The sequence below is a fragment of the Pantoea sp. RCC30.1 genome, from assembly GCF_058148845.1.
The window spans coordinates 1-55,572 of the sequence record NZ_JBXUHX010000020.1; the positions used below are offsets into that span (position 1 = coordinate 1).

Below are 55,572 nucleotides of genomic sequence, written 5' to 3' on the forward strand. Positions count from 1 at the left end.
CATGTTTTGGGAGATTCTGGCGTGGCGGTGTTGACGTTGACGTTCTGTGTGTTCATGGCATTTCTCCTGCTCAGGTGGGTTGTCATGTTTCGGTCGATCCAGTCGCGGCAGAGGGCAAAGGAGCAACGGCAGGCGGCAGGTGCAAGGGCGCCGCAGGCGTGCATTTCACCCTTGCAGCTGACGAATGACGGTGCTACGACCAGCCCTCCGCGCCTGGACTGACCGGAACAGGCCCGCCGCGCGCGAAAACGGGCACGAACACACCCCGGACGGCTATGCCGGTCCGGTCCTCAGCGGCCACGGCCTTTCGTGGCCAGTGAACGCACCGGCGACAGCCGGTTGCAGGGGTTGCGTCAGCGATGGAAACCCGCAGGGCAGAGACGGCCTGCCGGCTCTGTGCGCAGCATGACAGCGCGCCCGGACGCCCGGGGAGACAGCTTTTACCGCGTGATACAGGGCGTTTCCGGATCGAAGAAAGTGACCATTACGGTTCTAAAGAAGCTGATTTTTCAGTGAACAGTCAGGTTTTCATGTGCTTTATATGCCGTATTTTCCCCTGCATCGTACTGCAGGGGAGCCATCATTTATCCTCTCAGGCGCGAAAACTGCCAGTGGCAGAACGGACTGTACGCGTCAGCGACCGGCAGATTCTGCAGCGCATATTTACTCAGCCCGCCATGCTCAGACCAGAACAGTTCCAGCGCGGCGGCATTCAGCCCGCCTTCGACTTTGTAGGTGTTAGTCGTCTGGTATTCGGTGTTCTCCGCATACTCTTCTTCGCCGATCGGATTGGCTGAATGCACGATCCGCGTTTCATAAGTCTCCGGTGATATGCCTGCCGCCGTGGCATAGACAGAAACTGTGATGAGCAGCTTTTCATGCGCGTTAATCAGCAGCATCTCGATTCCTGAACGGAATTTTCCCGTATTAAATTCCGCCTCTTCGCGCGTGAAGGTTGCCGCCATCAGGAACTCCAGGTTCATAGAAAAATCGCTACGCAGCGCCGCCGTGTTGACATTGAACTGTGGACAGTCCGTGTAAAACAGACTGCGACGTAAAGCGCGCCGTATAGCCTCATACCTGATCTCTTCTGATGGTTTTGCCGTGAAAGGCGATGATTCTTTAGATTCTGCAGCCGTGGTGTTGACGTTCTGCCGTGACATGTTGTGTCTCCCGTGTGGTTTATCTGATGTTTCTCTGAGTTCCTTGCCGTGAAGGCAGAACGGGCTCGCGGGCATCAGGCTGAACGCAGGGGGAAACGGCAAAGCCGCAGCCCGCAGGGACCGGGTGACGCCGTTTAGCGTGCGTCCCTTGCGTGAAGACGGCCGCGTGCCAGGTTTCTGCACGGCGAAGGGATTCAGGAAACTAAACTGAACGCGGAAGATGAACAGAGCACAGCCCCGGACGGCGGCTCTTTGCCAGTCCGGTCTTCAGCGGCCCCGTTTTCGGGGCCAGTGAACGCACCGGCGACAGCCGGTTGCAGGGGTTGCGTCAGGATGGAAACCCGCTGGCCCGGAACGGGCCCGGGCAGAGACGGTCTGCCGGCTCTGTGCGAAGCATGACAGCCGCCCGGACGCCCGGCACAGCTGCATTCTTTCTGTGCGGCACGGGCAGAAATGGCCGTCATGATCACGTATTATGCCAGGAAATAAGCCTGAAAAGGTGGCTGCTGGCACCGTTCTGATAGTTACTGTTATCAGGAGCGATGCGGCTGCCGCGCCGTCAGGCGCGAGCCCTTCCGCCTGCGCGCCGAAGGCGTAGGGGGTTTTGCGCACCAGGAGGGTGGCGGCGGGCCTCCCTGCCCGGCCCCCTTTGTTACTGGTTTACGGCAAGGTATGCGCGCCTGAGTGCCGCCTGAATCGCGTCCGTTTGTCTGCCTGCGCCTGCATCCGGCAGCCTGCCCGCCGCCTGCATCAGTATTTCCAGATCGCCGGCTGAAAGGGTCACCAGACGGCTGCGCTGTCCGGCGGCGTAGCGGATATTATCAGCCAGCTCGCGGAGGGTTTCGGCTCCCACGCCCGCCTCGTGCTGCGCATCCCTGTCCCATGTGGCAAGGTCACAGACGATTTCGGCGGCGGTTTCCGCCGTTACGTGCTCCTCCCCCATAACCCGTATCACGTCTTCTTTACGCCAGATAATCAGCGTGATCTTCTTATCGCCCTCAAACTGAATTTTCAGGTCGTTACACAGCTGGCTTACGGTTCCGTACAAGGTTCTCTCCTTACCGGGGCGGCCCTGCTGCCCCGTGCTGTCAGATATATGTTTATTTGCCGCTCTGCTCTCTCAGCAGCGCGCTGATCCGAAAGAGCGCCGCCGTTTCCGCCGGGAAGCGGCGGGCAGATGCCCCTTCTCCGTTCTGCGCATCCTCAAGCCTCATGAAGTCCCACGCCACCCTGATCGCCGTCTCAAGCGCGGCGGCGGGCACGGTCGCCACGCGGGCCTGCTTTTCCTCCTCGCGGATGTTTTCCAGCACGGCCTGGAGCGTTTCCAGACTCACGCCATAATCGTGCTGTGCGTCCAGCCCGCTGATTTGCTGCACGATATCAGCGGCGGTTTCTTCCGTTACGCTTTCGTCATCAAGAACGGCCAGCACGTCCTCTTTTGTCCAGATAATCAGCGTCATAAGCTCGTCAGATTTGTAACGCTGTAATAATCGGGCGCAGAGTTCATTAACGGTTCCGTACATGGTTTTTTCCTCTTAAGAGGGGCGGCCATGCCGCCCCGTGATTTATCAGTTCAGGGCGCAGAAAATGGCGGCGGCTTCGGGATGGGTTTTCACACACTCCATCAGCTGGCGGTGGCGCTGGCAGAAATGCGCACTCAGTTCTTCGTCGTCGTGGCGGTCGTACAGCCAGCTGCGATGGTTAAGAACCAGCGCCGTGATGATGATCCCCGCCGCGTCGGCGCTGATTTCCAGCTCCGTCCAGTGGTACGGATTGGAGTACATGTAGCGTTCTTCACCTTCCGGCTTCATGTAACCGCCGCCGCCCGGCAGCTGTACGAAGTCCCAGACCGTGCCGTCATAGTTCGCCAGGTAGCGGCTGGCGTAGAGGTACACGTTGTTTTCGGCCTGCGCGTAATCGTGACCAAACAGGGAAGGCAGAAAACGCAGGCTGACAAAATCGGCTAGGACAGACGCCGGCTGTAAAACGTGGGGTTGTGTGTTCATCAGACATCTCCGCAGTCAGAGGGGGTTAAGGTTCCGGCCTGTGCCGTGACTGAATGACAGCCCGGCGGAAAGCGGAGTGTTCAGGAGCGACACCGCAGGCCGCAGCGCAAGCGAGCGGGAGACGGGATTACGCACGGCGCTGGCGCGAATGTCTGAGCGGCGGCGCGACGGGAGTAAGCGCGGCGGAGCGAGTGCGAACGGGCGAGGATGGCGAGCGGAGCGATCTCTTGAACACGCAGCGGCCGGGCTAAAGTGAAGTCACGGCACCGGCCGCAGCACGCACGGACCGGGTTTTCTGCCCTGTCCCGCCGCATGGCGGAACATAGCGGCGCGCAGCAACGTCCTTATTTCATTCTGTCCACAGCCCGGGTGCATATCCGGTCGGTAACCCTGTGGACAAAAGCGCCGCGGCGGCAGTATCAGCGCTTAAACAGTAAGCGGTCATAAAATGACCGCCCGTCCGTTACTTCAGGTGCCCGCGCATTTCGGCAGCGCGCCGGTACAGCGCCACCAGTTCGGTATCAATCTGCTCGATCAGCATCCCGGCCATTTTCTGTGCCGGCGCCGCGCCGCGGAAAAGATGGCGCTTTGTCATGTCCCGTAACCGAAGGTGAAACTCGTAAAGCGATTCCTCCAGGTCGTTAATGTCGTCGGTAAGCTGGGTGTTGTCAGTTGTCATTATCTGGTCTGTCATGGTGCTGTCCTCTTGGTCTGGTTACGGAAAACGTTATGCGGCACGGGCAGAACGGGCGGCGCGCAGCTCACCCAGTCGACGCAGGCCGGCCGTGTGGTATTGCTCCAGCAGTTCGATACCGATCCAGCGGCGGCCGCACTGGTCCGCGGCGACGCAGGTCGAACCAGAGCCTGCAAACGGGTCTAAAACCAGATCACCGGGCTTCGTGAAGGTTTCGATCAGCGGCTGCAATACGCTCACCGGCTTTTCGGTCGGATGGTGCCGGTTGCCCGTGTACTGCCAGGGCATTACGTCAGGTAAGGGTTTTGCCGGCAGCGGCGGGCGCCCTTTAGCCAGCAGGTAGGCGCTTTCATGCTGATACCCGACAAATGCCGATTTCGAGGCGTATGTTTTGGTGAAGACGAGGTGCCCGACGACGCGAAAGCCCGCCGATTTCCATGCCTGCATGAAGACGTCCACGCGGTTCCAGCCGTAGAAACTCACCGCCAGGCTGTTGTTTTTGAGCACGCGGAACATTTCACGGCTGGCCGGCAGTACCCACTCGTCGCTCACGTCGTTGGCGATTGAACGGCCGGAACGGTCCTTAAAGCCGACGAGGTACGGGGGGTCGGTCAGAATGAAGTCAATGCTGTTATCCGGAAAGCCGGCCATGATCTCTACGCTGTCGCCACGCATGAATCGGGACATAGTTATGCTCCTGAGTTTCGGGGGGCACCCCTGTGGTGCCGTGACCACCACAAAGACGGGCGTAAAGCGGAGCAGGCAGGGGCGGACGCGCAAGCCGCACGCGCCGCCGGAGCGGACTGAATGTCCCGCGCACGGCGGGGAACGGGTGAGCAGGACGGCGAAGCTTCCCTTGACTGCGAAGCGGCCCGGCTACCGTGAGGGCACGGCACTTTATCCCTGCCGGTTTCCGGCCGCAGGACGGGAAGCGGCAAAAGAGGCGGAGCGAAGCGACTTCCTTATCCCTTAAAAATGAGATGCCGCCGGTCGGGGCGGCATCGGGTGAAAATATCAGGGCCGGTAATCTTCCCACCGGCAGTCGCTGCGGTCGCAGATGACGGGCGCGTCCGGCGAACCGCTCACCGTCCACTCATCAAGGAACCGCAGGCCGGCCAGCGTCTGTGCCTCACGTTCTTCAAGCAGAACGATGCTCTTTAGCCAGACGCTGCCCCGATCAAACTGCCAGTAGCAGCCCTGAGAGCAGACGGGACGTTCCGGCGGCCACCAGGTTTCCCCCATCCGTTCGCATGCGGCTTCGGCCAGCGTAAAGTCCTGCCCGCTGAGCAGCAGGTGGTATTCATGTGAGCTGCTGCCCGCCTCTTCCTGATAACTGACCAGCCAGATGTTCATTCAGTCTCCCTCCGGGCCTTCACGCTTTCTGCACAGTCGCGCATAAATTCCCAGCTGAGGCTGACGTCAGCATCCAGCGTTCTGTCCGCCAGTTCGATCGCTGCAGTTACTTCACCAGGCGTAAGCTCCGGGTCAATGTCATCAAAGTCGTCCGCCATCCAGATGTGGGCCACGCACGGCGTATCCGGGGCAAATCCCGACAGGCTGGCCATCAGGCCCGCAAGGGTAAGTTCTCTTTTCATCATTCTGTCCGGCGGGGCTTCCCCCGCCGCCTCCCGTCAGCCGCCAAAATGGCCGATGTTGTTTACTATCCAGTCCGGACCGGTCACGCACGCAACGCCGTCCCCGTCCTCTTCATCCCGTTCCAGCTCACCGCAGAGGCTGTCGGTCAGTTCGCCGTCGCTGTAAGCGGCGAACCCGCAGAAGTTACAGCCGCTTTCGGCGTACCAGTGCTCAGCAGTCACACTGAAACGCCAGCTCAGGGCTTCGAATACCCGCCCGTCCGGCGGAGACCAGGGGGTATCAAAATCTACATCCACAAAATCCGGTGAGCCGTCAGTCACCTCCAGCGCGTATCCCATTGGCCACTTCACACCGTACTGCGCAATATTGAACTCATAGCCGCCCGGCACGCCGTCCAGCAGGCCACCGTTGAAACCGTTAATTTGCACATCCAGGCGAGCAGGCAGCAGCAGGCGCATATCAAATTCAGCAGTGTCGTCCGCAATGGCATCACTGCAGACCTGATTCCAGCAATCACTCAGGGCCGCCCCCATCACGCCTGACCAGTCGAAATGCTTTCGCTTCCACAGGCTATTCATCACAGCCTGTGCCTCATCATCCAGCGCATCCCACGCGCGGCTGCGGAGTCCGGTGGCCAGCCACAGGTCGTGCAGCCGGTCACAGGTTTTGTCCGTCAGTTCTGTGCCTTTACGCAGCTGCACGAGCCACTGCGTAAAGGCGCGGTTTTCCGGCGAGTCTTCGCCCTGCCCCGCCGCCGTCAGCGCCGGGAAAGGCGCATACATTTCGCCCATCACCGGGCGCAGCAGACCGGCACAGCCCGCCAGGAACAGCTGGATACCCTCCCTTTCCGCCCGCGCATATGCAGGACGCACCTCTCCCCGCATCAGCGCCCGCACCTGACTCACGTTCTCCGCCAGGCCGGTCACACGCAGCCTGTTTGCACACCAGTTCGGCATGGTTCTCTCCTCAGTCAATGGTTGCACGGCCTCACCTGCGCCGTGCCGCCACAGCAGACGGGCGCAAAGCGGAGCAGGCAACGGGCGAAGGAGGAAGCCGCACGCGCCGCCGGAGCGGACTGAATGTCCCGCGCACGGCGGGGAACGGGTGACGAGAGAGGTGCAACGGACCCTTGCCTGCGCAGCGGCCCGGCTAACGTGAAGGCACGGTGCAGCCCGGAAAGGAGTAAAGAGAGCGTCTGAGGATGAGGGGGGATTTCCGGCGTCAGGCAACGCCGGCGCGCCGGTTAAAAGCGGAGCGCAGCGACGGCCTTTGTGAAAATGAGGCGGGCAAGCGGGATGAACTGAGAACGAGGTGTTACGGTAAATCCGATTGGTATGCGGGTGCTAAAAAGCCACGCTTAGGTGGCTTTAGCAGTGGCAGGGTTAGTTGCCGCGGAACTGACCGTGTTTGTCTGTTGGTTTACGGTTACGTTCACGATGAACATTAATTGAAAAGCCACATTTAACAGTCCAATCAATAGCCTCTTTCTGAGTCTCACATTCAAACAGAAGTTTATGGGTCCCTTCCTCTTCAACTGCATGATGCTGACCTGGCGTCCAGCCTGCTCCGTTTTTCACCTTAACCACATCTACTTTCTTACTCATTTTTATGCTTTCCGTGGGTAATCCAGGGCAAATTTGCCCTGTTAATAATTAAGCCTTGTTGATGGTTATTTCAAGATAACCCATCAACTTAGTTGCAAAAAAATTTCAATGAAAGGCGTTATTTTGATTCTGAGCTGATATACCTCTGAGAGAGCGATTACACCATCTCTATACAACGCTTACGGATCAAACGAGTAACAGAAAAAAAGCCTGCCCTTAAAACGTGAGCATGCAACGCTCGCCGCAGTCACGGCTGAGGCGTACCGCAGCAGCGCGAGGAACGAACAGCCGTGGCGAGGAAGCGTCATTTCACCTTTGCCGGCAGAACCTGCTTACGCGCCTTTCTCAAAAAAAAGCGCATGGATCAGGAAGTCCGCAGACAGATTACCGGGTGAATGAATCACCTCCCGGGAGCCCGGTGGAACCTGTGATCTGCCCGTTATCCCACGTCATGCTGCTGAAAAATACATATGGTAAAAATTTTTTATTGATAATCAGCCAGATAAAACCGCATCTGAGTAATCCCCTGCTGCTTTTTCTTGCCAGATAAATTTCGCCCAATAATACTGTATATAAATCCAGTTAATTACAGAGGAGGAATTTATGCACGACTTACATACAGCACATATCCCATCACCGGTATTTTCATCCCGGAGCGTCCTGTGAAACCCGCCGCGTACGGCTCAGGCCTGATGCTGCTCTGGCCCCCGGTTTTCACCCCCCGGGTACGCGTGCCCCTCTATGCAGATCCCTGTGCGGCAGGCTTTCCCTCGCCGGCCGCAGATTATGTGGAAAGCGAACTTGACCTCAATGAGCTCTGCATCCGCCGGCGCGCCTCCACGTTTTTTGTGCGTGCCAGCGGCAGCAGCATGCAGGAACTGGGGCTGTGTGATGGCGACGTCATGGTCGTCGATCGCGCAGAAGAGGCCTCGCACGGGGACATTGTCATCGCCGAGGTGAACGGTGAATTTACGGTCAAGCGCCTGCAGCTTCAACCCCGTCTGGCTCTCCTGCCGATGAACCCGGCCTACTCCGTCATTTATCCGGAGGAGCTGCAGCTGCTCGGCGTCGTCACCTGGTTCTTCAACAGTACAAAAGCGCGCAGGAGGTAGCTATGGCGCTGCCTATGTTCGGACTGGCGGACGTTAACTCGTTTTATGCGAGCTGCGAGTCCCTGTTCCGTCCTGACCTGCGCGGTAAACCGGTGGTGGTGCTCAGCAATAATGACGGCTGCGTCATCGCCCGCTCAGCGGGCGCCAAAGCGCTGGGCATCAAAATGGGCGCCCCGTGGTTTCAGATAAAAAATGAAAGATATCCTGATAAGATTCATGTGTTTAGCTCAAACTATGGGCTGTATCATAGTCTCAGCCAGCGGGTGATGACGGCTCTGGAGGAGGTAACGCCCCGGGTCGAGCAGTACTCGATTGACGAGATGTTCCTGGATCTGACCGGCATTGACGGGTGTGAGGATTTTGAGCACTTCGGCCGGCGCCTGCGGGCGCACGTGCTGGCCATAACCGGCCTGACCGTCGGCGTCGGCATGGGGCCGACAAAGACGCTGGCAAAGAGTGCCCAGTGGGCCGGCAAGGAGTGGAAGCAGTTCCGCGGGGTACTGGCCCTGACGCCCGGTAACCCGAAGCGCACGGCCACCCTGCTTCAGAATCAGCCGGTGGAGGAAGTCTGGGGCGTGGGCAGGCGCATCGCAAAAAGACTGAACCTGATGGGTATTGAAAATGCCCTGCAGCTGTCGCGCGCGCATCCCACGCTCATCCGCAAAAACTTCAGCGTGGTGCTGGAGCGGACCGTGCGTGAGCTCAACGGGGAGTCCTGTATTCCGCTGGAGGAACTCCCGCCGGCTAAACAGCAGATTTGCTGTTCAAGGTCCTTTGGTGAGCGCATCACCTCAAAAGTGGCCATGCAGCAGGCCCTGTGTCAGTACGCGACCCGCACCGCAGAAAAGCTCCGGGGAGAGCGGCAGTTCTGCCGACGCATCAGCGTGTTTATCCGGACGTCGCCGCATGCAGAAAACGAGGTGTTTTACGGCAACAGCGCCGGCGAGAAACTCAGCCTGCCGACCCAGGACACCCGCGATATCATCGGGGCGGCCATGCGATCGCTCGACCGTATCTGGCTGGACGGCCGCAGGTACATGAAGGCCGGCGTGATGCTCGATGACTTTACGCCGCATGGCGTCAGTCAGCTGAACCTCTTTGACGATGCACAGCCGCGGGCCAACAGCGCGCAGCTGATGAAGGTGCTGGACGGCATCAATCAGTCCGGGCTGGGCAGCGTGTGGTTTGCCGGTCAGGGCGTGAATACGGAATGGAAAATGAGACGGGACATGCTGTCACCGGCATGGACCACGCGCTGGAGTGATATCCCGGTGGCGCGCGTGATGTAACCTGTAACTGCAGGGCATAGCAGACATAACGTAGGTCTGCTGCCCTGCCTTGTCATGAAAAGTGCGTCCAGAACTCATCCATGATGATCAGGGGCTTGCCCGGGCGCTTTCCGCGGAAGTATCGTCCGCGCGGAACCCTGTCCTTACGCGAAAGCTGATGAAGCCAGTCATCAAAAGCCGGGCGGCGCCTGCGGACGGGCCCCTTAAACATACCGGCTGACTGGGTCACCGTTCGGAGGATCATCCCCTGCCCCCGCATCTGCGTCAGCATTTCCTGAATGGCCATCAATACCTCTGCGTTAATTATTCATTGATTGTTTTTTTTCTTCCAGCCGGCGTTAGCCAGAAAGGCTGCACGCGAAACACAGGCGCCCCACAGCAGCTGCATGCCGATTTTGACCAGCTCACTGGCATCAGGCAGGAAGAAAAGGGGCACGATAAACAGCGTACTGAGAAGAAAACCCCACTCTGCAGCTTTCTTCCTGGATTTCTCTGCTAACTTTGAAAATCCTAAGAATCCAGTTATATATCCCAAAAAAGACATAAACCCTCGCATATCAATAATGCGCATAATGAACACACCTAAGAGCCACGTTGCATACTCATTAGATACACATAGACACCACATAAGGTACTTTTACTGGGGCTGCTTATTGCTGATCTAAAGCACCATCGCTCTCTAACTTTGCACGTATTGCTTCAAGTATGTACGAGCTAAAATCAAGGGAAGTCTTGTTTGCTGCTTTTAATGAAGCATGTGCCTCAAAATAGGTTTCAGGCACCGCTCGTAAATTCTTACTTCGGGACTTATTTTTGTGTGACGTTTTGATTTCTGATGAAGCTTCTTTATCAGGTACAGCATCGGAAACCGCAGTGGTCTTCAACTTTGCAGAATTCATTAAACCACTGAGTTTTTCCTGCTGCGCCGCCAGATCAAACTTCTTATTCATAAATACACCTTAAATACACAAAGGATATGTGATAGATATGTAAAGGATACACTTTAAGAACCCATAAGGCACCCTATAGATATCTAAATTTCTTTGATAATTTTTAGCATCTCCTCAACCATTAATCTCACCTCTTTACCTCCAGCGGTAGTTCGGCCATGTAACGATTCAGTGATACCAAATCCTGATTCAAGAGACTCTTCAAAATCCGCAGTACGATAGGATAAGCGACTGCTCATTAGCTTTATGTGTCTAAAAGTCGGGAGTAGCGCGTCAAGTTTTGGGTAATGTTTTTTGTTAGGGTTTGTCTTACAGAGAAATAAGTGTGCCTCAATATGCCTGCCAACGATTTCACTAATCTCACCCAACACGCTATCAAAACTCATCAGACCAATGCGTTCTGGCAGAGAGTCTTTAGCAGGTACAATCACCAGATCAGCAAATGCTACCGCAGTACGCGTCATATCGGAGTCGAAACCACCGCAGTCGATATAAAGCAGTTCATCAGTGCCCTTAAACGCACTAATTTCTTTAATTAATTCATCCTGTGTTTCAGGGATCGATATAGGGATTTGCTTATCTTCCGGCCTAAGACCATGAATTATTGATAACCCTCTGTGCGTATCAAGATCTAAAGCTTTTGCTGGTTTTAGCTCCCCAACAACGTGCACTGAAGAGGTAGTTTTGCCGGCACCACCTTTATTGTGAGCCATAACGATAACAGTCATAAAATCCGCCTGTAGAGATATCAAATGAGCATTCAAGAAACGCACATTGTATATACAAAAGATATGCGATAGAACTCCATTAGATACACAATAAGTATCTGGTGCGAATTTTATATCATTGCTGATCTGCGAGAGCAAGAACTAGTTTACACCCTGCATACCTTACGAGTACTCAGTGTATACACGTAAGATACACAAAATGAACTCGTTAAGCATACAAAGAGTCTTCGATGAGTATGCATATCATTTAAATATTAGGGTAATTTCCCTTTGAGTAATGACACCGCCTCATTTCCCGGCATATGAAACTGCACCCGGTGCCGGGCCGCCACGTCCAGCGCAAACACTCGGGTGTAAATCTCCGTCGACTTCGCGCTCTTGTGGCCGAGCAGGCTCTGCAGCGCCTTGAGCGGCGTGCCGGCGTAGAGCATGTGCATGGCGTAGCTGTGCCGAAAGGTGTGCAGGGTGACCGGCACTGAGAAACTGACCCCCTCTGACGCCGCCGCCGCCACGGCCTCGTTGAGCCAAGTGCGCGCCGTGCGGTCGGTAACCTCCCACAGCCTCACCCGCTCCGTGCGCCCCGTCTTTTCGCTCCGACGCTCAATGGGGATGCGCAGGGTGGCGATCATCATCTCGAGCTGCGTGACGTACTGCGCGTCGGAAAGGGGCACCAAGCGGTGGGGCACGACGCCGGCGGCGCGGCGTCCGGCACGGTGCTCCGCTTTATCCTCCCGCTGCTTGAGCGTGGCCAGCTGCACGAACGGGTACTGCTGACGCAGCAGAAAATCCCCTCTTGTGAGTGCCAGCGCCTCGCTGATGCGGGCGCCGGTATTCCACAGCGTGGTGAACAGCATCTTGCGCCGCAGGTCGGGCATGAAGTGGAGCAGGGCACTGACCTCCGGCGCCAGAAGGTACTTTGGCAGGTCGTCGACCAGCGCGGCCATCTGACGCAGCGCCAGCGCGGCGGGGTAGTCGATGGCCACCGGCAGCTGCTGCGCCTGAAACTGGCCGCCGGCCTGCGCAGGCAGCAATAAATGGTTCATGCGTTTTCTCCGGAATCGGAAGCGTCGTCTGCCGCTTTTCTTCTCATATCGTTCTTTACTTCAAATGCAGCCAGCGCACGGGCATGAAGCAGGGACTGCACCGAGCGTCGATTCCTCTCCCGGCGCCATTCTTCCCATAGCACGCGCTGCGCCGACCAGGGCGTGGCGTTGAGGCGTGAATCCGGGAAGCCTGTCAGCTTACGCAGGCGCCGGGACAAAATCACCGCCTTCAGGCCAAGCCGGGTGTACTCGTACTGCCGGGCTTCAAAGAACTCGTCATATTCCGGACCGATAAAATCCGCCGAAGCAATTGTCCGGTCCGATTCGCTTTTGAGAACCGGCAGCTCCCTCAGCTGGTACATCAGCCGGACGGGCAGGGTGCGCCAGTCACCGGTGACAGCAGCATAGTCAAGTTCGGGCAGGGGATGAGAAGGTGCAAAAGCATGCTCATGTTCGGATCCGTTATCCCGGGCGACACTCGCACAGTTCTCGGCGAATTGCTCCAGCAGAAAAACCAACTCGGTGGCGATGAAATACCGCTCCCGCTGCAGCCTGTCTTCTGACGCTATCCTCTCTCTTTTCAGGGTGAACTTGTGAGTCAGCATCACGGCCGCAATCGCCGCCCCGGCAGTGATCAGCCCGGTGGCCACATTTCCCCATATCCCCGGCCCCTGGTTAAGGACCTGAACGGTCAATGGATGTGAAATAGCGCTTATCGCTCCGCTAGTAAGGCTGTCTGCCTGAGTTATCATCCGTTACTCCATATCTACTCAATCCCGCCTTACTTTTATTCCACAGAAACTTCCTCCCAGCTCTAATACCCTGCGAGAACCCAGGCTGCACGTCTAAGTTTGTTAGCAGGAAAGGCACGAGCGAGATTAAGGGCAGGAACTTCCTGTGGCATACACTTCAGCCAAAATCTGTTTTGCGCGTCATATGGCTTGGCCACTATATACCTTACCGGTGAATTAATAGTTGCTTCAGACCAAGTCGATGGATCTAGGTCGTCATCGAATCTGGTGTTAATCCAGACGCGGCCTGTTCCATTTTCATCTTCAAGCTCATCAATCAGGTCACATAACGCATGCTTAAAAATTTTCATTTAATCCTTGCCCAATAAATAGTAACGCATGGATATTATGACGCGCGACACTACAGAATGCGGAACCCGCTGCATCAATAACTGAAGTTAACATTTAATATCTTATATTCACCTAACTTAAAATCTCATGAGTGATAGTAAGAAGTGATATAGAAACCTCTCGCAATTACCTGACACCCGTACTGGTATGATCCGACTTTTTCCCGATACGGCAGTAACCGGAAGCGTAGCACGGCGGCGGGGCGGGGCAAAGCCCGCGTTGTCAGAGGACCTCCGCAGCCAGAACCCTACATCTGGTAGCCATACCAGCTGGATAAGCCACTATATGTAGTGACCTGCGCAGAAAACCGCCATCAACACCGGAAGATCCGGTTCCACCCTTTTTCGGATCTTCCTGACTGAAAACGGCACGGAGTATGATTTACACATTTATTTTTTATCAATAGCATATATTATTAGTGAAAATCGTTACTTAAAGATACACTAGCTGAATAAGCTTTCTGGAGAACAAATAATGACTGAAACCGGAAATTTCTCACCCGCGTCTGCCCGGCCCGGTGACTATGACGCGCAGACCCGTCAGGCCATCGCGGTCATACAAAAGCTGCAGCTCCGGCTCACAGAAGAAGGGGAGGCCATCCGGCCTGCGGTTACCGCCGTCGCCGGTATGATGTGCGGGTGGTGGGAAAGTGGAATTTCGGGTACGGATGATCCCCGTGAGGGGGGCGACCGGGCACGCCTGCGGGCGCTGGCCGCGGCCCTTTCATCATGAAGCGGCTGTCGGCGCTGCAGCGACGTATTCTGACCGTGCTGGCCGCGCTCGGGGAGCGGGCCGCCGGTCCGGTGGCAACACGCGATATCGAGCACATGCTGAGCCGTGCGGCGAACGGGCAGGTATACGGTAATAATCTCCGCGCCTCATGCCGGCGTATGGAGGCGGCTGGCTTGCTCCGTACCCTGCGCGCGCCTAACCTGCAGCTGGCCGTTGAGCTGACGGATGCCGGCCGCGCTGCCGCGCTGCCCTTTCTCCGGGCAGAGCGCGACGCGGAGGAAAAGCGGCGGCGGGAAACAACGGTGCAGGTGCTGGCGTCCCTCCCGGGAAGCGCAGCGGAGAAGGGCATCAGCATACGGCTGGGCGATCTGGATTACCAGGCCACAGGCGCGGCCTTCGTCGTGCGCATGGACGGGTCCGCCTGTCTGCAGCTGGAGCTGCCGGGTGACGTCAGGAAGACGCTTGAGGGTGATGCACTGCAGGTCGCGGACTGGTATCAGTCCTGCGTCCGGGCCGGTTTGTCGGCCCGCATACAGGTTAATCCGGACGCACCGCGCACGCCGGCACTGCCGCACACCTGAAGAGGAGATCATCAGCGTGAAAAAGACAACACCAATGCCTCACGATGCCGCATTCAGGGCCTTCCTGACGCATCCCGGCACGGCGCGTGACTTTATAGAGCTGCACCTGCCGGCGGAGCTGCGCGCCATCTGCGATCTCAGCACGCTGAAGCTGGAGTCCGGCAGCTTCGTGGAGGAAAATCTGCGCGCCTATTACAGCGACGTGCTGTACAGCCTGAAAACCGCAGCCGGCCACGGCTATATTCACGTGCTCATCGAGCACCAGTCAACGCCCGACAGGCACATGGCGTTCCGCCTGATGCGCTATGCCGTAGCCGCCATGCAGCGACACCTCGACGCCGGGCATAAAAAGCTGCCTCTGGTCATCCCGGTGCTGTTCTACACCGGTCGGCGCAGCCCGTATCCGTACTCCACGAACTGGCTGCAGGAATTTGACGACCCAGCGCTGGCCGGTCGCCTTTACGGTGCCCCGTTCCCGCTGGTCGACGTCACGGTCATTCCGGATGAGGAAATCATGCACCACCGCAGCATGGCCGCGCTGACCCTGCTGCAGAAACACATTCACCGGCGCGATCTGGCCGACCTGCTGGACCGGCTGGCCGCCACCCTGATGGCCGGTCACCTCACGGGACAGCAGCTGATTTCGCTGATAAACTACCTCGTACAGGCGGGCGAAACCGATGACGCCGAGGCCTTTGTACGCAACCTGGCGCAGAAAGTGCCGCAGCATGAGGATGAACTGATGACGATTGCACAGCAGCTGGAACAGAAAGGGCGGGAACAGGGCCGGATGGAAGGCGAGCGCGAAGCAACGCTGAAAATTGCCCGGGCGATGCTGCTTAAAGGACTCGATAATCCGACGGTGATGAATCTGACAGGTCTCACCGAAAAGGAACTTGAGCAGATCCAGATCCGCCACTGATTTAAAACCTTATAAATGTCTCTGCGGTAACTGTGCAGCACCGCAGGGACAGATAATTTCTGTCAATGCTTATCTGCAGGGAATGAAGACTGGGTGCTCTGTCATTTTGATAATAAGCACATTGAGATACTGTCCCTTATTAGCATGCCGAAGAACTTGCCCGCTCTGGGCAGTAGCAGCCCTTATTCAAGTGCTAAAGTCGATCAAATAGGAGGATTATGTATGGAACAGACACTTGGAACATTTTATATCGTAAAATATTTGGCGGTTTGCCTTGCCATTCTTTTCTGGCTGCATCATGTATATATTCGCCAAACTCTTATCCACTATGAAAAGATGAAAGAGTTAAAGCAATGGCATAATTTGCCGATATTACTGGCAACGCAGACCAATGAAGAAACCCTGGATAGCATGATTGATGCAGAATGCGACAAACTTTCCACATCACATAGCATTTCAATTGTAGTTTCACTGATAGCAGCAGCAGTATTTTTACTGCCGTTATAATATGGTAAAAATTCTGGAGGGAAAATATGAATCTGCCTGTAACACTTTTAGATGTTATGCGCGTAGCGATACCAGTTTTAATTCCATTAGCTTTTCTGATTTATTTAGGGGTAATCGAGCGAGAAATACAGGAAATGCAATCATCACTTAAAGAAAGACTATGGCTTGACGACCCGTTACAGGCTGAAGAGTCTCAGCTGGACAGAGACCTTAAAAGATACATATCAGTTAAAGAGACACAGGCAAACAGGATAAAGAAATTTGCAATACTGTTTGCCGGACTGGCAGTAATTTTCATCTTTATAACGGGTCGCTAAATAGACATGCGGCAGAAGTGTCTATTTTCCGGACGGCAGGTAAAGGTTAAAAAAAACCGCCTGGCGACGGTTATTCTTCTTCAGTCTTTGAAATCTGACCTATCGTGATCTCAGTGAGGCCGGTCTCGGTAAAACTTCCCTTTGCCGACTCCGTATCAAAGTCGTCAGACTTAAACTTATGTACATCATCCCAGATAACGAAACAGACAGGGCAGGTGACAGGCAGCTCATCTTCCGCCAGCTTTTCACAGTCATGGACCAGTTCCTGCCTGTCGTTGTAATCGAAATTGTACCCGCTTGTGCAAAGCGTTTCATACCCGTGAGCGCCTGTCACAATGTGCGTGGCAACCCTTTCACTGACGGTTCCGTTCACTAATATCTGTTCACGCGTAGTTATCGTCTGCATGTCTGGTCCTGAGCAACCTGGTAAGTGTGTAAATATTAACCCATCGATTTTTCTGTAACCAGGCCTGTATAAAAGCAATTCAGCAAAATTGGCGTTTTGCCTGATAGCGGGATAAGTGCTGAAAATCCGGCTGGCTACGCTCATATGATAAGTTGCAGGGTTTCTGCAGGATGCTGTAAAGCGGAGCTTAATGCAGACCGGAACTGTCGCGAAGACAGACTTTAATTGGCTGACAATGTTTCGTCGTCCGTTTTATATCCTCACGTCACTCTGCAACATCATTTAATCAGCGGTATGTCTTTTAACCTCGTTGTATAGCGTGGTGACAGCATTTCGCGCTTCATCTGCCAGGCACTGTCACGATTACCCTGACCCGCAAACCACACCTTTCCCTTACCTGAGCGGTTAATGGTGTCCAGCGCGGCCATGAGCGCATCAGCGTTTGCACGCGGCTGCTGCTCGCTGAACATGTCAAACTGCGCGACCCCGGACTGGTAAAAATCACCCAGCATGACGCCGGCTTTGGCGTACCGGTAACCCTCCCTCCAGATGGTGCTGAGGCCGTGGATGGCTGACTCAATAATGTCGCGCGTATCACTGGTCGGATAATCACAGATGCGGGAAGCCGTATTCGAATACTGAGGCTCATCGCCGTGCCGGGCTGTTGCGATGGACACGCTGATATGACGGCAGCGTGAGTTCTGCTCCCTGAGTTTTTCCGCCGCACGCGTGGCATACAGCACCACGGCCTGCTGCATCTCCTCCAGCCGCGTAATGCGCTGGCCAAAAGAGCGTGAGTTTACAATCTGCTGTTTCGGCGGAGGCGCATCCTCGAGCGCCAGGCAGGACTCGCCGTTGAGCTCACGCACGGTGCGCTCAGTGATAACGTCAAAATTTTTTCTGATCATGCTGAGGTTACTGTCTGCCAGCTGCAGGGCGGTTGTGATGCCCAGCTGGTTCAGGCGCAGGCTGATGCGCCGGCCAATGCCCCAGATGTCACTCACGTCGGTCAGATGCAGAAGTTTTCGCTGCCGGCTCCGGTCTGACAGATCAACGACACCCCGGGTCTGAGTCCATTTCTTGGCCGCGTGGTTGGCCAGTTTAGCCAGCGTTTTGGTCGGCCCGAATCCCACACCAATAACCAGTCCGGTTTCCCGTCTTATGCGCTCGCGCATCTGCTGTCCGAACATCTCAGGCGGGATAAGGCTGCCAATCCCGGTGACGTCCAGAAAGCTCTCGTCGATCGAGTAAACTTCCTGCCCGGCGGCCATTTCGCCCAGGATGGCCATCATGCGGCTGCTCATATCGCCATAAAGCTCATAATTAGAGCTGAACACCTGAACGCCGTTCTGCCTGAAAAAACGCTCGTTCTGAAACAGCGGGGCGGCCATTTTTATACCCATGCGCTTTGCTTCGGCCGAACGTGCGATGACGCATCCGTCGTTATTTGACACGACGACGACAGGTTTACCGCGCAGATCAGGCCTGAATACGGTTTCGCAGGAAGCGTAAAAATTATTGGCATCGGCCAGCGCAAACATGATTACTCTCCCGCCGGTCCGGTGAATCCCAGCCCGGCCACATCGGTGAGTGCGTAAGCAACCACGCCCCATACGGGAAGTCCCTGACTCACATCCAGCAGGGTAATGGTTTCATCCGCATCCGGTGCCTGCAGGGCGGGAACCGGATCGAGCAGCAGGCGCCGCAGCGTCAGATCACCGTCAGACTCGGCCACAATAAGCTGGCCGTGCACCGGTACCAGCGAACGATCGATGGCCAGCACCGACCCTTTAACGATGCCAGCTTCGGGAAAGCTGCTGTCGCTGCGCATCAGGTAGGTTGAATAAGGTGAAAGATGAACGAGGTCGCCCAGACTCAGGCGTGTTTCTGTGTAGTTCTGGGCCGGGCTCTGAAAGGCCATGAAAATACTCCATTCTGACAGCTTTTCAGCTTTAAGACGTGAACCTGTAACGTCGCTGTCTGCTATACAGTGCGTATCCGTTACTCAGAATGTCAGTATATGCCGCCAGCCGTGAAGTTGCCTGCATTAAACCGTGCTCAGCGGGGCGGAAATGCCGGTATATCATGGCCTTCAGGGTCTGCTGAGGCATCCCACTGCCACCATTGCCCGGCCCCGAACTCTCTGTCGTACTCCACTGTTTTAACCTGTTTACGCTGCAGATAATCCGGGGTATTCATACCGAACACCTCCATCGGCAGGGCTTCAGCGCCGGCAACGTCAGTCAGTACGAAGTCAGGGAAAACATTTTCCTCACCGTCATAGCGCAGCGGCTTGATGAACGCGCGTTTTTCCTGCCACAGACGCGCCTCGACCATTCCCTCATAGCGTGAGTCCAGGGGAACATAACGCGGACTGACGGTCATCAGCGCCGCATCGATTATCCTGCAGCTGCTGCGCGGCAGGTTCTGCCCGTCTCTTCGGATAAAAACCGTTTCCGGCGGCTCGGTTTCACAGATAACCATGACCCGGGCACCGCGGCGCCAGTCTCCCAGTTCGCGCGAAAAGCTCCGCGCGAGGCGCGCTCTGACGTCATCAGGCAGCTGCAGCGCGGGAAAACCGGCAAACAGTCCCAGCGGAAGCGTGGACTCCAGTCGCGCATCGGCCGCGTCGCTCCAGGCAGCCAACTGTGAGATCAGGATGAGACGGCGTGACTTGCTGCCGGCGTCTCTGGCAACCTGACGGTTCTGCACGGCCTGCGCTGAGTCCTTCATGGCCATCAGCATCAGCGACTGCTGCAGCGGCACCCGTCCGATACGTACGCGTGCGGCCGTTTCATTCAGCCGCCAGCTGACCCAGCCCGGATAGCGTTTTTTCCGGTCAAAGGCGGGGTGCCAGACGTTGATGCCGGACTGCTCCCAGAGCAGGTGCAGCAGCCCCAGCAGGCGCATCGAGGGCTGCCGGCGCCGCTTAACGGGTCCGGCGCTGACCGGGAGCACATCCGGTTTTTTTTCCTGAATATCTTTCTTCTGCAGGCCGGTGGGAAGGCGTATGACAATGTTCCCGTCCGGTGCCGCCTTTACGGCGTTAGGTGCATAAATAGCGGCCTGCCTTTCATCAGACCAGACGGAATAAAAGCGGCAGTCCGGCGCGTGCTCATGGCCGGAAAACGGCCATGACGCAAGCCAGCACTGATCTGTTTTCTGGGAAAGGTGCACCTTCAGGCGCCGGCAGCGAGCGTCCTCATCGGGTGGCCGGCACAGGCAGGTCACCACCGTCGTGGCTTTATTATCCCGCGCGTATTTCAGCCAGCGCTGCCACTGTTCCGGCTTGTCCGCACGGAAATCTGCGGCACATTCCTGCGTTCCGCGCTGGCCGGCAAACCGCACCGGAAATATTTTCTTTGCCGCCATAATAAGCCACCTCCCGATCACAATACTGAATATAAGACCTGCATGATTCTTAATTCAGCCTGTCCGCTGAGCAGGCTGCAGGCGAAGATTCATTCCACAGACGGTTAAATTCCGTCTGGTACTGTCGCGCGGTTTCCGGCTCGCCCGTAATAACCAGCGCGTTTTCAGCATTTCTTTTTTCAGCTGATGACGTGTAATTAAATGACCCGGTTTCAACCGCGCTTCCGTCAGTAACAATAAATTTATTATGCATGATGCTGTACATGCCGTTGACGCGCACCTGCACACCTGCGCAGGCCAGCGCGCTGACGAGTGACCACCGGTCCCGGCTTTTCTTTTCATCGGCAACCAGCCTTACCGTCACGCCCCGCGCTACGGAAGCAGCCAGCGCCTGCGCCACGGGCTGGCTGGTGAAGTCATAGGCCGCCACGTCCACGCTCTGGCGCGCGCTGCCGGCGAACTGCAGTATCAGGTTCAGCGCCGTGCCGCCGGGAGAGAATCCTGCCGTCACCATAGCGAACGAACAGGGTATAAATGCAATCGCGGATAGCACCATTACTCTGGCTTTATGATTATTCACGGATAGTTTCCTGCAGGAGAAATAAGTCACCATTCTATCACGCAGCGCATTTATTTAATTAAATAACGCCCTGTTACTGTCGCAAAAAAATATAACAAATGCGGGTTAAGTCATTATTAATCCCTGCCGATAATATAATTCTCACAGGGAGCTGGGGAACCATGAACGAATTTCACGAAATAAACATGTTCACATCACGCGGTGATATTAACGGCGCACTTTCACTCATCTGTAAAATGGAGTGAGAGCATTGCCCGTAACATCATGAAAAAGGCGGGCTACAGTGTGACCCCGCATGCCGGACACGCGTTCTGGTCATGGGTGCAGGCCACGCTGACGGATTCAGCCCGGCAGCGCCGCTGTGGCTACCGGGTACGGGCTGAGCGCAGGCCAGCCGTCCGATACTGCCGCCAGCAGGCGCTGGAGAACTATGATGCGTACGCGCTGATGATGGCCTCAGACACCGCGCCGCAGGCTGAGGCTGCCCCGCACAGAGAGATAGCGTCCATCGATGCTGGTCCTGAAAAAAGTGTCGCTGTCTGCGGCCGCACAGAAGGCCTGATACACCTTTGCCGGCACGGCAAGCCAGCGCCGGCACGCGCCGTTCCGGTACTCCAGCTCAAGCACGCCGGTAGTCGCATTGTATCCGGCGCTGCTGAAAAGCGCAGACGTCACTTCATGTCTGTTCATGGCGTTATTCCTGGCAGGTCCCAGATGAATGAAATCGTTAATCGTAAAAGTGCGGATCGCACGTACAGAATGCCCGTGCAGGGTAAAATACAACGGTTTGTATCCGGCTGTTCACTGGCGACTCGTCCGCTGCATGTCCGTTATTCTGAGCCACCCCGGGCATTCACTGTAGCCTGTAAAAAGGGAACCCGGAGGAACAGGGACCCGGCAACGCTGACTGCTTCGCGGGGATCGACGGCCAGACGTCAGCGTTCACGGTTTTTAAGCGCGGCAGACACCCGCGCCTGTACCAGCGTCAGAAACGCCTGCGCCGTGGTGTCCCAGTTCGCCGGCACAAATTCCCCTTTGTAATGCGTCCGGAAATCCAGCTCGGTATCGTCACACCCGTCCAGAAACAGTTCAATATCTGCCAGCAGGGCGTGAAGATTCGCGTCGGGCATGTCGTGAATGTAGGCCTGAATTTTGGGCTCTATCTCATGACCGGGTTCGGCCATAACGTAATCCTGACCGAAATAAACGCCGATAAAATTATCAAGCTCACTGATGCTGATACGGTCCACTATACCTCCGGAAACGCAGTCAGAATAAAATAGGGTTTTCCGTTAAATGACCGGAAATCAATCACCACGCGGACGGCATAACAGGTAATGGTCTCCTGATTTCCTTTGCGGACCACTATCCCCGTGGGGTGCGCAAACCGCCGGCTCAGGCGCATGCGGGCCCGCACGCCAGGCGGTACGTTCTTCACCCACATCGCTATCTGATTTTTATTATCCGCCAGCACCCGGCTGATGATTGCCTCTGCCTCACGGAGTGATTTAAAGCTGCTGGATTCTTCAAGCCTGGGCTCCCTGACAAGCCTTTCACGCAGCTCATCCGACGACTTACCGATGTGTCGCTCGATGGTATGTCCGCCGGGCGCACGTCCTGAAAGTGACTCGTGCTCAGCAATTCTGAACCGCCCGCGGCGTACGGCAATGACCCGCTCAGCGCCGGCCGCCAGTGCAAACGCCATCGGTATGGCGATATCGACCGTCAGACCAACCTTCATGGCGGTCTGGCGGTCAGCACCGAGCGATTCCGCGAGCGTCACGGCGGAATTAAAGGTATCGGTACTGACCTGCCTGCCGGTCCAGACCTGCCGGAGACTGGCCTGAATGGTATCAAGTCCGTGCGTTCCGACAAAGACGCAGCCGGCTTTGGTCAGCATGGTGGGCTCCGGCACCACGCACAGGGCGCCTGCACCGAACATTTCCACCACGCCACCCGCCAGCCCCAGCCCGCCGGATATACGGTTGCTGGCTGATTCACCCTCACTGACGCTGCGATCAGAGAGTACAGCAGCCAGCTGCACCGGCGAAAGCGCTATCCTCAGTCCCTGTTCTTCGTCCACAGAATCCTCCTTTCCGTAACCGGTACGTCATTTACTCAATTTATAACCGGCACGGCACCAGGTTGCAAACCGGCAGCATCATGGCCGCCTGTCCTCGAACAGGACAGCGAAAAAAGAGTTAAGGCCTCCGGTTTCAATACCAGGAATAACCGGAGTGAACCCGGCCTGTGCTTTCAGAGCGTTTCCGCATTGTCCACTTCCGGAAGAATTTCCAGCTTATCGATAACGACCTGCATGACGTCAGCCATACCCGGCGACCATTTATCAGGTATGTCGAGCTCCGAACGGAATATCCCTGCCAGCCTTATGCGGGTGGTTTCAAGCCCCGCATCGGCCAGCATGAGGACGGCTTCACCCAGCAGACGGTATGCCTCTTCTGAATCCTGTCGTTCTGCTTCAGTAACCTGCATAGCATGTACCTCTCAGACGTAGCCGGACAGGCGAGCAGTGCGCAGCCTGTCCTTTGAATGCCGCGTCAGCGGCATGGAGGCGCCAGAAACTGTTAAGGACGGCTCAGATGCCATCGGGCGCCGTAAGCCCGGCAGAGCCGGTTACAGGGCTGATGGTGGCAAAACCCCAACCCCTTCCTGCCAGACGCCGTTTATGCAGCGGCCTGTCAGCAGCTTATCAGCCAGACGGTCGAAGACGAAAGATAGAAACCGCGGCTCCTCTTACCGCAGCTCAGAACCAACTAGTTACAACACCCATTCATCAGCCACTGCAGTTCCGGCCCTTTGGGCCGGGCGGCGGCGGCTGGTCAGTGGGGGCAACCGGGCTTCAGATCCGGCGCGGATCTGGCCGGAGAGGGGCGCTGTGGCTTCAGGCCTGCGCGGTGCCTGATTACAGTGAATATTTGACTGTTGTAACTAATTTCACTGGCCGGGGCCCGCGTCAGCGGGAGCTATTTCAGATTCTGAGCGGCGCGGACGCCTGCGGCCGCTGTGAGCGAAGGCATTTACTTATCCCCGCAAAATGCCTGCATGAAAAATATCTTATCTTTATGAAGATCTCTTACTGACGTAAGTCAGGAATATCTTGCAGGTAATGTGATTACTGATTACGGGTAAAGCCATTTTCTTAATTGCGGGTAAATGTGCATTAAAAAAAGAACACTTCCGAAGTGCGCTGTTTTTTTATTTTTTCTGGGGAAAATCCTGAGCGGGCATTGCTGAAACTGGCAATTCTTCGCACTGCACAAACGACTTTACCGCCAGTCAAGGCGGTAAAAGAAAAGGGGACAGAGTCAGTGTACTACGTCAGGTATCGCAGGTATTTCCGGTTCATAATCGAGACCTAAATCCATCTGCCTGAGACGGTTCCAGACCTGACGATCGAACTCTTCCGGAGGAAGATGCATCCATTCATGGGCAGGTCCTGCGCGCAGCAGCTTGGCCACGGCGTTCCGCCGTTCATCAATAGACAGCTTACTCAGCCGCGTACGGCGCTTTTTGCTGGCGGCTTTTTCACGCCGCTTCAGCAGCGTGGCCATGCGCATATTTTCATACCAGCGCCGGCGCGCGGCGCGCACGGAGTCGTGCGTCCCGGGCTCAATAATGCCGTCGGCTTCTGCCGTCAGGCGGGCGTTACGTTCAGCCAGGAACTTATCCATGTCAATGCCGCACAGCTGCCAGAAGCGGTCCGTCAGCACGATGTGGCGTGGCATGCAGTAGCCGGTGGCCGGGTCCATTTCCAGATCCGGACGCTCAATCAGGCCAAAGCGCTCCCACTCCTCAAAAAGGCGCGAAAGCCGGGATGGCTCAACGCGCGTTTCCGGTATAACGTTGCCGTTTTCGTCTTTCGGGCTGAGCTCGTCGGCCAGCTTACTACCGTTGAAGGTGACAACAGAGGTGGCCAGATCGGCACGCTGAATAACCAGCGGCCAGGTCGAATCATACAGCGCCTGCTTTTCCGGCCGGAAATCGCGTTTGCGGCCGGCGGCTTCGCGCAGCTGCACAAAATACGGGTGACGGGACATGCGCTGGCGCAGCATCATTTTGCCGGTGCGTTTGTCTTTCATAACGAGCCGGCTCATAGCGTGCCCCATCTGTCCCGGCAGGCGCCGGAAGTTATCGGGTGCAAACCATTCAGGGTTTGAGCACTTGCAGGCAACGGAGTGATCGCCGCGACGGCGTCCGTCATTTTTGAGGTTCGGGCGGTTTAACCCGATTAAAATCTGGTCATTCACCCTGTCCCGAACTTATGGCGGACAGGGGTTGTCTTATGAAAAGCATGCGTTATAATCCTTCACAGGCCAGCGCCTGCTTTTGGACCCCCTGATTTCTGCCGCCTTCCGCCAAGTTGATGACAGATTTCGGGGGGTTTTTGCATTCAGAGCCCGGTGAAACGTGGGCTCCATACCCTGGACGTTTTTACGGATACGTCCTATCCGGTTGATTCGTTCCCGCTCCGCGCATGTCCGGCTACAGGTTTACTGCACACCCTCATCATCAACCACCACAGTATCTGACAAGGATCTAAAAAGGATCGCCGCCCGGCGAATTCTGAAAAGAATACCCATCTCACCCATTTAAATCCAGCACAGTTTGCTCATAGCACGAATCGTAAGGATAAAAAAAGCTCACCGATAAACTTTACAGTGACCGGGTTAACATCTGCAGGCGGGCATAATACAAATTTCGCGTCTTGCGGGACTGTGATACCTGGAAAATGTCTAGGAGAGGTATTCACTGATATTCAGGCAGCCGGCTGTGGTGGGATCGCAGACAATCGCTTTTAATTTACGACGGGCAGGGCGGTCGGGCTGAGGCGTACCGCAGCACCGCGAGGAACGAACAGCCTGAGCGGCGTGGTCGTCATGGGGTAAAGGTTCTGGTGGAATAGCTGATACCCCGGACAATGCCCGCTGGCGGGTTCTAAAGGGCAGATTAACAGGTTTCACCTTCCCGGCCCCGGGCCGGGATTCTTTATGGTCACATGCGGTAAAGGTTTGACAGAATGGCGGATGCTATCTCATGCTACCGGCGGGATTTCCTTTGTTTGGTGGTGTTATTCCGTTTGGGATAGTGTGCCCAGCCCTCTGTCACTCAGGCCGGGCTTTTTTAACCCTTTTCTGCCCGGGTTATGGCCTGCTGCATGACCTGTTCGCTGACCACACCCGGAATGACCGTGGTGTTGTCCGGCGTGGCGTTCTCGGCCGGCATCACGATAATGCCCGGCGTTCCCCTCAGCCCCATCATTTCAGCCAGGGCTGCATTGTTCTCCGTAACGTGGTCAGACACGGCTTTATCCTCGTCTGAAGCCGCACCTACACCGGCCGCGGCGGCGACCTTCTCAATGTCTTCTGCCGTCAGTTTTCCTTCATTATGCCCGGTCCGGTAAATACCGTTGTGAAATGCCATGTATGCATCTGCCCCCTGCTTCCGGTAAACACCCAGTCCGCGGTGCGATGCCTGCGATGACTCCGGATAGCGGGCGGCAAAGATGGTCCAGTCCCGGAACGCAAAGCGCACGCCGGCGTTTGCAGCCATCACCTTTTCCATCACCGGCGCCATCATGCTGCAGGCACTGCATTCGTAGTCAAAAAACTCGGTCACGATGACTTTTGAGTCCACCGGCCCTTTAACGGGCACGCCATCCAGCTGCATCAGCAGCCGGTGTGTTTTCAGCGCTGACTGCACGTAAGCCTGCTGCTGCATGGCCTGCTGTCGTGCCTGCAGCTTTTTGCTCACCTCAATGAGCACGTCCGGGTGCGCAATCAGATAGTCAGCTGCAATCTCGCCGATACGCGTCTGCTGCTCCGGGGTAAACGCTTCAGTACCGGCGGCACCGGCCTGTACTGTAAACAAAGCAGCGCTCATGGCCAGAGCTTTGCTGGCCATCTTAAGGGTCTGTTTCATGATTTATCTCATATGGCTGCGTTGAGCAGACTGAAGGTGAGACGGCCGCAATGAGTACGGCCGCGCTGATTTTTAACGCTCTTTCTGAATGTTCCTTGAGGGTTCATGTGACAGTTCCGGTGGCATGCGCTCCGGAGCATCATGCTGAACCGGCCTGCTGAGACCTGCCGCAAAGTCTTTTTCCGTCCGGGAGGCTGCTGAAAGCACAGTGGCCAGTTCTGTATCGCCCTTGCCCGAATGCACTGGCTGTTCCCGGCTCTCCTCCTGCATCCTGATAATTTCCGGGGAGTCCGGCCGGGTATTCTCCAGAACCCGGCTGGCAAGTTTCGCCTCGTCCGTTACAGACCTGGTAACAGGGATCTCAGGTTTCTCACTGTCTGTAATCTCCTGTGGAGCAGCTAGGCTGAGATCTGTGGCTAGCTTTCTCTCTGCTACCAAATCGGCACGACCGTTTCTGCTGCTGATTTCCGGTTCCGGTACGGCAGGAGTGTCAGGCTGCTGACTGTCTTTCCTGACAAGGTCTCTGACAGCTGCGTCGCTAATGTCGGCAGGTGCCACCGTTGATACCGTATCTTCCGGAACGGGCGGCGTATTCTGCACGCTGTTAACGGCAGCTCTTACCGCCGTTTCGGCAACGGGCTCCACGCCTCTGGAAATCTTAAGAAGCTGTTGTGACGGCGAGTCGTTTCCGGTCTTAAGCAGAACGCCTGAAGTGGGATGCTTTCTCGCCATACTGAGCGCTTCGTCCAGCGTGGTCACCACATGCGTTTCACCGTTCCTGCTTTTCTGCACAAGCGCCGCTTGTGCGCCGGCGGTAAAAATCCGCCTTTCAGCCCCCCGATCCATGTCACCGCTGCCGGGTCGTAGCGGCACCATCGTCAGACCCGCCGCTTTTCCGTTACCGTCGAACACCGGCAGGGCCAGATGCGGCTCAGGGAACTTCCGTGTCGGCGGGATGATGCGTGCCGTAACCGGACTGCCGCGCAGGCCATTTGACCGCAGAAACGCGCGGCCGATTGCCGTTTTAGACGCAGGCTGACCCATCGCCCAGATCCGCCTGGCCCGATCACGCTCCGGCTCGGGCGTGAGTGCATCATGCGCCGTGGCCGGCCCTTCTTTTCCGGTCCTGAGCGTCTTTGTCCAGCCTGCTTTATCATCGGTAAAAATCTGGACATGGTCCTTCGCACGCGAGACGTTGATATAAAACGCCCGCGCGCCGCTCATCAGCTCACGTGCGCCTTTAACGCCCTCCAGTGCCAGCGAGTAACGGGCACTGGCGCCCTGCGCGCCGTAGCCGGTGACCGCCCAGCTGTAGTCCACGTGCCGGTCAGCGAACGTTGCTGCCGGGTCGATAACCTTCACTCCGCTGGCGTTGCGCAGCACAATCTCACCATTGTCGCGCAGCTCTTCGACGCGATACTGTTCGTGTGCAGCGTGACCGGCCTGCTTCTGAGTTTTACTCAGGCGGACGCTGTCGCCCGTGCGAAGCTCAATTGAGCGGGTCTCAAAAACCTCAATTTCAGTGGCATTGAGTTCCTGCGGCGACCAGAACTGCGTGCGCCCCGCTTCATCCTTCAGAGTGACATTGCCGTTAACAGGGTCAACGCCGGTGACGTGCAGGTACCGCTGATTGGCCATCACCACCTGCCCGGTTTCCCAGTCGTCAATCCGGTTAAAGTCGTGCCGGCCGCCGTTGATGCGGTCCAGGACAGGAACGGTGCGGTACGCCTCGCCCAGCTCTTTTGATTCAACCATCGCGTTATGAATACCCTCATTGATGGCTCTGCGGTCTGCGTGCAGCTGAACCATGATCATGGTCTGCTCCCGTGCTTCATCGGTGCGGCTCATAAAGTCAGCCACGATTGTGGATACAGGATCTGCTGACTCGACAATTGATCCTGTGGGCAGCACCGTGCCTGCACGCCTGGGAACAACGTCCGGCGACACCTTTTCAATGTTTCTCAGCGCCGCCGCGAAATCATTACTGATGATGCTGTACACCGCAGACTTCAGGTCCGGATCGCGCTGGCGCACGATTTCCTTCATCACCGCCACGTCAATCGGGCTCCGCTCCTGCATCAGCTGGAATGGCGCACCGCTCTCGGGCGACTGCAGCTGGGCAACGTCCCCTACTGGTACGGCGCGGCCGTTGCCGGCGGCGATCGCGCGGTACGCCGCCGCGGTGTCCTGGTTACCAATCATGGATGACTCATCAATAAGGAACAGCATGTTGTCATAGCGGACGTCTTCACCGGCCGCACTGCGCATCTGCCAGTCCAGCACAAACGACTTCAGAGTCTGCGCATCGATGCCGGTGCCCGCCATCTCCTTAACCGCCCGGTGAGTTGGCCCCAGCCCTACAATGACCGGACGCGCGTCAGCCGGCAGGGTATCAATGGCCGCCTTTACCGCATTGAACTGGGTGGTTTTACCGACGCCTGCATACCCCTGCACGGCCGTAAACCGGTCCGGACTCTGCAGAATCAGCGAGGTGGCCTCTTTCTGGCCCTGAGTCAGGCCGGACAGGAGAGCCGGATCGACCTGTGCCATCAGCGGCACCTGCGTGTTTTTACCCCGCTCAATTTCGCTCACGATGGCTTTTTCCATCTCCCACGTGGAGCGCGCAACGAAGTGAGGCCCGGCGCCGGTCTGCACCTCAATGAGGTCACCCTCCTTAACCTGCCGGGCAACTTCACTCTCGATAAGCTTCAGGTCACCGCAGAACGTCAGCGCCTCATCCAGCAGCTTCGCCCACGGGAAAGCGACGTCCCGCATCTGCGCCACGCTTCGCGTTACGGCTTTCTGTGCATCAGAGAGCAGCTGTTTACTGAGCGTGTCCACGGCCTCACTGGCATCCTCCTTTCCGCTGGCCTGACGGACCAGCGACAGCGGCGAGCGCGTTGAGCGCAGGCGTCCCAGCTTCTCTTCCGCCCGGCTCAGGGCTTCGCCGGTAAAAATCTCCGCCTCATGGCCGGACTGCGCCAGCGCGTTGATCATATTCACCGACAGATCCTGTGCGCCCAGGCTGGCCAGTACCGTGCCGCGGTCGTTGTCACGGCTGCCGGGCGCGCTGACGTATCCGTAAGTCACGTAAAGCGGCCGGGACGCATCCAGCCGCAGCGGCTTTTGCTGCCCTTCTCGCTGAACGATGAGCGTGCCGTTTTCAATAGCCGTGACCGTGAGGCGATCGCGCGCCTTCAGGCCCGCATGCTTATCGCTGGCAAGCGCAAACAGGCGTTCACCGGCGGCAACTTCAACATCATTCTGCGTGAACAGCCGCCAGTCGCCGGAGAGTGCGCTGAGTTTTACCCGTGACAGCACCCCGTCCCCGTCAATCAGCGAGAGCATGCGGGTCTCATCATGCACGCGGTCGATGACGTAGTGCCGCGTTTCGTTTTTCTCTGACCGGTCCTCAAGCACCATACCGGCGCGGTAGGTCTGGGGGAGACGGCGCTCTTTAGCCGTCATAAACACCGGCGTACGCGCCACGATGCTGACCGACTCCTGCCCGAGCCTGCCGGCATCCTGCAGCGCCCTCCTGATAACACCGGTCAGATGGCTCTGCTCGCGCGGGCCTGTCACAACGGCCGTAACGGGCCCCTCCACAGGGTCCATTCCGGCATAGCGATCTGCCAGCGCCTGATAGCGGTCGCGCTTGTCCTGAATACTGGTCACGCGCACCTCGATTCCGTCAGACGGTGCGTTCAGGCTCTGACGCTTTACGCCCGCTGCCGTCAGCACGGACAGGGCATTCGCATTTGACTGTCGTCCGGCGCTGTCCAGAAACAGCAGCTGCGCATTCTGCTGCTGCGCCTCACCGGTGAGCACCAGCATTTCCTTCAGGCTGAGTTTTTCCGCGCTCTCCACGATGACCGTACTCTGCGGCATCAGGCTGAAGTTGCCATCAAGCATCCGGCTGCGGTGGAGCAGACGGTCCCGGAGCTCAGGTGATCTGGCAAAGCTGAGTGCGCGCTCGGCTGAACTGGTCAGCACGCTGACCTCGCGCCCCTGCTCACGTGACATTGTCACCAGCTCCTCCGTAACCTCACGCAGCCGCCCGACTGATGCAGGTGCACTGATGATGACGGCGGGCTCCCGGGCAATGTGCTCAGGGTGCCCGGGGGACAGACCGCCGTCGGGGCTGAAGTTAATTACCCGGTTCTCTTTCAGGATATCTGCCGCCAGCGACTGCACCGACAGCTCATCCAGCAGGTGGATGTGCGAGGTAAATACGCCTTTATCACCGTCGAGAGGCACGAGCAGGTTGTCATGAATCGCCTGGTCAAGCGCCCTGCGCAGGTCCGGAATGGTGTTCTGCAGTTCACCGGCGTTATGAGCGGTCAGCAGAAGATCCCCGTAGGTAAACCGCGTTTTACTGTCGCTTAGCACGGAAATGGCGGTGCGGACCGCGTCCATCGCCGGCACAGGGGCGTCCTGCACCTCACCCGCTTCCGGCCGGGACATTTCACGTTCGCGCGCTTCATTCATCACGCCCTGAATGTCAAAGCCGGTATCTTCCATCTGGCGCTGCCAGCGTGCCTGCAGCCGGGCACGGCCGTCGGCCGTTTCGGGTTTGGCGATCGGGTCATCTTTAACCTGTGCTGACGGCGCTGATATGTCCTTATCCGCTGTTACAGCGGCTTTTTCTGCCACTGACACCGTGCGCTCCGGCGCAGGCTCTGCCGGCACGTCTTTATCCTGTGCTGATGGGGTTAAAGGTTCTTTATCCGCTTTTTCAGGGACTTTATCTGTGGCTGGCGCTGCCCGCTCCAACACAGGCTCAGAAGGCACGGATACGACGGAGGATTCGGGCCGGGATCGCCCCGTTGCCCCCTCGCCCTCACCATAGCGGCTGATGTCCTGCTTGCGCTGACGGGTATCAAGTGCGGCCACGTCGCGGCTTTTCAGCGAGGCATCCTCGCCGGCACGGGCGTGGATTTCCCGGTGGCGTGAGGAGAACTCATCCAGCACCGCTTCCGTAAAGCCCTTTATCTCCCACAAATCATGACGGCCGCCGGTCGGCACGGTTTCATAGCCGATAGCCTCAGCCTTGCTTTTAAGCACGTTGCGGTAGATTTTGCCGTACGTTATCTGGTTGCGGTACGCCGTTTCGATAAAGCCGGCGCCGTGAATGGTGTCGGTGGCCAGCGCCTTCCACTTGCCGTCCAGCTCCGTGACGTTGGCCATCACCGCGTGCGTGTGGATCTGCGGATCGAGGTTGCGGGAGGTGTCGTGGGTGAACAGTGCGGCGACCATTTTACCGCTGGTCACGATGCGCGTGACGCCTTCCTTCGTGTCACGGGCGCTTACCGTCTGCTCCATGATGGCCAGCGTCTCTTTTACCGCCTCATGGTGCGCTTCCAGCAGGCGTTTATCGCCGCCGGCGAGGATGAGCATCGAGACGCTTTTGGGTGCTGAAAAGGTAAAGTCGTGACCCGGGCGGTGCACGTGGGCACCCTGCACCTCCTTACCCAGCATCACGCCGTTGGGCAGATTGCCGTGCAGGATGTCCGTGAATGTATCCAGGTCAACCGGTCCCTCAAGTCCGAGTTCGCGCGCACCCTCACCCATCCACTGCGTGGGCATGTCATCCAGAAAGTAATAGTTATCTTTGCTGCTGTAGTAGCCGGCAGCGTCGGCGGCCGAAGCCACCGGAGCAACGGTCATCATCGTTCATACCCTCCCGGGTCAAGGCTGTCACTCATCTCCTGATACGCGTCGTAGTCGTCGCGGTGTCGCAGGATGTTCTTTTCGTCATCGGCCATGCGTGCGTTGGCGTCGCTGTACTGCCTGGCATCAGCCTCTTCACGCTTTTCCTGGTCAGTTTTCCGCGGGCTGATGTGCCGGACGATGAGGCGCCCGCCGTCGTCTTTTTCCATCTGCATGTTCAACTCGGGAGCCTCGCCCCCCGGCGTGTCGCTGTCGGTTTCTGCTGAGCCTGCCGTAGTGCCGGTCTGTAGACGCCGGATTCGGTCCAGCGGAGAAAGCCTCGGGCCGGTATCAGCCTGTGCAACCGCGGGTGCCGACAGGGTGGGCGCTATCTCTGCTGTTATGTCCGCTGTGGATTGCCTGGCTGGCCGCGGCCTGACCTGATGCGTACTGATGGGCAAAACAGTGGCGCGGCGTGGGAACGGACTGACGTTTGAGGTAGTCAGCACATTGCCGCCCGATACGGGAGCCGGTTCAGTCGCCTTCACTTGAGGCTGCACATCCAGGGAAGGCTTAGTCTCTTTCTCTGCAGGCGGCTCCTGTCGGGTTACAGGAGGAACGGTTTTTAACGTATCAGCAGACGGAGAGGCCGGTGCAGGCTCAGTTGCGGCGGTGGCGGTGGTACGGTCACCGTTTTCCAGTATTTCTTCGCCGGTCGGAAACGAAATGTTCGCCGCACTGGAACTGCGTTCGTTGCTCTCGATGATTTGTTCAAGCTCCGGACTCAGCCGGTCACGGAAGTCGCGCTCAATCAGCGCGGGGTGATATTTTTTCTGCTTGCGGTACTTCAGGTTCAGCTTCACCACCGGGTATTCGCCCGGGAGGCGCACATAGAACTGCAGGTTCGGCATCTTCATAATCTGGTCGTAGTCCACGATGGGCTCGTTGACCTTGTCCTTACTGATGGAGATACCGTCACGTACCTGGTCAAGGCCGTAGCTGTTCTGTTCGCGCGCCTCGCGCCGGCGCTGATGACCCAGCTCTTCCTCCACGATTTTGGCCACCTCAGCGCTCGGCGAACGGCCATAGGCGCGGGTGTTCAGCAGGTCAAAAATGGCTTTGGCCATCTCGCGGCCATAGATGTGGATCAGCTGCGGCATGTTCTGAATGCCCAGCACGAAACAGCCGCCGAACTTGCGCGCCTCGGCCAGCGTTTCGTTGAACTCCGGTATCTTCTGCAGGCTGGCAATCTCATCACCGATGAACCACACGCGCCTGTCGCTGTTCTCGCCCATGCTCTGCAGCAGCAGCGTGGCCAGCGACAGCCACATCGATATCAGGGGGCGCACAGCCTTACGGTGGCGGGCCGTGGTAGAGATAAACAGCCAGCTGCTGTCGTACTGCGCATCGGTCATCCACTCGCGGATGCTGAACTCCGGCTTACCTTCCTTATCCAGCCCCTGCAGGTAGCGCAGCGACTTGGCGTAGTTGGTCAGCACCGATCTGATAGAGATGGCGGTCTTCTCGATTTTTTCCTCAACCAGGTTGGCCGACGGGGTGTTCTTCAGAAACTCGCGCAGGCTTTTCAGGTCGATGGAGAGACAGGTCTTCAGGAACGTTTCGATGCTGCGGTCGGGGCGTGAGGCAAACTGCATAGCCGTATCGCTGAAGATGGTGCGCGATGAGGACACCCAGAACGGGTCGGAGTCGCCCTCGACCGGCATCAGCGCGGCCGTCATGTTCTCGTAGTCCACCACGTCCTGCGCCTCGCGCCACAGCACCCAGTTCTCACAGCGCCTGTCGTGCGCGTTCAGAATTTTGTCAACACGCTCGTCGTAGTGGGTTTCAATAAACGTCCCGCCTGAATCGTAAACAATCGCCCGGTCGCCGCGCCGGCGAATATAGTCCAGCAGCCAGCGGATGAGCGTGGACTTGCCCACGCCGATGGTGCCGTGAATGAGATAGTTCATGACCTCGGCGTTCTTCACCATGTTCAGGCCGCCAATCTGCAGATCGGACTTCTCCCCGGCCTTTTTCAGCAGCCGGTTGACCTCTTTAGGCTGGTCAGTAAGGGTCATGCCCGAGATAAACTCGTCCTCACTCTCTTTCTTACCGATGCGACCCACATACCAGGCAATAAGGCACCAGAGCAGGCCGGCGGTGATACCGCAGGCGCTGGCGATGAAGCGCAGGTTCGTAAGAAACTGGCGACCCATGTCCTGCATCCACGGATTGGCCAGCAGCTGCGCCGGCGTCAGCTTTATCGTGCACAGCTGCGCACTTTCATCGCAGTGCCAGAAGATGTCCCATGTGGCCTCGGCCGCACGCGGAGACAGGCCCAGCAGTGAGTGGCTGGGCCACGCTGCCCAGTACCAGAAGCCGTTACGCAGTACATCGTCGGGCGTCGTCAGCCAGAACAGCGCACCGGTGGCCATCACGAACAGCAACAGCATCCAGTGGAAAATCCAGTTGCTGACCTGCACAAACATGCGCAGCCGGTAGGCCGTCATCTGACCGCCCTGCGTCAGGTATTTGGGTGTAAAACTCATGGGTGACTCCGGATAGCACGCAGGCGTAGCCCGCCCGTGAGAATCGGGCAGGCTAACGACGAAAGAAAAATGGAAGCTGGGCCGCTCAGGGCCCCGAGATTATTTCAGCATGATGGACGCGGGGGTGCGGATCAGCCCCGCACGACGAAGCAGCCAGACGCCGGCCATGACGGGGATAGCACAGGTGAAGATAAACAGATTCCAGCAGGCCAGCGTGAGTGCGGAAAGCACGCAGCCGGCAGTCATTACCAACAGAATCAGCAGTAGCGTGATAACGCCCGGGGGCATCATGTCGCCCTGCACCATACGGGTGGCGAGGTCCCAGGCAAACAGATGGCTGTGTGACATGATGGTTTTTAGGATATCAGGACCGAACTGCCACAGCACGATGGCGCTCCAGGCAAAACACAGGGTTAACCAGATAACAAATGTGCGAGCCGCACCATTGAGAGTGAGCATAGATATTTCCTTCAGAAAGTTAAGGTCGGGATGAAGTACAGTCGTTATACCGCAGACTCCGGCGCGCGCTGCGGGGGCAGAACCCCGCGGAGCATGATGAATAAGTGTCGGTTAAATCTGAGCCACGCTTCCGCTACCCCGTATATCAGGGAGAAACGTGGAAATATGAGGTCCCATAAGGGAGGAGGGCAGCACCCGTGCTGTTGATGCTGCCCCGGAGTCAGCCGCCCGGGGGGCGCAGACGGGGGTCGGCAGGCGCCCCGTTGTCAGGAGAGATTTCTTATTTCTCCCTTAAGGCGCGTGCCGCCGGTTTTGCAACCGGTCAGTACTTATTACCAGGAATTTCAGCAACCTCCAAGCTGTGATGCTTTTATAACTACATCACTGATCGTTGCAGAAATAGCTAAGCAGTACCTTACTTTACATGATGCCGGCGACTGATTTAGCCAGCTGCGCTTCAAGAACAGGCTTTGCCTCTTCAAACTTCAGGTTCACTTTATTAGCGTTTGAAACGACACGGGTCTGGTATTTCATACGGTTGCCTTCTTCGCTGCTTGTCTGCAGCTTTATGCCAGAGGAGCCCTGACGCAGCGCCGCCACGTTGTCCGTGGTCACAGCTGCCTTGCTGCGTTCGGAAATCTGCAGATCGGTCACCATTGTGTAATTAACGTCTTCTACCATTGCGTCAGCTGCCATTCCTGCAAGCCCTGCGGCCAGACCTATACCCAGAATTGCTCCACCTGAGTTACTGTTGTAAGCCGTAATACCAGCGCCCAGAGCAGCTCCCGTAGCCGCACCTTCATATCCTGTCGAAAGGAAGCTTTGAGCCTGGCGCAAATCCATTTTCTCAGCTTTCAGAACGTTGGCCTGAATCCAGTAATAGGCAGCATCGGGGCTTGAGGTCACAGTGTAGCCTTTTGCTCGCAGGTCCTGCGCCAGCATCGACTCCAGATCGCTCATGTCCTTGTCAGAGGTATTACGTACCTGCAGGTAAACCGTTTTCTGACTGGAGGGCTCAAGCCAGACGGTCTGACTCATCTGGGTTTTGACGTCGAGATTGCGTTTTTTGATGGCGGTGCTCATGGCACTACATCCGGAAAGCATCAGAGAGGCAGCAGCAATTGCTGCCACGAAGGCATTACGGTTTTTCATTTACGTATCCTTGTTAAACGGAAAAAACGGGACAGGCGCGCCCCGGGGCACGCTGTTTTAAATGGGAGTTTGAAAATAACCCCTTCCGTCAGAGTGCCGGAAGGGGTATCGGCAGATGCCGGGAGAACTTAAATCTTTTTAATAATCTTGGCGAATTTACCGATTGCGCCAGCTATACCAAAGCGTGTTAATTCTGAACTGATAATAGCCTGCATGATGAGGTAACTAATCAGAAGTACAAATGGCGCGGCATAAAACAACTGCGGATTCCACGCTGCAATTAATGCATATATGCCATTAATAGAGATAGCTGCTATACAGGAATTTTTATATATCCTACTTAACTTCTGCACCAGTAGCGATTTACGCCTCACTGTCTGAGGTATAGATGTCAGCAACAGGAACGGAGTGTAGGTCATAGCCATAATTGCTAATGATAAGATTAGCGTGAAACCACCGAAGGCCAGCGTCAGGCCCTGATAATGCAGAGTAGGATTAATCCACACATCGTCTGGCGGCACAAAGCTATAGATGATGTATGCGAACGATAATGCATACAGCGACAAACAAGTTATCGGAAAAGCAGCACTCAATTTCATTGCATCAAGTGCATTTGGAACTTCTTGTTCGCCAGATGCAAAGCTATTAAGCAGATAATCTGCATCTTTCTTGATATCGCTATACAACATCCCAGCCTCCTTACTTATCCGGCACGCCGTCTAAGCTCCGCTATTTTTCTATCAAAGTCATCGCCCAGATTATCTTTGGGTTTCTGGCCCTGCTCATTTAACTCTTTATTATGACCCGCTTTAAAATTCCCTTTAGCAGAATCATGTTCGTGCTTAAGTATATCACTGGACGTCTGAACAGTGGTTTTATTTTCAGCTATTTTACCGTCATTTTCTCTAATAGTTTCCATAAGGCCAGATCTTTGTGCTGCGACCTGATTGGCGACGTTATTCTGAATGCCGGCGCTGGCGGCCTGCTCACTCACGCGTTTTGACCCGCTGCGGAAATCCTCTCTCATTTCCTGAGAAGGAGCACCGGCCGGAACATTGAGATTCCTCTCTCCCTGCCGCTTGCTGACTTCAGTTGCCTGACCATTTGTGGCCACAGCATTCTGCGATGAACCTTCAGCTGGTCCACGACTGTAAGCCGGTGAGCTTCCCGACAGGGCCTGTCCGGAAGTCTGTGCTCCGACGGGAAGCGTGGTTCCACGGTCTGCAGATATCCCTGCTGTATCCAGTGAGCTTGCCGGCTGCAGCGGCTCACTATTAACCTGGTCAGTCCGTGCGCCATAGTTCTTCATGATTTCAGGTTCAAGCCGTTCATGCATAAATTCGGTGGCCGCGCCCTGAGCGCTTCTGACGTTTGTAAGGATGTTCTGCGCATCGCTGCCATACTTCGCGGTAGTCCAGTCCACGAACTCCTGATTGTAGTTGGCGTCCAGGCTGGCGCTCTGCGTCTGTGAAAGAGTGGCCATGCGGCTGAACTCCTGACTACGCGTGCTGCTCTCGGTGTACTGATGGTATTGACTCTTCGCATCATTGAGAGTCGCTGCAAACTGCTGAGCGTTAGAGCTGGACTGATTATCAGTATGACTCCCCGAATCGCTCAGGCGGGTTGATGTCACCATATCCATACCTTCGCGGAAATCACGTGCCTCCTGACTGCTCTGATCGCGGCGACTATCACGGCCCTCTGAGTGGCTGTCCTGCGTTCCATGTGAGCTGCCGGTTGTATGACGAAGGTCAGCACTGACACTGGCTTCCCCTCCTGCGCTCACGCCAGTCGCCCACTTGCCGAGTTTACCTCCCAACTGATCACCGGTATCAAATTTAACCTGTCCCCTGACACCCGTGCCTGCACTACCCTGATTAGTGATGTCCATCAGCTGGTTATATGCCTGCTGCTCAGAGACATTATGCGACTTCGCATAGTTCTCAACTGCAGACTGCATTTTGCTCGCACCTTTAGAGACATTCGTTGCCACACTGTTGTCGCTGCCCTGCGTCATGCTGTCGCTGTTACCGCTCTGCTGCGTCAGCTGGTTCATCTGCTGGAAGCCGCTGGTCACGCTGTGGTTATAGCCATCAAGCGAACTCTGCGCCTGCTGCTGCGCCTGCCGTGCCTGCTCGGAGAACCCGCTGCTGGCGAGTGAGCTGAGCCGCATGCTGACAGGTAGGTTTGATATCGCCTGACTGGTATCCACTACGGTATGTCCGTCAGCCGTCTGCGTCATCATCGAGTTATTGCCGGTCTGGAAGCCCTGAGACCCCGAGCGGCGCAGCATGTTGGTGTCAAACTTGTTGGCGCTGACGTTATCCATCGACATGTTGTTAAACGACCAGTTGCCGTCCGCCGTCGTGGAGGCCTGTCCGCCGGTCGCAAACGCCGCCGAACTCATTACCCCGCCAACGGCCTGTGAGGCCACCGACGCCGCGCCTTTGGTCAGGAAAAAGGCGAGCACCGGTATCGACATGCTCAGATAGCCTGCGATGTTGGCCGCGTCTGAGTGCTGCAGGGCGACCTGATCCTGATTGGCCAGCACCAGCGGCGTAGCTCCGGTCTTCGTCTGCAGATAGAAGTTGGCCAGCGAGTTAAGGATGGCGAACATTACTGGCCACATCGTGAAGTAAACGAAACCGCCGGCGTACAGCTTCAGCGTTTTGAGCCCGAAGATGTCGTGATTCACCAGCGCAAGCGCGATGACCAGCGGGAACAGCGCAATCAGTACCAGCATCATCAGCGACTGGAACATCGGCAGCGTACGCGACGCTATCACGCCGCCCGCTCCCCAGCTAATGCGCTGCTTGGTCATACTGGACTCGGTGGCCAGATTCAGCAGGTTGGCCGTATCGGAAGAGCGTGCCGCAAAACCTTTCCAGCCGTCACGGATGGCCGCATTGGTGATGTTATTACGCATAATCTGCGCTGCGCTCAGGCCGCCTGCATAGAAGAAGTTGTAGCTCTCATCCATCGCGTTGCCGAGCAGCGTGTCCCCGCTGACGCGGCTGCCGAACACGCGCGTGGCCAGTGCATGCCAGGTTGTGCCGCCGATGCGCACGTCCGCCCCGATCAGGTTTTTGACGACCGCAGCCGCCTGCTGGCAGGTGATAAACTGCCGGCCGCTGCCCGTATCCTGATACAGACCGCGCAGCGGGCTCGGGTTATTCGTAATCAGCGTCAGCGGATCGGTGCTGTTCAGCAGCTGTGACACGGTGTACTTGTTATTCAGCAGGATATCCCCCACCACGCAGTTTTCCACGTAGTCGGTAAGCATGCCTGCCAGCTGCGGGTTCTGTGACCGGAAGTCCGTGGTCTGCGCCACAATCTGCGAACCAAACAGCATGCCGGACTTCGTATAGGTCAGCGAGTCCGGGCGCGAGAAGCTGTACTCATAAAGCCGCGCCACGCCGAACTGCACGGACGTGGTCAGGCCCGCGATGAAGGCCAGGCCGGCCGGCACGTTATCGACCTGATAAACTGCCGCCGGATCGGTGACATCAAGTATCTGCACGCTGCGCTTCGGAACGAGCAGTACTGACGTAATGACAAAAAAGATGGCCAGCCAGCTGGCAAACACCATCGGGTTGCGCGATTTGATGAAGCTGAAGATCACGCCCAGCACGCCAAAAAGCCCGGCGATACGTTTTAATGTGTCATAGGTGTCGCTGCCGATGACGGTGACGACGCCGTTAAACACCTGACGCCACATGTCACCGCCGTAAATGGTCCAGACCTCAGTCATTGCCCGTTCCCCACTGATAGTTGCCCTGATAGGACGTCGAGATAATGGTGGATACCTGCTGCTGCAGGTACTGCATGTTGCGATCGATGCCGTCCAGCGCGTTCTGATCGGCTGTACTCTGCAGCTTCATCTGTGCCAGCAGCGAGGTTGCGGCCAGTACGTTGTTACGCAGCTCGCCGGCCGCCTGCTCAGGGAAGTTTTTACCGGCCAGTGACTGGCTTGCCTGCTTTACCAGCTCCTGCAGGTACTGGATCATCATGTCCTGCGCGATAAAATCGGCGACCTGTATCAGGTAGGTCGGGCTCATGCCCATGCTGCGGGAGTTGGTCAGGTATTTCAGCACCGGCACCGAAGTGGTGTTGATGAAGCCCTTCTCTCTGTCCGACAGGCCGGTATCGGCCGTGAGCTTGCTGTCGATGGAAATCATCAGGTTGCGGACCTGAGTCACCAGCGCCACGTCGCTGCTGACCGTGACGCTGGCCACCGTCGGCCCGAGGCACAGGTCCTGCTCATCACAGCCGTACATCTTCGCGGTGCCGCCGCGCATCAGCACGGTAATGATGTCGCGGTTATCAACCAGCGGCGTCAGGACGGTGACTTGTCCGGCTTTATTGAAGATGATGGAGCCCACCACGCTCATCACCAGTTCCTTCAGCTGGCGGTTACCGTCGAACAGGTGGTTGCGGCCCAGCGCGTCCCAGATGAGGTTTTTGTTTTTCAGCACCTGGTCCTTCATTGTATCGGACGCCCGGCCGGTGACGCTGTCACCCTGACCGCCCACGGTGCAGCCCTGACGCGACGCCGCCCAGTCGGAGAAAATGTTGCTTTCACCCGCAATGTCCTGACAGATTTTCTGGTTCGATACCTGAGACACCGGCCACAGGCCTCCGATGATGCCCTGTGCTGCCTGACAGGAGCTCATGTTGGCGGAGTTCACGTCCGAGGCGAGCTTCTGCAGAAAGTCTTTGGCCTGCTTGAGCTCCGGCACCATCGTCTGCAGTGCCAGGTCAAAGGCGTAACCCGCCGCATTACTCATGATCTGCTTAACGAATCGCTGCAGTTCGGCACCGTTGATGTAGGAAAAAGCGCCCAGATAGGAGTCAATGCCGCCGCAGCCGGCATTGAGTGACGGTACCTGCATCGAGATGAGCTGCACCTGTTTGACCGGGTTACGCAGATAGATGGAGCCGCCGGTAACATAGCCTGCTGCCTGACCCTGCCATGCCTGCGCCTTTGAGACGTTGCCGTCAAAGCCAAGGCTGCCAAAGTAGCCGTTCAGGTCGCCCTGCACGTCGGCAAAGGCCGGCGCACTCAGGGTAAGCGCAGCCAGAGCGCCTGTTAGGAACTGACGCAGATTCATGATGTTTTCCCCGTCTGCAAGTGTGTACGTTCTGTCATTGAAAACTCCGTTCATTCATAAATCCGTACCGGCGCAGGGTGATGCTGACCAGCACGCCGCAGCCGAAGCCTCCGGCAAGGGAAAACAGGAACAGCAGCGGGTATAGCTGCAGACCGCTGAGCACCAGCGCGTCAGAACCGTAAGTCATGCCATTTATACGGCCGGCAATTTCGCAGGCGAGCCAGGCATACAGGGCGGCTGCGGCCAGCAGCGAGGCACAGACAAGCAGCAGCGCCGTCTCCAGTCGGGAGAGCGTTAACGTTTTTTCAGTCATGGGTATTCCGTCGGCGGCACAGCCGCCCGTATTACTGCGGGGTCAGTGAGGCACTGCTCGGGACCGGACCCAGCGTGTCCGGCGGGAGGTTATCGATATCGGCTTCGATCATCTGCGCCAGTCGCTGGCTCATGGTTCCCATGTCCGTCTCCCCCTGAAACAGCGGGTAGGCCACGTTGGTGTTCACGTTAACCATAAAGGTCGTCGGCGTGGCGATGGGCAGCCCGTTGCCGAAGAAGGTCAGGATCTCACCGGCAATCGGCTCATTCGGTCCCGCCTTACGCGGGATAAGCGCAACGGGAAACGCCGTATCCCCGTAGCCGTCAAGCGTATAGGGGTATACCTTTATCCCTTCCGCATCAGCCCAGGACTTCAGCAGCGGGTCGAACTTCGCGCTGTACTGACAGCCGCGCTGCATAAAAACCACCACCGCATAGTCGTTCAGGTTGACCTGACGTCCGTCGGTCAGGGTCATCATTCTGGGCGGCTTTACAGAAGCCGCACGCACCGGGCGCGTTCCGGGCAGTCCGAAATCCGGCAGCTGCGCACCGCGCTGCCCCTTCGCCTGCTCCAGCGCAGCAATGTCCGAGGCCACCGACGCCTGTGCGAATACCGGCAGCGTCAGCAGTACCGTCAGCAGCACGTTAAGCCTCATGATGACCTCCCCGGCCGCCGCGCGACCTTCGCCAGGCAATCAGCTCCACGATGAGGCCCAGCGCAACCAGAACCAGACAGGCTACCGAGACGCCGGCAAGCACGTCGTACGTGAAGCTGGCTGACCATGCCAGCAGCTGGCGCAGGCAGTTAAAAATGATGCCCGTCATAAACAGCGTAATAATGAGGGGAAGTCTGTTCATACGTTTTCTCCATTTACCCGGCGGCGGAAATGCCTCACGGCCAGGCCCGATATGACGGAAAGCACCACGCCAGCCTTATAGAGGAACAGCAGCGTGTCATTAGTCTGTGCAGCCCACGCATCGCGGCTCACCGCCGCCTTTACGCACATGGCAGGCGGGGGGGCAGGCCTGATATCACTAATGACCGGTGCGGCCTTATCCCGTGATGTGTCAGGAACCGGCGGCCAGGTCTCCACGGGCATGGCCTGCGATACGCAGCCCCATACCTGTCCCGCCGGGGCGTCGCGCACCAGCTTTTCGGCCTCATTCAGCAGCCACTGTCCGCCGCCTCCCGGACCGTGTGCACTGAGCAGGAACAGCAGAAAAAACAGCAGCGCCGGATGGATAACCAGCGTCTGCAGCAGAAAGTTACCTGCCCGGTTCGTAGCACGCAGCCGCCCGTGCCAGACAGGTGAGAGTGTCAGCATAATCAGGTCCTCAGAAGTTAGGTTTAAAGCCTGTGGCCACATTGAGAAAGCGCTTCGCTAGGTCGTCCTGCGTCATAAAGCCGTAGGCGAGCGGACGGAAACTTTTCGACTTCGGGTCAACCAGGAACAGCGCCGGATAATGGCTGATCCCCATGCGCGCGCTCTGACCGGCGTCCGGCCGGCTGTCGGGCACCTGCGGCGACACCGTGCCATCCACGCTGACCGGTATCAGGGAGATGTGGCGCAGGCGGGCAAAGTCCGCCACCACGCCGGCCATCTGTGCATCAATCGGGTCACCGCCGCGGTAGAAGTAGAACAGCCCGTACTGACCAGAAAGCTGGCTGATGGCCTGCGTCTGCTCCTGCTGGTCCCGCGCCTGCTGCAGCGGCGCGGTACTGTTGTAGTGCGGATGGTCAAGGTTGTAGTCGAGATCCGGATGGTCGAGCTGCGCCACGGCAAAGGACTGGCTGAACATCGAGGCCCGGTCGGTCCAGAACTTCTGCCAGCGCAGGAACGTGGCGGTATGCTCTGCAGACGGATGGAGGATGGCGTTGTTCAGCGCCTCCTTTGTGTACGCTTTAAGTACGTCCGCCTGCTCTGACGGTGACAGCCTGCTGAAGTCCGGCACCTGCGGCGCAGGCTGCGCTTTAGGTGCCGGCGGGTCCGGCTTTTTCTTCGGCTCGTTGTACCAGTGCCAGCCGGTAAACGGGTCGGCCGGCGTTACCACCGCGTCAGCAGCCGGCGCATCGTCCGCCACCGCCTGTCCGCCGCACATAACCATCATCAGGCTAATCAGCAGTCGCTTCATTATTTACCTCCTGTCTGCGCATTGACCTGTGCAGCTATGCGGTCTTTTGCCTGCTTGATCATCGTCGCTGAGTCAGGGATTTTCTGGTTGGCCATCAGGTCGCTGTAGAAGTCCTGGAAGTTAATCAGATCAAAGTTAATGGCCTGCAGTTCAGGAACCGTGATGCCGCGACAGTTCGGTGAGTCACCGCTGCCAAAGCTGACGTGCAGCTGATCGCGGCGCCCCTGCTCCTGGATAATGCGGGCGAGCTTGCCGCCAAACACGCAGTAGGCCTGCTTCTTCTGCACGCACACCCCCAGCACGGCCCTGTTGCAGGCTTCGCCGACCAGAACGGTGACCTTTTTAGCCTTCGCTTTACCGATGGCCATTTCGTCACTGTTGCAGTTGGCCAGCCCCGAACTGTTCCCCCAGCCGGTATCAACGCAGCAGTTTGAGAAGCCGGCCATCGCCTTGCGGCAGTAGAGTGCCTGTCCGGTAAAGGCCTTTATATCTATCTGATCGCCGTTCTTGACGTCATCGCCGGCGGAGGCAAGACCGGCAAGTTTGGCCACTGCGGTATCAAAGCCGCTGTCGCCGGCACCGTCGGTACCGTTGCAGTCGCCGCTCTGACAGAGGTATTCTCCGCCGCACAGCAGGCCCTGCGAGCTGTAGGTGGTCTGGCACTGGTAAGTATCCTGCTCATGCATGCACGTTCCGCCTTCCGCCTCGGTACAGCCGCGGCCGGCAATGGTGCAGTTCCGGTCAGACATCAGTTGAGCGCAGTTACCGGTGGAGTTTACCGGCACGATGTAGCTGTCCTGGTACTGCCAGCAGCCCTGCGTCTGGGTATAGGTCTGGCCGTCGGAGGTAACAGATCGGGAGCCGCCCGGGTCGGTGCAGACGCTGCCGGTACTGGCGGTCGCCTGTGATTTGTCAAAGCTGCAGCTTTCGGACCAGGTCGTGTCGGCCTTTTTGTCCGACACGGTTACGTTAAACGTTACGTCGAGATGAAACAGAGTCGTGCCGTCATTAATGTATTTAATGAGCGTATTGATAGTGGCATCGAGACGTGAACCATCAGGGGTAATGACTGCAGAGTAAACCTGACCCGCGTTAACCTGCAGCCCCGCAATACCCAGGCTGTCGGCTCCCGTCTTACCGTAGCGGAGCGTAACGTTATTGTTCAGAATCGAGGTAACGTAATTGACCCCCGAGTTGTAGGACGGGGCCGGCGTATAAACCAGCTGCGTGGTGCCGCTGACGAGCGTGGCCGTTTCCGGAAACGTGAAATCCACCAGTACCTGTTTGCCCGAGCGGCGTGCATTTTTGAGCAGCATGTTCATCGTCCGGGTCTCCGTGTGGCTTGAGCCCGTGACGATAACACTACCGGTGCGGGCACAGGTCTGAACCTGCGCCACGTCCCTGTCGCAGGTGAAGTTTTCGAATACTGACTTTGAGACAACCTTTGTAGTGCACTGGCTGTTGGTACCGTCCACGATAGAGCCGCTGTTGGCTTCTGCATTCTTGCCGTTCTGGATAAAGTCGGCGTTCGGGTCAATGGTCACGGCCGGATTCTTCGTTGAAGAGTCCGTGACCGCCTGCCCCGCTTCATTACTTCCGATCTGGGTCTGTCCCTTATCCTTTATCCCGCCGTCCCCGCCCTGGACGCCGCCGTAATACCCCCCCTGCGGAGGACTGGCGGTGTAGCCGGGGATCACTGACGCCGGGTCGGTCCCCTTCGCCGCAGCGGTGCCCTGCCCCTTATTTGAGCCGGCATATCCCGCACCCGCGTTGTAAGCGTCACTCGTCGCATCAGCGAATGCGCCGGACGCCATAAGACATAAAGAAAGCAGCAGGGCACGCTTCATTTCGTACCCTCCGCATCCTGCAGCAGCTGCGCGGCCGTACTGCCACAGTCACCGCGCTGCTTAACCTCTTCGAGCGCCTCCTTAACCGGCAGGCTGCCGTAGATGACGTCCGACTGACTGCCACAGGTAACGACGAGCGCCGGCACGGCCCTGATGTTGTATTTCTCATACAGGGTCGGGTCGATCTGCACCCCGGCCTGCTTATCTTTTTTAGACAGTTCAAACATCGTCTCAGCCGTCTGACGGAAGTCGTTGTTCAGCAGGCCGCGCAGCGTGGCCGGTATGCCGAAGCGGCGGGCGTCCGCAAGCATCGGCAACAGCCCCTCCTCCGGGATACCCAGGCTCACGAAATACACAGCCCGCGGTGCGGGACGGGCGGCGCTGTTCTGATCCGCCTGCGAGGCGGCAATTTCGTTCTGCAGCTGCGACACCCGTTCCTGCTGCGCATCCGGCAGCGTAATGTTCATACCCTTCAGCTGGCTTTTGAACAGCTCCAGGTCGCGCTGCTGCTGCTTCATGTACGCCATGTCATTACCTGACACGACCGGCTGCTCTGCGGCATTCGCCATTTCTGCGCAAAGAAGCGCGGCGCCCGCAAGCAGCGCCGTAATCAGAGGTTGTTTCATGGTGAGTCCTTACAGATAAACGCAGTTACGCTTTCGCCACATGAGGTAGCCGAAGTTCTTTTTCGTCGCCGGTGAGTTGTGTACCGAGCCCCAGAGCTGGGTCGTGGTGCCGAACGGGTGGCAGTCATTAGGTTCGGGGTACATATTCACCATCTGATAACGCCAGCGTGATTTCGGAATGATTGGGGACGGATACTGGTAGCACACAGCCACGTCCGCCCCGACCGTCTCCATCACCAGTCCCTCCCGGTGCAGCTTGAAGGCCATGCGCTCACTGACCAGCAGCGAGGCCTCCAGCGGCGAAAACTCATTACTGGTGAAGCCGGTAAACGGATACATCGAACCCTGTGCGCCGGCGCACCAGAACAGCGGGTCCAGCGGCACGCCCGCCGTGGAGGCAATCGAGTCCGCCGCACAGGCGCCCTGCGCCAGCAGGTTATTGAACAGTGCCACTTCCGGGTTCAGGATCATGGCCAGCGTGCTGTCGTTCCACAGCGGGTCAACCTCGGACAGATAGGCGATGTCCATGTCGCCGGTCTGCATGCAGCCCGTACTGGTGATGATGTTGAGCCAGTAAATCAGCGGGTATTTGTACCAGTGAACGTGATAGAAGCTGCCGGGAGTGGGTGAGTCGCTCTGCCCGCCGCGTCCGGCACCGGTGCGACCGAGGTTAATTTTAAAGCCACCCATGTTCACCATGACGCCGGGTTCGCGCGTCACATCCGTCAGCGCCAGCGGCTCCCAGAAGCCAATGGCCAGACCCAGCCGGTAGAAAATACCGTACGGACACATCTGAATCGGCGAGGCAGGGTTCGGGGTATCCGGATGTGCACCTGATGCGAGCTGGATACTGCCCAGCGACATCGGGAACAGGCACTTCCAGCAGACGTCGCTGATGGGGTTTACCCAGCGCCCGTCGCCGGCGTTGCTGGTCGCTGCCATGACAGGCTTCGCCATGATCCCTGCCGTGAGCAGGCACATTATGAGGAGTAAACGTTTCATGAGCCTCTGACCTCTGTTTTACTGCGGAGCCAGACGCATACCGGGCCGTCATCCGTGTCGTGAATGCTGCCGGTAAACCAGCCTTCGCCCGATGGCCCGGACGGCTCCCAGCGGCTGCAGTCACCGGTTTTTCGGAAGGCCTGCATCATCCAGTCAGGCGCGTCGTTTTCCATCCAGGTGAAGGCGGCCGCCAGGTTATGTGCGGTAAGCCAGGCCTCAAACTCGCCGGGTTGCGGATATTCATTGCCGTCAGCGGGCACGAAAAAATCAGGATGCGTCCAGCCGCCCCAGCGATCGCGCACGACCGGCTGAGCCGATATTTCAGCAGGGTGTGTCATAGGGTGAGATTCCGTAAAGACGGCAGCGAAACTGCCGGGGTCAGACGTTAAACGGGCCTGCCTGCGGGGGGCAGGCTGAGGCGTACCGCAGCAGCGCGAGGAACGAACAGCCTGCGCACTGCGGGCAGAAAAGACATTCAGGTGGCCGCAGCCACCCGGGGAGGATTTATTTCACCGCGCGGCACAGTCTGCCGGCGATAGTGTCGAGCTCACGGTCATAGCTGGCACGCTCGGCCGCACTCAGAAAACCCTGCTGCTTTACATAGCCGTCAGCATCTTTTCTGACGCGGCCGGCCTGTTGCCACAGCTGCTCTGACTGCGCTTCCGTCAGGTGACGCGCTTTGCGGGCATTACCGATATCGGCCTGCAGCACGTTAATGCGTACCGAAATGTGCGCCTGAAGCGGGTCTCTGATGCTTCCGCCGGTTTCGCCCTTCGCGTCATGCTGAGCTTTTATGTCGCATGACGGCCAGGCCTGCGTAAATGACGAAGCGGCTGTGGCATGGCCGGCAGCCAGCAGCAGAAATCCTAACGTCAACGTTCTCATTGCCTGTGTCCCTTAAAGTGGTTATTCACGCGCAGAATTATAGACCAGCCGCTGTGAGCCACGGCACCGAGCCACTGCATCCCGCGTGTCGTTATTCTGTCGACTCAGGACCGTGGTCGCGCCTGACAATGTACCAGCCGGCGGCCTCCGCTCCCCGCAGACAGCAATCGGTCCAGCCGCCGGTGTAGTCATCCTGTTCGGCATCGCGCAGCATCGCCTCTGCAGCTTCGTCACTCTGGCGCGGGTTCAGATAGCGGGACCGCGCCTTTACGATGGCCACACCTACCCGGGCCCGGACTGCATAAGGCAGCGGAACCTTTGCCCGCGGCTCGGTGCGAAGCGCAAAGCCTTCCGCCTCCAGCGCGCCGCAAAATGCTTCCAGCATGCACTTCCAGTAGTGGCTGTTCGCCTCATCAGCTGCCAGTTTTGCCATCTCGCGACTGCCAAACGGTGCCGGAGATGATGAGACAAAGGCCACGCGCATCGTGTCCGGCCGCTCAGGATTCATTCTCCTTCCTATACGGACAAGGACGATGGCCATCGCTATCAGAACGATGAATCCACCCACAGCCGGCAGGCCTGATGTAAACGCGCTGATGCTCTCGGGTGCCAGTGTGATTTCGGCACGACAGGCAGGCGGAACAGGATCAGTCCATACCGGTTGCATCACCGGCTCAGCGTGCAGCTGAACAGGTGCGGCCTCGGATGACGACGCAGAATATTGCCAGTCATTTATCAGTCTCTGCACAAGATCATACGGCGTGTTATCACTCATTTCAGTGCCACCTCCTCTACCCTGAGCATCCTGTCCGCGCGCGTGATGCGCACTGGCGTATGCTCAAAGCCGAATTTTGTTGTTAGCGTGCCGTACTGGTCGAAGTACACTGGCTCATCCAGCGCGATGCTGCTGTCATGCACGTTGCCTTTCACCAGGATTACCTTAAAGTTCTGCAGCCCCGCGAGCTGCTGCTTCAGCCACGCCATCTGCTGCGGATTGTCACCGTCCACGAAGTACAGCGTTTCGCTGAAGGCGACCTTATCCAGCGGATTAACCTTATCGCCCGCCCGCGCGATGACGTTGCCGCGCATGTCGCGGATGGTTTCCCGCACCGTAAATGTCGGGTCATACAGGAACGCGCGATCCGATTTCGCCGGCGTCAGCCCGGCCACCGGTGCCGGACGAACGGCATGGGCTTTCACCCGTGCCTCTGCCTCACGCTGCAGCCGGTCCATCTCGCCGCTGTCCTCCATGCCCTTAAGACGCTGACCGATAAAGGTCAGCAGGTCCGGCTCGGCAATCGGGAACAGGTGGCCGATGGTGCCGAGTTCTTTCGCCTGCACGGGCTGTGCAACCACTGCAGCGAGCAGAACAACCGCTGTGGCGAGTTGCCTCATGGCGCCCCCTGCATCTGCCGGGCAATATCGGCCTGAATGACCGGAGTAATATCGGTGACGCCGGCAACCACCGCGCCCTTCACCAGAATGACGCCGCCGTGCGCGGTCTGCCAGTCAGACAGGCTGGCGTCCAGCGCGGCACCGAAACGCTTCGTCAGCGTTTCCAGCGCCCCCTTTTCCACCGGCTGCTGCGCCGTCTGCTGCCGGAACGTGTCGATGGTGCCTTTCATGTCAAACACCACGTAATCGGGCTGTACGGCCTTAGCAACCAGCGCGCTGACGCCGGCGCTGAGCGCGATGACCAGCATGGTGAACGCCGCCAGTCGTATGCCGCGGCTACGCATCAGTCGCGCAGCCGCTGTCACGCGGGCGCCGTCATTTATGCTATCTGCGGTTTCTGTGGCCACCTGCTGAGGCAGCTGTCTTTCTTCCTGCATCGTTAATTCCTCTTTTAAGCAGTGGTCAGTCCGGCCCAGCGCTCCAGCTCCTGCATCTCGGCCTGGTACATGTGCGGCTCGCAGGCCAGCAGGTAGGCAGCCTCTTCGCTGGTCGCCCCGGCCTTCTGCGCCTCCGTCATGTACTGATAGTCTTCCCCGCGGGTGCTGAACATCGCGCGCGTGACCGGGTCAACAAAGACGCGGTGGAAAGAGCTGTTTTCGCCCGTTGAGATCATCACCGAGCTGAAGCCGGTATCGCGCGCGGGCTGGAAGCCGCGGATGACCTGCGTTTCAACCTCGCTGAACTGATCCGGGTTGGAGTTGAGGTAGGTTTTGAAGGCCTTAGCATCCTGCAGCAGGGTCACTTTGGTGCCCGAACAGTCCCATGCCGCCGCCGCAGCCGGCGGTGCCGCCTGGTCTTTGGTGCCGGTAAAGTCCTTGATGCCCTGTGTGATGGTGATGAACGCCCCGCGATGGCGGCGAACCGTACGGTAGCCGGTTTCGATAAAGCGCGCGGCGTGCGGGTTTGAGCCGCTGAACAGGCGCCAGGCTTCATCGATAATGGCGACCTTCTTCAGGCTGCGCGGCGAGTGGTACATTTTTTCCTGAATCGCCAGAATCAGCGAGTACAGGATGGCGGAGAGCAGGTGCGGCTGGTTCTCCAGGCTCAGCAGCTCCAGTACGGCAAAGCGCGTGTCGCCGTCGAGCGTTGGCTTGTCCGAGTTGAAGTAGTCGCCGTTAGCTCCCCAGGTGCACCAGCGGTCCAGCAGCAGCACCAGCTCGTTGATGCGGTTCATGATGGTAGGCTGCTGGCCATATTCCTCTTTCACCGCCGCCGACTTCATGTACAGCACTACGTCATCAATACGTGCTGTGTTTTGCTTCGCCTCATAAGCCGCCACCACGCCTTTGAGCAGGATGGTTTCGCTGACCTTATCCAGCGGTTCGTTAGGGCTGGCCAGAACGGTCAGCAGGCCCTGAATGCCCTCGGCGGACTCTTTAATGTCCCGCACATTGGCGAACGGGTTAAAGCGCAGCGTCGCGCCATCCAGATAGGCCCCGCCCGCCTGCCGGCAGAAATTCTTATAGCTGCCCCCCATGTCGATAACCCAGCCGAAGCCGCCGGCGTTCAGCACCTGTCGCAGGATTTCCTGTATGAAGAAGCTTTTACCCGCCCCGGTTGTGCCGGTCACCGCGATGTTAAAGTTGGTGGACCCGTTGCTTTCGCTGAACATGTCAAAAAAGGCCAGCGCGTTGCGATAGGTCGGCAGCGGGCTGCCCGATGCCGCCATCTGCCGCTCAGCCACGACCGGCATGAGGTTGACGGCGTTGAAGCTCTTGCAGCGCAGGGTGGCATTCATGTGCTTCATGTCGTCCCACAGCCCTTCCTGCATCACGAACGGCAGCGAGGTCATCCAGTTGCGCAGCTGCTGATAGCGGGGGGCAGACATTTCCAGATCGTTTTTGCGGAACACGTTGATGGCGGATAGTTCACAGCGCTGCTGTTCGCTGTCACTGTCGGGCGTGAACAGCGTCAGGTTGAGGTTAAAGCTGCACATGGCGATTTCGTTGCTGGCGAGCCCCATACGCAGGTCGCGCCACTCCTCATAGGTACGCTGCGTATTGGGGAACAGCTTGCCGTAGGAGGAGTTGGCCTTCTTGCCCATGTCCTGCTCTTTACGGAACGCCTCGTTCTGACTGCTCACCTGATCCTCCACGCAGATGGTCCAGCTCAGCAGGAACGGACAGGGAATACCTAAATCCGGGAAACGCATGTTCTGCAGATTGTCCGCCGCCTGCCACAGTGCGAACTGCTTCGGCACCTTCGTCAGCTGCATGTTCACGATGCGCGTGCTGACCACCGCTTTATCGCCGCTGTCGCTGACCGCCCGATCACCCTGCTGGCGGGCGGTGATCAGCTTAAGGTGATCCGGATGAACCTCCATTTCGGTACTGTTATCCACGCACTGGCGGTGCAGCTCCTGCTCCGGGTTCCAGTGCTCGCTGCCGGCACTGACCTGTCCCGGCCGGTAATTCAGCTGCTCGCGGATGACGGATAAAAACTCATTCGGTCCCACGCGGCGCGTGTCCATGTGCGCGGCCAGCATTGAGACGCGGAGCGTTTCGCGAACCTGCGCCACCGCGTCCATCGCCCTGATACCGCCGGTGCCGGAGTGTGCGTACACCAGGAACACGCGGTAGTTACGCAGGTACAGCGGGTACTCGCGCTCGTTGGCCAGCCCCTTCAGCGCCGAGCGCTCCCAGAAGGCTTTGGTGATGGCGTTGAGGCGCGGCGCCATGTCACCCTTCCACATGTCCCGGCTCAGTCCGTTCTCCAGCATGTCGCCCACGCACTTGCTGGCCACCATCAGCACCGTGACCGGTGTTTTACGGGGCAGCTTTTTGCGCAGCAGGTCATCGAGCGCCTGTACCACCTGCTGATTCGCGCCGGCAAGCGGCGCTACTTCCATAATGAAGCCGACCGAGCGGCTGTTGATGAACAGCTCGGACTTTTCGTCGAACTCACGCCACGGCAGCAGGCTGGTCAGCGACGGATAGCTGAAGCTCTCCTGCAGCCTCTGACGTGCCTGCTTTGCGCCGCCCTCATCCCGGCTGCTGCTGAAGATCCCGCTGAGGTGATCGATAACGTTACTAATCATACTGACCTCCGGCGCGCTCTGTTTTCAGCACGGCCTTTAACAGAGTGGTTAAGAGTGCGGACTTTCCGGTGCCAGGCGTACTGTGCGCAAAGACGTGTCCGTAACCGGGTGCATCCGCGAATATCAGTCCGGGCCGGACCCGGTGATGCAGCGCTGCAGCGGACGATGCAGATTCCGGCCGTTCATGAGCCCGGCTGAATGAAAAACGCTTTTTCATTACTCCCCCTCGCTGATTACGCGAAAGTCTTCGTCCCAGCGGGACTTCTCTTTCACGAACTCGACCACGGCAGGCTGATGAAAGCTGTCCTGCTCATCCACCCAGGGCGCAATCCACAGGCGCTGCGTCGCGTCCGGGATGCGCCGGGCGTCCACCTGACCCGGTCCGCTGTAGTCGCCCGGGACCACAGGACCGGTGGCACTGGTACGGACTGGCACCGTGGATGCCCGCAGGCTGTCTGCGGTCGCGCCCTGCCCCTTAACCGGACGCGCGGCAGTCGTTGCCATGCTTAACGGGCGGTAAGGGCTGACGACGGGCTTCACGTTGCCGGGCGTCGCCAGCGCCTCAGCGGCAGGCTTTGGGCCGGCCTCCTTAGCTGCCGTCAGGTCGTCCAGGCTCTGGTGCTTTGATGCCAGCCTGCTGGCATCGGACATAGACAGGCACTGGTCGGTCGCGGTCTTGTTACAGTCAAAATCAGAGTTCATGCCGGCACAGCCGGTCAGCGCAGCGCACAGCAGTGCGCACGCAAAGAGTTTCTGCATGGTGGAGTCCTCAGTGGCGGCCGGGCCGCAATGGGTCAGGGAGATAAAGGTGCGGGTCAATCGGATGGTGCGGGTTGCCCTGGTGAAGGCACTAAAAGAGTTGGTTCAGCTGGTATGTTTACCTTTCATAAAGGTGTTGACCATCTGCCAGTCCTTAAACTCATCTTCGCTCATGACGCGATCGCGGCAGGCTGCGGGTATGTTTTTTACCGGCGCTTTTGTTTGCGTCCACATATCAGCATGTAGCATGCCGGGTGAAACCTGACGAATGACGTCAGCAATGTATGTCGCAAGCTGCTCAATCGTGATGTCTGTGAATGCGGGTATGTATCCGAAATTCTCTGCCAGCGGGCGTATTGCCGCATCCGGAACCGGTCGGGTGTTAAACCTTTCAAGCCGGAAGAGCATATTGCCGCTGGATTGCCGCCCGTCTTTAATCCGGATCAACAGCGAGTCCGGAACAGGAGTGGTTTCATCGTGGACCATTCTTAGCCTCGTTAAAAATCAGGTTTTGTTTAGAAAGGTGCGCATGGAGCCGCAGGGTGCCCTGGTGAAGGCGGAAGTATTGTTTGTAGTGTTGTGCGATAGCAGTTCCGCCAGCAGCATAGGCTCAGAACTGTCTTCTTATTAAAGGTGGACTGTCAGCGGGATACGTGGAAGCTGATTTACCGGGTTTCCACACGCGGCTGGCTAACGGCCAGCAAACGCTGATCCACCCATCCATCTGCCCTGCAGGTCGCTACTGCCGAAACCGTGTGTTCAGGAGTCCAGTTAAGTACGGCAGCATTATTTTCATGCACACTTTTTATATTGCCAAGTTCACAGTCAGGCAGCAGTACTTTGCCGTGACGTACGGCCGCAATCACAATCTTCGCAGGCTGGCCATTTATAAAGGATGCCGGAACTGACCACTGAAAACTGACGTCAGATTGCTCAGTAACAGGTGGTGTGTTTTCACTGTTTTCCTCGCGGAGCCTATTGTTAATCCATTCACGATCACTGGATGACAGATCATGCTGGCTCAGTAACCAGATCAGGCCTGCCGTGCCCAGCCAGCCTGGTCCGCTGGCTTCCTTTTCCCTGATGATGGTCTGAAGCTGAGGAGAAGGTTGTGGCCCGCTGCGGTTTTGCAAAGACTGAGGTACTGAAGGTGAAAGTTTTGCTCCGGCTGACCTGCTATCAGTTCTGCCCGTTGCCGTACTGCTTCCGGCTGCGGGCCTGAAGCTCTTATAAACAGGTGTACTGCCTGTGACGGAGCTCCGGTAAGCCGGGCTGCGAGCGGCATAACCTGCTGACGACTTAAACGATGACCGGGAAGAGGAACTGCCCGCCATAACCGGCAATGACTGCAAAAAGCAAAGCGCAATAAGCGCGCCTTTCAGAAGATATTTCATTTCTCCTCCCAGCTGGCCTGCCCGTTCACGGTGATGATGCTTCGGTCCTGCGCGAGAGACTGAATGCGTAATATCTGTCTCGGGCTTAGCGAAGCAGAATCATCATATGCTGCCAGGCTGCTGTCACAATCTCCGGTACAGCGAAGCCGCCACAGTAGTGCGCTGGCCTCATCATGCTGCTCACTGTAAAGCCGGCTCAGACTGGCTGGCGCCTGTGTGTCATATGCAAGCCACGCCCGGGCAAAAAAAGCAGCCGCACGGACACTGTCTTTCTGCACCCATTTACCGAGTTCCAGAACATGTGCCGCTGCTGCAAGTAGCCTTGCTGACGCCCTGTCTCCCGATGAATGACCGGCTATTGAGATCAGCTCTGTAGCAAGTGCAGGCATTTGTGATTTCAGTTCGTCCGGTGGTTCATCCCGCATAAACAGATCGGTTAAAGCCGCAGAAGAGTGCTGGTTTAACGCTTTGCTATAGAGCGAAAACGAGAGGTTTCGGTAGTCAGTCTTAAGTCTTTC

At 57.5% G+C, this 55,572-nt stretch carries 60 protein-coding genes (1 of these 60 only partly in view); 8 read left to right on the plus strand and 52 right to left on the minus strand.

Annotated features, from left to right (window positions below; genetic code table 11):
- On the plus strand, positions 1–188 hold a 188-nt coding region (locus AC2LB6_RS16840; RefSeq protein WP_207114680.1), incomplete at its 5' end, for a hypothetical protein.
- Positions 189–584: 396 nt separating this feature from the next.
- On the opposite strand, the gene AC2LB6_RS16845 is transcribed toward AC2LB6_RS16840, so the two are convergent.
- From AC2LB6_RS16845 to AC2LB6_RS16890, 10 genes are all read right to left on the minus strand, one after another.
- Positions 585–1,346, minus strand: a complete 762-nt coding sequence (locus AC2LB6_RS16845) for a hypothetical protein (protein WP_490094340.1) — start codon at positions 1,344–1,346, stop codon at positions 585–587.
- 469 nt (positions 1,347–1,815) lie between these two features.
- Positions 1,816–2,211, minus strand: coding sequence for a DUF1380 family protein (locus AC2LB6_RS16850; RefSeq protein WP_313680162.1), 396 nt, complete (start codon positions 2,209–2,211; stop codon positions 1,816–1,818).
- 52 nt (positions 2,212–2,263) lie between these two features.
- Positions 2,264–2,686, minus strand: coding sequence for a DUF1380 family protein (locus AC2LB6_RS16855; protein WP_346447039.1), 423 nt, complete (start codon positions 2,684–2,686; stop codon positions 2,264–2,266).
- A 45-nt stretch (positions 2,687–2,731) separates the two neighbouring features.
- A complete protein-coding gene (locus tag AC2LB6_RS16860; protein ID WP_187514191.1) occupies positions 2,732–3,169 on the minus strand; it encodes an antirestriction protein in 438 nt (145 codons plus the stop codon).
- Between the two features lie 463 nt (positions 3,170–3,632).
- A complete protein-coding gene (locus AC2LB6_RS16865) occupies positions 3,633–3,863 on the minus strand; it encodes a hypothetical protein (RefSeq protein WP_490094341.1) in 231 nt (76 codons plus the stop codon).
- A gap of 33 nt (positions 3,864–3,896) precedes the next feature.
- Positions 3,897–4,550 (minus strand): DNA methyltransferase, encoded by a 654-nt coding sequence (locus AC2LB6_RS16870; RefSeq protein WP_490094342.1) that lies wholly within the window; start codon positions 4,548–4,550, stop codon positions 3,897–3,899.
- Between the two features lie 327 nt (positions 4,551–4,877).
- A complete protein-coding gene (locus AC2LB6_RS16875; RefSeq protein WP_490094343.1) occupies positions 4,878–5,216 on the minus strand; it encodes a hypothetical protein in 339 nt (112 codons plus the stop codon).
- Positions 5,213–5,461: a hypothetical protein gene (locus AC2LB6_RS16880; protein WP_490094344.1), complete on the minus strand. Its 249-nt coding sequence runs from the start codon at positions 5,459–5,461 to the stop codon at positions 5,213–5,215. Before AC2LB6_RS16880 ends, AC2LB6_RS16875 begins: the two co-directional genes overlap by 4 nt.
- Before the next feature lie 33 nt (positions 5,462–5,494).
- Positions 5,495–6,415, minus strand: coding sequence for a DUF1281 domain-containing protein (locus AC2LB6_RS16885; RefSeq protein ID WP_490094345.1), 921 nt, complete (start codon positions 6,413–6,415; stop codon positions 5,495–5,497).
- A gap of 426 nt (positions 6,416–6,841) precedes the next feature.
- Positions 6,842–7,063 carry a hypothetical protein gene (locus AC2LB6_RS16890; protein ID WP_031594384.1) on the minus strand — a complete coding sequence of 74 codons (222 nt, stop codon included), beginning with the start codon at positions 7,061–7,063 and terminating at the stop codon, positions 6,842–6,844.
- Positions 7,064–7,725: 662 nt separating this feature from the next.
- On the opposite strand from AC2LB6_RS16890, the gene umuD reads away from it, so the two are divergent.
- Both umuD and umuC (AC2LB6_RS16900) read left to right on the plus strand, forming a co-directional pair.
- The gene (umuD, locus tag AC2LB6_RS16895) at positions 7,726–8,175 is read left to right on the plus strand and encodes a translesion error-prone DNA polymerase V autoproteolytic subunit (protein ID WP_490094346.1); all 450 of its coding nucleotides are present in this window, start codon (positions 7,726–7,728) and stop codon (positions 8,173–8,175) included.
- Between the two features lie 14 nt (positions 8,176–8,189).
- Complete coding sequence (umuC, locus tag AC2LB6_RS16900; RefSeq protein WP_490094405.1) at positions 8,190–9,464, plus strand: translesion error-prone DNA polymerase V subunit UmuC; 1,275 nt, start codon at positions 8,190–8,192, stop codon at positions 9,462–9,464.
- A gap of 307 nt (positions 9,465–9,771) precedes the next feature.
- Here umuC (AC2LB6_RS16900) and AC2LB6_RS16905 read toward each other — a convergent pair whose 3' ends face one another.
- From AC2LB6_RS16905 to AC2LB6_RS16930, 6 genes are all read right to left on the minus strand, one after another.
- A complete protein-coding gene (locus tag AC2LB6_RS16905; protein WP_490094347.1) occupies positions 9,772–10,035 on the minus strand; it encodes a hypothetical protein in 264 nt (87 codons plus the stop codon).
- Between the two features lie 79 nt (positions 10,036–10,114).
- A complete protein-coding gene (locus AC2LB6_RS16910; RefSeq protein WP_490094348.1) occupies positions 10,115–10,414 on the minus strand; it encodes a molecular chaperone GroEL in 300 nt (99 codons plus the stop codon).
- A gap of 83 nt (positions 10,415–10,497) precedes the next feature.
- The gene (locus AC2LB6_RS16915) at positions 10,498–11,142 is read right to left on the minus strand and encodes a ParA family protein (RefSeq protein WP_490094349.1); all 645 of its coding nucleotides are present in this window, start codon (positions 11,140–11,142) and stop codon (positions 10,498–10,500) included.
- Positions 11,143–11,396: 254 nt separating this feature from the next.
- Positions 11,397–12,185: a tyrosine-type recombinase/integrase gene (locus tag AC2LB6_RS16920; RefSeq protein WP_490094350.1), complete on the minus strand. Its 789-nt coding sequence runs from the start codon at positions 12,183–12,185 to the stop codon at positions 11,397–11,399.
- Positions 12,182–12,937 carry a hypothetical protein gene (locus tag AC2LB6_RS16925; RefSeq protein WP_490094351.1) on the minus strand — a complete coding sequence of 252 codons (756 nt, stop codon included), beginning with the start codon at positions 12,935–12,937 and terminating at the stop codon, positions 12,182–12,184. Before AC2LB6_RS16925 ends, AC2LB6_RS16920 begins: the two co-directional genes overlap by 4 nt.
- 62 nt (positions 12,938–12,999) lie before the next feature.
- Positions 13,000–13,287 carry a hypothetical protein gene (locus AC2LB6_RS16930; protein WP_490094352.1) on the minus strand — a complete coding sequence of 96 codons (288 nt, stop codon included), beginning with the start codon at positions 13,285–13,287 and terminating at the stop codon, positions 13,000–13,002.
- A gap of 514 nt (positions 13,288–13,801) precedes the next feature.
- Between AC2LB6_RS16930 and AC2LB6_RS16935 the strand changes: the two genes are divergently transcribed.
- From AC2LB6_RS16935 to AC2LB6_RS16955, 5 genes are all read left to right on the plus strand, one after another.
- Positions 13,802–14,059 (plus strand): hypothetical protein, encoded by a 258-nt coding sequence (locus tag AC2LB6_RS16935; protein WP_490094353.1) that lies wholly within the window; start codon positions 13,802–13,804, stop codon positions 14,057–14,059.
- Positions 14,056–14,640, plus strand: a complete 585-nt coding sequence (locus AC2LB6_RS16940) for a hypothetical protein (protein WP_490094354.1) — start codon at positions 14,056–14,058, stop codon at positions 14,638–14,640. Before AC2LB6_RS16935 ends, AC2LB6_RS16940 begins: the two co-directional genes overlap by 4 nt.
- 10 nt (positions 14,641–14,650) lie before the next feature.
- Complete coding sequence (locus tag AC2LB6_RS16945) at positions 14,651–15,562, plus strand: Rpn family recombination-promoting nuclease/putative transposase (RefSeq protein ID WP_490094406.1); 912 nt, start codon at positions 14,651–14,653, stop codon at positions 15,560–15,562.
- 222 nt (positions 15,563–15,784) lie between these two features.
- A complete protein-coding gene (locus AC2LB6_RS16950) occupies positions 15,785–16,069 on the plus strand; it encodes a hypothetical protein (RefSeq protein ID WP_490094355.1) in 285 nt (94 codons plus the stop codon).
- Between the two features lie 26 nt (positions 16,070–16,095).
- Positions 16,096–16,386, plus strand: a complete 291-nt coding sequence (locus AC2LB6_RS16955) for a hypothetical protein (RefSeq protein WP_346446801.1) — start codon at positions 16,096–16,098, stop codon at positions 16,384–16,386.
- A 70-nt stretch (positions 16,387–16,456) separates the two neighbouring features.
- On the opposite strand, the gene AC2LB6_RS16960 is transcribed toward AC2LB6_RS16955, so the two are convergent.
- From AC2LB6_RS16960 to AC2LB6_RS17135, 36 genes are all read right to left on the minus strand, one after another.
- Entirely contained in the window at positions 16,457–16,792 is a 336-nt protein-coding gene (locus AC2LB6_RS16960) for a hypothetical protein (protein WP_490094356.1), read from the minus strand.
- A gap of 278 nt (positions 16,793–17,070) precedes the next feature.
- Positions 17,071–18,333: a translesion error-prone DNA polymerase V subunit UmuC gene (gene umuC / locus AC2LB6_RS16965; protein WP_490094357.1), complete on the minus strand. Its 1,263-nt coding sequence runs from the start codon at positions 18,331–18,333 to the stop codon at positions 17,071–17,073.
- Between the two features lie 2 nt (positions 18,334–18,335).
- Positions 18,336–18,713, minus strand: coding sequence for a S24/S26 family peptidase (locus AC2LB6_RS16970; RefSeq protein ID WP_490094358.1), 378 nt, complete (start codon positions 18,711–18,713; stop codon positions 18,336–18,338).
- Between the two features lie 137 nt (positions 18,714–18,850).
- The gene (locus AC2LB6_RS16975; RefSeq protein WP_490094359.1) at positions 18,851–20,164 is read right to left on the minus strand and encodes a DUF1173 family protein; all 1,314 of its coding nucleotides are present in this window, start codon (positions 20,162–20,164) and stop codon (positions 18,851–18,853) included.
- A gap of 49 nt (positions 20,165–20,213) precedes the next feature.
- Positions 20,214–20,744 carry a phospholipase D family nuclease gene (locus AC2LB6_RS16980; RefSeq protein ID WP_490094360.1) on the minus strand — a complete coding sequence of 177 codons (531 nt, stop codon included), beginning with the start codon at positions 20,742–20,744 and terminating at the stop codon, positions 20,214–20,216.
- Positions 20,745–21,200: 456 nt separating this feature from the next.
- Positions 21,201–21,434 carry a KTSC domain-containing protein gene (locus AC2LB6_RS16985; protein WP_490094361.1) on the minus strand — a complete coding sequence of 78 codons (234 nt, stop codon included), beginning with the start codon at positions 21,432–21,434 and terminating at the stop codon, positions 21,201–21,203.
- 245 nt (positions 21,435–21,679) lie between these two features.
- A complete protein-coding gene (locus AC2LB6_RS16990; RefSeq protein ID WP_013360142.1) occupies positions 21,680–21,994 on the minus strand; it encodes a contact-dependent growth inhibition system immunity protein in 315 nt (104 codons plus the stop codon).
- A complete protein-coding gene (locus AC2LB6_RS16995; RefSeq protein ID WP_490094362.1) occupies positions 21,994–22,827 on the minus strand; it encodes an RNase A-like domain-containing protein in 834 nt (277 codons plus the stop codon). Before AC2LB6_RS16995 ends, AC2LB6_RS16990 begins: the two co-directional genes overlap by 1 nt.
- Positions 22,828–23,000: 173 nt before the next feature.
- Positions 23,001–23,237 (minus strand): DUF2767 family protein, encoded by a 237-nt coding sequence (locus tag AC2LB6_RS17000; RefSeq protein WP_111535119.1) that lies wholly within the window; start codon positions 23,235–23,237, stop codon positions 23,001–23,003.
- Between the two features lie 833 nt (positions 23,238–24,070).
- The gene (repA, locus tag AC2LB6_RS17005; RefSeq protein ID WP_490094363.1) at positions 24,071–25,012 is read right to left on the minus strand and encodes a plasmid replication initiator RepA; all 942 of its coding nucleotides are present in this window, start codon (positions 25,010–25,012) and stop codon (positions 24,071–24,073) included.
- Between the two features lie 874 nt (positions 25,013–25,886).
- Positions 25,887–26,684, minus strand: coding sequence for a DsbA family protein (locus tag AC2LB6_RS17010; RefSeq protein WP_490094364.1), 798 nt, complete (start codon positions 26,682–26,684; stop codon positions 25,887–25,889).
- Positions 26,685–26,756: 72 nt separating this feature from the next.
- A complete protein-coding gene (gene mobF / locus AC2LB6_RS17015; protein ID WP_490094365.1) occupies positions 26,757–32,354 on the minus strand; it encodes a MobF family relaxase in 5,598 nt (1,865 codons plus the stop codon).
- Entirely contained in the window at positions 32,351–34,882 is a 2,532-nt protein-coding gene (gene traD / locus AC2LB6_RS17020) for a type IV conjugative transfer system coupling protein TraD (protein ID WP_490094366.1), read from the minus strand. The genes mobF and traD overlap by 4 nt, the downstream gene beginning before the upstream one ends.
- A 99-nt stretch (positions 34,883–34,981) precedes the next feature.
- Positions 34,982–35,341, minus strand: coding sequence for a hypothetical protein (locus AC2LB6_RS17025; protein ID WP_490094367.1), 360 nt, complete (start codon positions 35,339–35,341; stop codon positions 34,982–34,984).
- A 420-nt stretch (positions 35,342–35,761) separates the two neighbouring features.
- Positions 35,762–36,493 carry a complement resistance protein TraT gene (traT, locus tag AC2LB6_RS17030; RefSeq protein WP_490094368.1) on the minus strand — a complete coding sequence of 244 codons (732 nt, stop codon included), beginning with the start codon at positions 36,491–36,493 and terminating at the stop codon, positions 35,762–35,764.
- A gap of 128 nt (positions 36,494–36,621) precedes the next feature.
- Positions 36,622–37,182 (minus strand): hypothetical protein, encoded by a 561-nt coding sequence (locus tag AC2LB6_RS17035; RefSeq protein ID WP_490094369.1) that lies wholly within the window; start codon positions 37,180–37,182, stop codon positions 36,622–36,624.
- A 14-nt stretch (positions 37,183–37,196) separates the two neighbouring features.
- Positions 37,197–40,244, minus strand: coding sequence for a conjugal transfer mating-pair stabilization protein TraG (traG, locus tag AC2LB6_RS17040; protein WP_490094370.1), 3,048 nt, complete (start codon positions 40,242–40,244; stop codon positions 37,197–37,199).
- Positions 40,237–41,604, minus strand: coding sequence for a conjugal transfer pilus assembly protein TraH (gene traH / locus AC2LB6_RS17045; protein WP_111535111.1), 1,368 nt, complete (start codon positions 41,602–41,604; stop codon positions 40,237–40,239). Before traH ends, traG begins: the two co-directional genes overlap by 8 nt.
- A gap of 34 nt (positions 41,605–41,638) precedes the next feature.
- On the minus strand, positions 41,639–41,917 hold the full coding sequence (locus AC2LB6_RS17050) for a hypothetical protein (protein ID WP_490094371.1): 279 nt from the start codon (positions 41,915–41,917) through the stop codon (positions 41,639–41,641).
- Between the two features lie 31 nt (positions 41,918–41,948).
- Positions 41,949–42,572 carry an F-type conjugal transfer protein TrbB gene (gene trbB, locus AC2LB6_RS17055; RefSeq protein ID WP_490094372.1) on the minus strand — a complete coding sequence of 208 codons (624 nt, stop codon included), beginning with the start codon at positions 42,570–42,572 and terminating at the stop codon, positions 41,949–41,951.
- Positions 42,562–42,774 carry a hypothetical protein gene (locus tag AC2LB6_RS17060; protein WP_111535108.1) on the minus strand — a complete coding sequence of 71 codons (213 nt, stop codon included), beginning with the start codon at positions 42,772–42,774 and terminating at the stop codon, positions 42,562–42,564. The genes trbB and AC2LB6_RS17060 overlap by 11 nt, the downstream gene beginning before the upstream one ends.
- Entirely contained in the window at positions 42,771–43,241 is a 471-nt protein-coding gene (locus tag AC2LB6_RS17065; RefSeq protein WP_490094373.1) for a hypothetical protein, read from the minus strand. The genes AC2LB6_RS17060 and AC2LB6_RS17065 overlap by 4 nt, the downstream gene beginning before the upstream one ends.
- Positions 43,242–43,251: 10 nt before the next feature.
- Positions 43,252–44,049 (minus strand): type-F conjugative transfer system pilin assembly protein TraF, encoded by a 798-nt coding sequence (gene traF, locus AC2LB6_RS17070; protein ID WP_111535106.1) that lies wholly within the window; start codon positions 44,047–44,049, stop codon positions 43,252–43,254.
- On the minus strand, positions 44,049–45,896 hold the full coding sequence (traN, locus tag AC2LB6_RS17075) for a type-F conjugative transfer system mating-pair stabilization protein TraN (protein WP_490094374.1): 1,848 nt from the start codon (positions 45,894–45,896) through the stop codon (positions 44,049–44,051). The genes traF and traN overlap by 1 nt, the downstream gene beginning before the upstream one ends.
- Positions 45,893–46,522: a type-F conjugative transfer system pilin assembly protein TrbC gene (gene trbC / locus AC2LB6_RS17080; RefSeq protein WP_490094375.1), complete on the minus strand. Its 630-nt coding sequence runs from the start codon at positions 46,520–46,522 to the stop codon at positions 45,893–45,895. The genes traN and trbC overlap by 4 nt, the downstream gene beginning before the upstream one ends.
- Before the next feature lie 9 nt (positions 46,523–46,531).
- Positions 46,532–47,524 carry a conjugal transfer pilus assembly protein TraU gene (gene traU, locus AC2LB6_RS17085; protein ID WP_111535103.1) on the minus strand — a complete coding sequence of 331 codons (993 nt, stop codon included), beginning with the start codon at positions 47,522–47,524 and terminating at the stop codon, positions 46,532–46,534.
- A complete protein-coding gene (locus AC2LB6_RS17090; protein WP_490094376.1) occupies positions 47,521–47,862 on the minus strand; it encodes a hypothetical protein in 342 nt (113 codons plus the stop codon). Before AC2LB6_RS17090 ends, traU begins: the two co-directional genes overlap by 4 nt.
- Positions 47,863–48,028: 166 nt before the next feature.
- A complete protein-coding gene (locus tag AC2LB6_RS17095) occupies positions 48,029–48,409 on the minus strand; it encodes a hypothetical protein (RefSeq protein WP_490094377.1) in 381 nt (126 codons plus the stop codon).
- 91 nt (positions 48,410–48,500) lie between these two features.
- Complete coding sequence (locus AC2LB6_RS17100; RefSeq protein WP_490094378.1) at positions 48,501–49,184, minus strand: hypothetical protein; 684 nt, start codon at positions 49,182–49,184, stop codon at positions 48,501–48,503.
- Positions 49,181–49,804, minus strand: a complete 624-nt coding sequence (gene traW / locus AC2LB6_RS17105) for a type-F conjugative transfer system protein TraW (RefSeq protein ID WP_490094379.1) — start codon at positions 49,802–49,804, stop codon at positions 49,181–49,183. Before traW ends, AC2LB6_RS17100 begins: the two co-directional genes overlap by 4 nt.
- Positions 49,801–50,241: a type-F conjugative transfer system protein TrbI gene (gene trbI, locus AC2LB6_RS17110; RefSeq protein WP_490094380.1), complete on the minus strand. Its 441-nt coding sequence runs from the start codon at positions 50,239–50,241 to the stop codon at positions 49,801–49,803. Before trbI ends, traW begins: the two co-directional genes overlap by 4 nt.
- A 14-nt stretch (positions 50,242–50,255) precedes the next feature.
- Positions 50,256–52,901, minus strand: a complete 2,646-nt coding sequence (traC, locus tag AC2LB6_RS17115) for a type IV secretion system protein TraC (RefSeq protein ID WP_490094381.1) — start codon at positions 52,899–52,901, stop codon at positions 50,256–50,258.
- Between the two features lie 216 nt (positions 52,902–53,117).
- The gene (gene traV, locus AC2LB6_RS17120; protein ID WP_490094382.1) at positions 53,118–53,660 is read right to left on the minus strand and encodes a type IV conjugative transfer system lipoprotein TraV; all 543 of its coding nucleotides are present in this window, start codon (positions 53,658–53,660) and stop codon (positions 53,118–53,120) included.
- A gap of 105 nt (positions 53,661–53,765) precedes the next feature.
- Positions 53,766–54,146, minus strand: a complete 381-nt coding sequence (locus AC2LB6_RS17125; RefSeq protein WP_336749860.1) for a hypothetical protein — start codon at positions 54,144–54,146, stop codon at positions 53,766–53,768.
- A 179-nt stretch (positions 54,147–54,325) separates the two neighbouring features.
- Positions 54,326–55,054: a hypothetical protein gene (locus tag AC2LB6_RS17130; protein ID WP_490094383.1), complete on the minus strand. Its 729-nt coding sequence runs from the start codon at positions 55,052–55,054 to the stop codon at positions 54,326–54,328.
- Positions 55,051–55,572, minus strand: partial view of a hypothetical protein gene (locus AC2LB6_RS17135; protein WP_490094384.1) — the 3' portion only. It continues 207 nt past the right edge of the window; 522 of the gene's 729 nt are visible here — the last part of the coding sequence; its start codon lies off the right edge, out of view — the gene reads right to left on this strand; it ends in the stop codon at positions 55,051–55,053. Before AC2LB6_RS17135 ends, AC2LB6_RS17130 begins: the two co-directional genes overlap by 4 nt.

Excerpts from the sequence above, each read along its gene's own strand:
- AC2LB6_RS16855 (WP_346447039.1), bottom strand. The coding sequence starts at position 2,686 with ATGTACGGAACCGTTAATGAACTCTGCGCCCGATTATTACAGCGTTAC.
- AC2LB6_RS16860 (WP_187514191.1), bottom strand. The coding sequence starts at position 3,169 with ATGAACACACAACCCCACGTTTTACAGCCGGCGTCTGTCCTAGCCGAT.
- AC2LB6_RS16865 (WP_490094341.1), bottom strand. The coding sequence starts at position 3,863 with ATGACAGACCAGATAATGACAACTGACAACACCCAGCTTACCGACGAC.
- AC2LB6_RS16870 (WP_490094342.1), bottom strand. The coding sequence starts at position 4,550 with ATGTCCCGATTCATGCGTGGCGACAGCGTAGAGATCATGGCCGGCTTT.
- AC2LB6_RS16875 (WP_490094343.1), bottom strand. The coding sequence starts at position 5,216 with ATGAACATCTGGCTGGTCAGTTATCAGGAAGAGGCGGGCAGCAGCTCA.
- AC2LB6_RS16880 (WP_490094344.1), bottom strand. The coding sequence starts at position 5,461 with ATGATGAAAAGAGAACTTACCCTTGCGGGCCTGATGGCCAGCCTGTCG.
- AC2LB6_RS16885 (WP_490094345.1), bottom strand. The coding sequence starts at position 6,415 with ATGCCGAACTGGTGTGCAAACAGGCTGCGTGTGACCGGCCTGGCGGAG.
- AC2LB6_RS16890 (WP_031594384.1), bottom strand. The coding sequence starts at position 7,063 with ATGAGTAAGAAAGTAGATGTGGTTAAGGTGAAAAACGGAGCAGGCTGG.
- umuC (WP_490094405.1), top strand. The coding sequence starts at position 8,190 with ATGTTCGGACTGGCGGACGTTAACTCGTTTTATGCGAGCTGCGAGTCC.
- AC2LB6_RS16905 (WP_490094347.1), bottom strand. The coding sequence starts at position 10,035 with ATGCGCATTATTGATATGCGAGGGTTTATGTCTTTTTTGGGATATATA.
- AC2LB6_RS16910 (WP_490094348.1), bottom strand. The coding sequence starts at position 10,414 with ATGAATAAGAAGTTTGATCTGGCGGCGCAGCAGGAAAAACTCAGTGGT.
- AC2LB6_RS16915 (WP_490094349.1), bottom strand. The coding sequence starts at position 11,142 with ATGACTGTTATCGTTATGGCTCACAATAAAGGTGGTGCCGGCAAAACT.
- AC2LB6_RS16920 (WP_490094350.1), bottom strand. The coding sequence starts at position 12,185 with ATGAACCATTTATTGCTGCCTGCGCAGGCCGGCGGCCAGTTTCAGGCG.
- AC2LB6_RS16925 (WP_490094351.1), bottom strand. The coding sequence starts at position 12,937 with ATGATAACTCAGGCAGACAGCCTTACTAGCGGAGCGATAAGCGCTATT.
- AC2LB6_RS16930 (WP_490094352.1), bottom strand. The coding sequence starts at position 13,287 with ATGAAAATTTTTAAGCATGCGTTATGTGACCTGATTGATGAGCTTGAA.
- AC2LB6_RS16935 (WP_490094353.1), top strand. The coding sequence starts at position 13,802 with ATGACTGAAACCGGAAATTTCTCACCCGCGTCTGCCCGGCCCGGTGAC.
- AC2LB6_RS16940 (WP_490094354.1), top strand. The coding sequence starts at position 14,056 with ATGAAGCGGCTGTCGGCGCTGCAGCGACGTATTCTGACCGTGCTGGCC.
- AC2LB6_RS16950 (WP_490094355.1), top strand. The coding sequence starts at position 15,785 with ATGGAACAGACACTTGGAACATTTTATATCGTAAAATATTTGGCGGTT.
- AC2LB6_RS16955 (WP_346446801.1), top strand. The coding sequence starts at position 16,096 with ATGAATCTGCCTGTAACACTTTTAGATGTTATGCGCGTAGCGATACCA.
- AC2LB6_RS16960 (WP_490094356.1), bottom strand. The coding sequence starts at position 16,792 with ATGCAGACGATAACTACGCGTGAACAGATATTAGTGAACGGAACCGTC.
- umuC (WP_490094357.1), bottom strand. The coding sequence starts at position 18,333 with ATGTTTGCGCTGGCCGATGCCAATAATTTTTACGCTTCCTGCGAAACC.
- AC2LB6_RS16970 (WP_490094358.1), bottom strand. The coding sequence starts at position 18,713 with ATGGCCTTTCAGAGCCCGGCCCAGAACTACACAGAAACACGCCTGAGT.
- AC2LB6_RS16975 (WP_490094359.1), bottom strand. The coding sequence starts at position 20,164 with ATGGCGGCAAAGAAAATATTTCCGGTGCGGTTTGCCGGCCAGCGCGGA.
- AC2LB6_RS16985 (WP_490094361.1), bottom strand. The coding sequence starts at position 21,434 with ATGAACAGACATGAAGTGACGTCTGCGCTTTTCAGCAGCGCCGGATAC.
- AC2LB6_RS17000 (WP_111535119.1), bottom strand. The coding sequence starts at position 23,237 with ATGCAGGTTACTGAAGCAGAACGACAGGATTCAGAAGAGGCATACCGT.
- AC2LB6_RS17010 (WP_490094364.1), bottom strand. The coding sequence starts at position 26,684 with ATGAAACAGACCCTTAAGATGGCCAGCAAAGCTCTGGCCATGAGCGCT.
- mobF (WP_490094365.1), bottom strand. The coding sequence starts at position 32,354 with ATGATGACCGTTGCTCCGGTGGCTTCGGCCGCCGACGCTGCCGGCTAC.
- traD (WP_490094366.1), bottom strand. The coding sequence starts at position 34,882 with ATGAGTTTTACACCCAAATACCTGACGCAGGGCGGTCAGATGACGGCC.
- AC2LB6_RS17025 (WP_490094367.1), bottom strand. The coding sequence starts at position 35,341 with ATGCTCACTCTCAATGGTGCGGCTCGCACATTTGTTATCTGGTTAACC.
- traT (WP_490094368.1), bottom strand. The coding sequence starts at position 36,493 with ATGAAAAACCGTAATGCCTTCGTGGCAGCAATTGCTGCTGCCTCTCTG.
- AC2LB6_RS17035 (WP_490094369.1), bottom strand. The coding sequence starts at position 37,182 with ATGTTGTATAGCGATATCAAGAAAGATGCAGATTATCTGCTTAATAGC.
- traG (WP_490094370.1), bottom strand. The coding sequence starts at position 40,244 with ATGACTGAGGTCTGGACCATTTACGGCGGTGACATGTGGCGTCAGGTG.
- traH (WP_111535111.1), bottom strand. The coding sequence starts at position 41,604 with ATGAATCTGCGTCAGTTCCTAACAGGCGCTCTGGCTGCGCTTACCCTG.
- AC2LB6_RS17050 (WP_490094371.1), bottom strand. The coding sequence starts at position 41,917 with ATGACTGAAAAAACGTTAACGCTCTCCCGACTGGAGACGGCGCTGCTG.
- trbB (WP_490094372.1), bottom strand. The coding sequence starts at position 42,572 with ATGAGGCTTAACGTGCTGCTGACGGTACTGCTGACGCTGCCGGTATTC.
- AC2LB6_RS17060 (WP_111535108.1), bottom strand. The coding sequence starts at position 42,774 with ATGAACAGACTTCCCCTCATTATTACGCTGTTTATGACGGGCATCATT.
- AC2LB6_RS17065 (WP_490094373.1), bottom strand. The coding sequence starts at position 43,241 with ATGCTGACACTCTCACCTGTCTGGCACGGGCGGCTGCGTGCTACGAAC.
- traF (WP_111535106.1), bottom strand. The coding sequence starts at position 44,049 with ATGAAGCGACTGCTGATTAGCCTGATGATGGTTATGTGCGGCGGACAG.
- traN (WP_490094374.1), bottom strand. The coding sequence starts at position 45,896 with ATGAAGCGTGCCCTGCTGCTTTCTTTATGTCTTATGGCGTCCGGCGCA.
- trbC (WP_490094375.1), bottom strand. The coding sequence starts at position 46,522 with ATGAAACAACCTCTGATTACGGCGCTGCTTGCGGGCGCCGCGCTTCTT.
- traU (WP_111535103.1), bottom strand. The coding sequence starts at position 47,524 with ATGAAACGTTTACTCCTCATAATGTGCCTGCTCACGGCAGGGATCATG.
- AC2LB6_RS17090 (WP_490094376.1), bottom strand. The coding sequence starts at position 47,862 with ATGACACACCCTGCTGAAATATCGGCTCAGCCGGTCGTGCGCGATCGC.
- AC2LB6_RS17095 (WP_490094377.1), bottom strand. The coding sequence starts at position 48,409 with ATGAGAACGTTGACGTTAGGATTTCTGCTGCTGGCTGCCGGCCATGCC.
- AC2LB6_RS17100 (WP_490094378.1), bottom strand. The coding sequence starts at position 49,184 with ATGAGTGATAACACGCCGTATGATCTTGTGCAGAGACTGATAAATGAC.
- traW (WP_490094379.1), bottom strand. The coding sequence starts at position 49,804 with ATGAGGCAACTCGCCACAGCGGTTGTTCTGCTCGCTGCAGTGGTTGCA.
- trbI (WP_490094380.1), bottom strand. The coding sequence starts at position 50,241 with ATGCAGGAAGAAAGACAGCTGCCTCAGCAGGTGGCCACAGAAACCGCA.
- traC (WP_490094381.1), bottom strand. The coding sequence starts at position 52,901 with ATGATTAGTAACGTTATCGATCACCTCAGCGGGATCTTCAGCAGCAGC.
- traV (WP_490094382.1), bottom strand. The coding sequence starts at position 53,660 with ATGCAGAAACTCTTTGCGTGCGCACTGCTGTGCGCTGCGCTGACCGGC.
- AC2LB6_RS17125 (WP_336749860.1), bottom strand. The coding sequence starts at position 54,146 with ATGGTCCACGATGAAACCACTCCTGTTCCGGACTCGCTGTTGATCCGG.
- AC2LB6_RS17130 (WP_490094383.1), bottom strand. The coding sequence starts at position 55,054 with ATGAAATATCTTCTGAAAGGCGCGCTTATTGCGCTTTGCTTTTTGCAG.